Origin of the sequence: Sorangium sp. So ce124, from assembly GCF_051525235.1 — a bacterium.
GTDB lineage: Bacteria > Myxococcota_A > Polyangia > Polyangiales > Polyangiaceae > Sorangium > Sorangium atrum.
Genome location: NZ_CP150312.1, coordinates 57,672 through 115,342, shown reverse-complemented (window position 1 = coordinate 115,342; position 57,671 = coordinate 57,672). Strand labels below are relative to the sequence as shown.

The 57,671-nt window shown below is 71.3% G+C and carries 47 protein-coding genes (2 of these 47 cut by a window edge); 33 read left to right on the top strand and 14 right to left on the bottom strand.

Going from position 1 to position 57,671, the window contains the following annotated elements; genetic code table 11:
* Both WMF19_RS00445 and WMF19_RS00440 read left to right on the top strand, forming a co-directional pair.
* Positions 1–1,592, top strand: the 3' portion of a protein-coding gene (locus WMF19_RS00445; RefSeq protein ID WP_437897259.1) for a UvrD-helicase domain-containing protein. Its footprint begins 2,167 nt before the window's first position; 1,592 of the gene's 3,759 nt are visible here — the last part of the coding sequence; its start codon lies off the left edge, out of view; it ends in the stop codon at positions 1,590–1,592.
* 76 nt (positions 1,593–1,668) lie between these two features.
* Positions 1,669–2,295, top strand: coding sequence for a Uma2 family endonuclease (locus WMF19_RS00440; RefSeq protein ID WP_437897258.1), 627 nt, complete (start codon positions 1,669–1,671; stop codon positions 2,293–2,295).
* An 84-nt stretch (positions 2,296–2,379) separates the two neighbouring features.
* On the opposite strand, the gene WMF19_RS00435 is transcribed toward WMF19_RS00440, so the two are convergent.
* Positions 2,380–2,943 (bottom strand): hypothetical protein, encoded by a 564-nt coding sequence (locus WMF19_RS00435; protein ID WP_437897257.1) that lies wholly within the window; start codon positions 2,941–2,943, stop codon positions 2,380–2,382.
* A 538-nt stretch (positions 2,944–3,481) separates the two neighbouring features.
* On the opposite strand from WMF19_RS00435, the gene WMF19_RS00430 reads away from it, so the two are divergent.
* Entirely contained in the window at positions 3,482–3,634 is a 153-nt protein-coding gene (locus tag WMF19_RS00430) for a PD-(D/E)XK nuclease family protein (protein WP_437897256.1), read from the top strand.
* A gap of 34 nt (positions 3,635–3,668) precedes the next feature.
* Here the strand turns inward: WMF19_RS00430 and WMF19_RS00425 are convergent, their stop codons facing one another.
* Positions 3,669–4,286 carry a hypothetical protein gene (locus WMF19_RS00425; RefSeq protein WP_437897255.1) on the bottom strand — a complete coding sequence of 206 codons (618 nt, stop codon included), beginning with the start codon at positions 4,284–4,286 and terminating at the stop codon, positions 3,669–3,671.
* 555 nt (positions 4,287–4,841) lie between these two features.
* Positions 4,842–5,369 (bottom strand): hypothetical protein, encoded by a 528-nt coding sequence (locus tag WMF19_RS00420; protein ID WP_437897254.1) that lies wholly within the window; start codon positions 5,367–5,369, stop codon positions 4,842–4,844.
* Positions 5,370–5,522: 153 nt separating this feature from the next.
* Between WMF19_RS00420 and WMF19_RS00415 the strand changes: the two genes are divergently transcribed.
* A complete protein-coding gene (locus tag WMF19_RS00415) occupies positions 5,523–6,371 on the top strand; it encodes a GNAT family N-acetyltransferase (protein WP_437897253.1) in 849 nt (282 codons plus the stop codon).
* A gap of 24 nt (positions 6,372–6,395) precedes the next feature.
* Here WMF19_RS00415 and WMF19_RS00410 read toward each other — a convergent pair whose 3' ends face one another.
* Complete coding sequence (locus WMF19_RS00410; protein WP_437897252.1) at positions 6,396–6,707, bottom strand: hypothetical protein; 312 nt, start codon at positions 6,705–6,707, stop codon at positions 6,396–6,398.
* Positions 6,708–7,219: 512 nt separating this feature from the next.
* Here WMF19_RS00410 and WMF19_RS00405 point away from each other — a divergent pair.
* Both WMF19_RS00405 and WMF19_RS00400 read left to right on the top strand, forming a co-directional pair.
* Positions 7,220–8,221, top strand: coding sequence for an N-acetylornithine carbamoyltransferase (locus WMF19_RS00405; protein ID WP_437897251.1), 1,002 nt, complete (start codon positions 7,220–7,222; stop codon positions 8,219–8,221).
* A 5-nt stretch (positions 8,222–8,226) separates the two neighbouring features.
* Entirely contained in the window at positions 8,227–9,564 is a 1,338-nt protein-coding gene (locus tag WMF19_RS00400) for an acetylglutamate kinase (RefSeq protein WP_437897250.1), read from the top strand.
* A gap of 56 nt (positions 9,565–9,620) precedes the next feature.
* Here the strand turns inward: WMF19_RS00400 and WMF19_RS00395 are convergent, their stop codons facing one another.
* Positions 9,621–10,394, bottom strand: coding sequence for a GNAT family N-acetyltransferase (locus WMF19_RS00395; protein WP_437897249.1), 774 nt, complete (start codon positions 10,392–10,394; stop codon positions 9,621–9,623).
* Between the two features lie 176 nt (positions 10,395–10,570).
* On the bottom strand, positions 10,571–11,182 hold the full coding sequence (locus tag WMF19_RS00390) for a superoxide dismutase (RefSeq protein WP_272097123.1): 612 nt from the start codon (positions 11,180–11,182) through the stop codon (positions 10,571–10,573).
* 344 nt (positions 11,183–11,526) lie between these two features.
* Between WMF19_RS00390 and WMF19_RS00385 the strand changes: the two genes are divergently transcribed.
* The 3 genes from WMF19_RS00385 to WMF19_RS00375 all read left to right on the top strand — a co-directional run bounded on the left by WMF19_RS00385 (position 11,527) and on the right by WMF19_RS00375 (position 18,674).
* Positions 11,527–13,353: an OmpA family protein gene (locus WMF19_RS00385; RefSeq protein WP_437897248.1), complete on the top strand. Its 1,827-nt coding sequence runs from the start codon at positions 11,527–11,529 to the stop codon at positions 13,351–13,353.
* A 13-nt stretch (positions 13,354–13,366) separates the two neighbouring features.
* Positions 13,367–17,620 carry a hypothetical protein gene (locus WMF19_RS00380; protein WP_437897247.1) on the top strand — a complete coding sequence of 1,418 codons (4,254 nt, stop codon included), beginning with the start codon at positions 13,367–13,369 and terminating at the stop codon, positions 17,618–17,620.
* A 187-nt stretch (positions 17,621–17,807) separates the two neighbouring features.
* A complete protein-coding gene (locus tag WMF19_RS00375) occupies positions 17,808–18,674 on the top strand; it encodes an Hsp33 family molecular chaperone HslO (RefSeq protein WP_437897246.1) in 867 nt (288 codons plus the stop codon).
* Between the two features lie 33 nt (positions 18,675–18,707).
* Here WMF19_RS00375 and WMF19_RS00370 read toward each other — a convergent pair whose 3' ends face one another.
* Both WMF19_RS00370 and WMF19_RS00365 read right to left on the bottom strand, forming a co-directional pair.
* On the bottom strand, positions 18,708–19,343 hold the full coding sequence (locus tag WMF19_RS00370) for a TetR/AcrR family transcriptional regulator (protein WP_437897245.1): 636 nt from the start codon (positions 19,341–19,343) through the stop codon (positions 18,708–18,710).
* The gene (locus WMF19_RS00365; RefSeq protein ID WP_437897244.1) at positions 19,340–20,986 is read right to left on the bottom strand and encodes an FAD-dependent monooxygenase; all 1,647 of its coding nucleotides are present in this window, start codon (positions 20,984–20,986) and stop codon (positions 19,340–19,342) included. The genes WMF19_RS00370 and WMF19_RS00365 overlap by 4 nt, the downstream gene beginning before the upstream one ends.
* Positions 20,987–21,145: 159 nt before the next feature.
* Here WMF19_RS00365 and WMF19_RS00360 point away from each other — a divergent pair, with 159 nt between their 5' ends.
* Positions 21,146–21,610: an SRPBCC family protein gene (locus WMF19_RS00360; RefSeq protein WP_437897243.1), complete on the top strand. Its 465-nt coding sequence runs from the start codon at positions 21,146–21,148 to the stop codon at positions 21,608–21,610.
* A 135-nt stretch (positions 21,611–21,745) separates the two neighbouring features.
* Here the strand turns inward: WMF19_RS00360 and WMF19_RS00355 are convergent, their stop codons facing one another.
* Positions 21,746–22,516, bottom strand: a complete 771-nt coding sequence (locus WMF19_RS00355) for a hypothetical protein (RefSeq protein ID WP_437897242.1) — start codon at positions 22,514–22,516, stop codon at positions 21,746–21,748.
* A gap of 82 nt (positions 22,517–22,598) precedes the next feature.
* On the opposite strand from WMF19_RS00355, the gene WMF19_RS00350 reads away from it, so the two are divergent.
* On the top strand, positions 22,599–23,045 hold the full coding sequence (locus WMF19_RS00350) for a cellulose binding domain-containing protein (RefSeq protein WP_437897241.1): 447 nt from the start codon (positions 22,599–22,601) through the stop codon (positions 23,043–23,045).
* 504 nt (positions 23,046–23,549) lie between these two features.
* Complete coding sequence (locus WMF19_RS00345) at positions 23,550–24,614, top strand: PLP-dependent aminotransferase family protein (RefSeq protein ID WP_437897240.1); 1,065 nt, start codon at positions 23,550–23,552, stop codon at positions 24,612–24,614.
* Between the two features lie 85 nt (positions 24,615–24,699).
* On the opposite strand, the gene WMF19_RS00340 is transcribed toward WMF19_RS00345, so the two are convergent.
* Positions 24,700–25,440 carry a hypothetical protein gene (locus WMF19_RS00340; RefSeq protein ID WP_437326922.1) on the bottom strand — a complete coding sequence of 247 codons (741 nt, stop codon included), beginning with the start codon at positions 25,438–25,440 and terminating at the stop codon, positions 24,700–24,702.
* A 376-nt stretch (positions 25,441–25,816) separates the two neighbouring features.
* Here WMF19_RS00340 and WMF19_RS00335 point away from each other — a divergent pair, with 376 nt between their 5' ends.
* From WMF19_RS00335 to WMF19_RS00310, 6 genes are all read left to right on the top strand, one after another.
* Positions 25,817–26,491, top strand: a complete 675-nt coding sequence (locus tag WMF19_RS00335; protein WP_272097112.1) for a dienelactone hydrolase family protein — start codon at positions 25,817–25,819, stop codon at positions 26,489–26,491.
* A 113-nt stretch (positions 26,492–26,604) separates the two neighbouring features.
* Entirely contained in the window at positions 26,605–27,960 is a 1,356-nt protein-coding gene (locus WMF19_RS00330; RefSeq protein WP_437897239.1) for a cyclic nucleotide-binding domain-containing protein, read from the top strand.
* A gap of 274 nt (positions 27,961–28,234) precedes the next feature.
* Entirely contained in the window at positions 28,235–29,752 is a 1,518-nt protein-coding gene (locus tag WMF19_RS00325) for a protein kinase domain-containing protein (RefSeq protein WP_437897238.1), read from the top strand.
* An 8-nt stretch (positions 29,753–29,760) separates the two neighbouring features.
* Complete coding sequence (locus tag WMF19_RS00320) at positions 29,761–30,753, top strand: tetratricopeptide repeat protein (protein ID WP_437897237.1); 993 nt, start codon at positions 29,761–29,763, stop codon at positions 30,751–30,753.
* Positions 30,753–32,459 carry an SBBP repeat-containing protein gene (locus WMF19_RS00315; RefSeq protein ID WP_437897236.1) on the top strand — a complete coding sequence of 569 codons (1,707 nt, stop codon included), beginning with the start codon at positions 30,753–30,755 and terminating at the stop codon, positions 32,457–32,459. The genes WMF19_RS00320 and WMF19_RS00315 overlap by 1 nt, the downstream gene beginning before the upstream one ends.
* 490 nt (positions 32,460–32,949) lie before the next feature.
* A complete protein-coding gene (locus WMF19_RS00310) occupies positions 32,950–33,609 on the top strand; it encodes a hypothetical protein (RefSeq protein ID WP_437897235.1) in 660 nt (219 codons plus the stop codon).
* A gap of 170 nt (positions 33,610–33,779) precedes the next feature.
* On the opposite strand, the gene WMF19_RS00305 is transcribed toward WMF19_RS00310, so the two are convergent.
* Positions 33,780–37,112, bottom strand: coding sequence for a lamin tail domain-containing protein (locus WMF19_RS00305; RefSeq protein WP_437897234.1), 3,333 nt, complete (start codon positions 37,110–37,112; stop codon positions 33,780–33,782).
* 37 nt (positions 37,113–37,149) lie between these two features.
* Positions 37,150–38,475 carry a hypothetical protein gene (locus WMF19_RS00300; protein WP_437897233.1) on the bottom strand — a complete coding sequence of 442 codons (1,326 nt, stop codon included), beginning with the start codon at positions 38,473–38,475 and terminating at the stop codon, positions 37,150–37,152.
* 80 nt (positions 38,476–38,555) lie between these two features.
* Here WMF19_RS00300 and WMF19_RS00295 point away from each other — a divergent pair, with 80 nt between their 5' ends.
* The 4 genes from WMF19_RS00295 to WMF19_RS00280 all read left to right on the top strand — a co-directional run bounded on the left by WMF19_RS00295 (position 38,556) and on the right by WMF19_RS00280 (position 44,205).
* The gene (locus tag WMF19_RS00295; RefSeq protein ID WP_437897232.1) at positions 38,556–40,253 is read left to right on the top strand and encodes a hypothetical protein; all 1,698 of its coding nucleotides are present in this window, start codon (positions 38,556–38,558) and stop codon (positions 40,251–40,253) included.
* Between the two features lie 91 nt (positions 40,254–40,344).
* Positions 40,345–41,154: a hypothetical protein gene (locus tag WMF19_RS00290; RefSeq protein ID WP_437897231.1), complete on the top strand. Its 810-nt coding sequence runs from the start codon at positions 40,345–40,347 to the stop codon at positions 41,152–41,154.
* Positions 41,155–41,354: 200 nt separating this feature from the next.
* The gene (locus tag WMF19_RS00285) at positions 41,355–42,092 is read left to right on the top strand and encodes a hypothetical protein (protein ID WP_437897230.1); all 738 of its coding nucleotides are present in this window, start codon (positions 41,355–41,357) and stop codon (positions 42,090–42,092) included.
* Between the two features lie 166 nt (positions 42,093–42,258).
* Positions 42,259–44,205: a CBS domain-containing protein gene (locus WMF19_RS00280; protein ID WP_437897229.1), complete on the top strand. Its 1,947-nt coding sequence runs from the start codon at positions 42,259–42,261 to the stop codon at positions 44,203–44,205.
* Between the two features lie 197 nt (positions 44,206–44,402).
* Here the strand turns inward: WMF19_RS00280 and WMF19_RS00275 are convergent, their stop codons facing one another.
* On the bottom strand, positions 44,403–44,609 hold the full coding sequence (locus tag WMF19_RS00275; protein ID WP_272097100.1) for a hypothetical protein: 207 nt from the start codon (positions 44,607–44,609) through the stop codon (positions 44,403–44,405).
* A complete protein-coding gene (locus WMF19_RS00270) occupies positions 44,606–44,818 on the bottom strand; it encodes a hypothetical protein (protein WP_272097099.1) in 213 nt (70 codons plus the stop codon). Before WMF19_RS00270 ends, WMF19_RS00275 begins: the two co-directional genes overlap by 4 nt.
* Before the next feature lie 259 nt (positions 44,819–45,077).
* Between WMF19_RS00270 and fadI the strand changes: the two genes are divergently transcribed.
* From fadI to WMF19_RS00215, 11 genes are all read left to right on the top strand, one after another.
* Complete coding sequence (gene fadI, locus WMF19_RS00265; RefSeq protein WP_437326908.1) at positions 45,078–46,388, top strand: acetyl-CoA C-acyltransferase FadI; 1,311 nt, start codon at positions 45,078–45,080, stop codon at positions 46,386–46,388.
* The gene (fadJ, locus tag WMF19_RS00260) at positions 46,385–48,613 is read left to right on the top strand and encodes a fatty acid oxidation complex subunit alpha FadJ (protein WP_437897228.1); all 2,229 of its coding nucleotides are present in this window, start codon (positions 46,385–46,387) and stop codon (positions 48,611–48,613) included. The genes fadI and fadJ overlap by 4 nt, the downstream gene beginning before the upstream one ends.
* Positions 48,614–48,858: 245 nt before the next feature.
* Complete coding sequence (locus WMF19_RS00255) at positions 48,859–49,839, top strand: SDR family oxidoreductase (protein WP_437326906.1); 981 nt, start codon at positions 48,859–48,861, stop codon at positions 49,837–49,839.
* Between the two features lie 214 nt (positions 49,840–50,053).
* A complete protein-coding gene (locus WMF19_RS00250; RefSeq protein WP_437326905.1) occupies positions 50,054–50,563 on the top strand; it encodes a GNAT family N-acetyltransferase in 510 nt (169 codons plus the stop codon).
* Between the two features lie 12 nt (positions 50,564–50,575).
* Positions 50,576–51,355, top strand: a complete 780-nt coding sequence (locus WMF19_RS00245) for a lysophospholipid acyltransferase family protein (protein WP_437897227.1) — start codon at positions 50,576–50,578, stop codon at positions 51,353–51,355.
* Positions 51,356–51,363: 8 nt separating this feature from the next.
* Entirely contained in the window at positions 51,364–52,359 is a 996-nt protein-coding gene (gene speB, locus WMF19_RS00240) for an agmatinase (RefSeq protein WP_437897226.1), read from the top strand.
* 102 nt (positions 52,360–52,461) lie between these two features.
* Positions 52,462–53,454, top strand: a complete 993-nt coding sequence (locus tag WMF19_RS00235; RefSeq protein ID WP_437897225.1) for a M14 family metallopeptidase — start codon at positions 52,462–52,464, stop codon at positions 53,452–53,454.
* A 116-nt stretch (positions 53,455–53,570) separates the two neighbouring features.
* A complete protein-coding gene (locus WMF19_RS00230) occupies positions 53,571–54,968 on the top strand; it encodes a serine/threonine-protein kinase (protein ID WP_437897224.1) in 1,398 nt (465 codons plus the stop codon).
* Complete coding sequence (locus WMF19_RS00225) at positions 54,955–55,962, top strand: tetratricopeptide repeat protein (RefSeq protein ID WP_437897223.1); 1,008 nt, start codon at positions 54,955–54,957, stop codon at positions 55,960–55,962. The genes WMF19_RS00230 and WMF19_RS00225 overlap by 14 nt, the downstream gene beginning before the upstream one ends.
* A gap of 134 nt (positions 55,963–56,096) precedes the next feature.
* A complete protein-coding gene (locus tag WMF19_RS00220) occupies positions 56,097–56,804 on the top strand; it encodes a hypothetical protein (protein ID WP_437897222.1) in 708 nt (235 codons plus the stop codon).
* A gap of 158 nt (positions 56,805–56,962) precedes the next feature.
* Positions 56,963–57,671 carry the 5' portion of an alkaline phosphatase PhoX gene (locus tag WMF19_RS00215; protein ID WP_437897221.1) on the top strand. 611 nt of this gene lie beyond the right edge of the window, so only the first 709 of its 1,320 coding nucleotides appear in the window; its start codon is at positions 56,963–56,965; its stop codon lies beyond the right edge, outside the window.

Sequence of the window (57,671 nt, the reverse complement as noted above, 5' to 3'; positions counted from 1 at the left end):
GGCTCCTCGACGAGACGCGCGCGCACGCGGGTATCGCGATCTGGCCGACGGGGGAGCAAGCGCTCGCGAACGTGCTGCGGGTGATGGATCTCGGGCGGCGCTTCGAGGCGGCCGGCGCGACGTCGTTCCGCGCGTTCGTGGAGCGGCTCGAGCTGGACGCCGAGCGGGGCGAGGTCGCCGAGGCGCCGGTCGTCGAGGAGGGGACGGAAGGCGTGCGGATCATGACGGTGCACCGGGCCAAGGGGCTCGAGTTCCCGGTGGTGATCCTGGCGGATCCGGCGTCGCCGGCGGCGCACCAGCTCCCGTCGCGGCACGTCGATCCGGAGCTCGGCCTGTGGGCGGAGCCGATCGCCGGCTGCGTGCCCGCGGAGCTCGTCGAGCGCCGCGACGAGGTGCTGCGCCGCGATCGCGAGGAGGCGGTGCGGCTCGCGTACGTCGCGGCGACGCGCGCGCGCGAGCTGCTGGTCGTGCCCGCGGTGGGCGACGCGCGCCCGGGCGACGGCACGAGCGACGGCTGGCTCGACGTGCTGCACCCCGTGCTCTACCCGGCGCCGCGCGAGCGGCGGAGCCCTCGGCGCTGCGAGGATCTCGGCTGCCCTCCGTTCGGGACCGACACGGTGCTGGAGCGCCCGGCGCGGTGCGAGGCCGACGAGCGGGACGCGGTCGCGCCGGGGGAGCACGCGCCGATGGCCGGATCGCACCGCGTGGTGTGGTGGGATCCGGGGGCGCTCGACCTGGATCGCGAGCCGGAGGCGGGGCTGCGGCAGCAGCGGATCCTGCAGGCGGACGCGGGCGGCGCCGGGGCGGGCGTGGCGGCGATGAGCGCCGGGCCAGCGAGCGGCGCCGGGGTCCTCGGGAGCAGCGGGGCGACGGCGAGCGCCGTGCTGGCAGGAGAGCTCGGGCAGCGCGGGCACGAGGCATGGCAGGAGGCGCGGCAGCGGGCGATCGTGGACGGCTCGATGGCGGCTGTCCGCGTGAAGACGGCGACGGAGATCAGCCACGAGGCGGCGGAGGCGGCGGCGGCCGGAGCCGGGACGGCGGCCGCGCAGCGGAGCGGCGGCGGGGCGGCGCGCGGGGAGAGGGCCGACGCGTTGCCGGTGATCTCGTTCGAGCAAACGGAGATCGCGCGCGAGGGCCGGCCCTACGGCAAGCGGTTCGGGACGCTTGTGCACGCGGTGCTGGCCGAGGTGGATCTCCGGGCGGGCGAGGACGAGGTAAGGACGGTGGCGGCGGCGCAGGCGAGGCTGCTCGGGGCGCCGGCCGAGGAGCTCGACGCGGCGGTCGCGGCGGCGGTCGCGGCGCTCGATCACCCGCTGCTCCGGCGCGCAGCGGAGAGCGCCGCGCGCGGGGCGTGCGAGCGGGAGACGCCGCTGCTCCTGCGGCTCGAGGACGGGACGATCGCCGAGGGCATCGTCGACCTCTCGTTCCGCGAGAGCGTGGGCGACGTGGGGATCTGGACCGTGGTCGATTTCAAGACCGGCTCCGACGCGGGCACGGCGCACGCGGCGCAGGAGGCGCAGGTGCGGCTCTACGTGCAGGCGATCGCGGAGGCGACGGGCGAGAGGGCGAGAGGGGTGGTGCTCAGGGTGTGAGGGGCGCTGCCGGACGCAGAGGGAGGCCCGTGGGTGGCGCGTCGCGGGAAGCCCGTGCGGTGGTATGATGGGTGCCATGGGTTCGACAGCGACAGCGGAGATCCTCCGACCTGAGCCGATGACGCTGGAGCAGTGGGCCGACCTGGAGGAGGACCAGCCGGGTGAGCTCCTGGACGGTCGTCTCGTGGAGGAAGAGGTGCCGACGACGCTGCACGAAGCCGTGGTCAGCTGGCTGATCGAGGTGCTGCGCGGATGGGCCCGACCGCGGGGCGGCTGGGTGTTCGGCTCGGAGTACAAGCTCGGCGTGTCGGCGCGACGCGGGCGCAAGGCCGACGTGTGCATGTACGCCCCGGGCGCGCCTCTCCGCGGCCGCGATGCGCTCTCCCGGATCCCCCCGACCGTGGTGGTGGAGGTGCTCTCGCAGCGGCCGCGCGACGTGCGGCGCGATCGGATGGAGAAGACCCTCGAGTACGCCCGCTTCGGGGTGCGCTGGTACTGGCTCGTGGATCCGGACGCGCAGCTCTTCGAGCTGTATGAGCTCGGCCCCGACGGGTACTACGTGCAGCGGTTGCCCGCATCGGAAGGGAAGGTGCGCGCACCGGGGCTGGACGGGCTGGAGCTCGATCTGGATGCGCTGTGGGCCGAGGTGGCGCCGCTCCTGGACGACGACGAGCCGGAGCGGGACGAGAGCGGCGACAGGTGAGCCGGGGGCCTCAGGCCGGCGCTGCCGCGAGAGCCTCGGCCGAGCTGCGGCGCCTGCTCTAGGCGCCCGGAGGCGCCCCGCAGATCACGGCTCCCACATCGTATGAACCTTGAACTTCCGCGTCGGGAAGTCGCCGTCGCCGGTTCGAGCGGTGACAACGATGCGGTGGTCGACTCCGGACAGAAGCTCATTCGGAGTCAGCGTACTGAAGTCGATTCCCCACGGGGGGCCGACCATGCAGCCACCGAAGTCCTCGTAGTTGCCGTGCAGCGTCTCTTCCGCCTTCTTGACCATGACCCCGTTCTCCTTACGGTACAGGGTGGCCTTCAAAATCAGCGCATCGCATGCCTCTTCATTCGACGGCAGGGTGTCCTCCCAGGTCACGTACGTATGCAGCGTGTAGCCGGGACCGGGCTGCGAAGTGAAACCGCTCCTGTAGTTGATGACGTCGACCGCCTGCGCCTTGTAGCAGCCTGTCGTGGTGTACGTCGTCGGCGAGGTGTAGTTGAAGCCGCCGCTGTACGTCGCAGCCGCGCCGACGGTGGCGCATGTAGACTCGCTGTACGCCTGCTCCGCCTCCGCGACGTCTTCATCGCGCTGTTCGTCCTGCATCTCCACGGCGCAGCCCGTGGTGGCCATCGCGGCCATGGAAGCAAAGAGGCATCCCACTACGGAATGGATTCGGCTCATCTTTTCAGATCTCCAGTTGTAAAGCATATGAAAACGGCATCGCGATGTTCAGCCGGGCATCGGGAGGCCGTGGTGCGCTGGTTCGCCCACGCCAGGGCGTGGAGGCGAGTCGCCTCTTCACCACGGTCTTCCTTGGTCCGGCTCATCGCCGCCGCCGTCGCGTTCAGCAACGCACATGCCAACGCAGCGCCCCTCCCGCCTCGACGCCATCGCCAGGCCCCCAGCTCGGTCCGGCACGGCCCCGCAAGGCGGTAAATCCAGACGAAGAGAGCTCCTGTAGGGCGCGCCAGGGGCCCGGTGCGCTGCCCGTGCGAGCCGCTGTGAGCACGTGTCTGTCACGCAGAGAGCCGTGACATGTCACACCAAACGCCGTGACATGTCACACCAAACGCCGTGACAATGCCACGGGGCTATCATCGGCATCGGACGGTTTTCGACGTCAGACGACTTTTACCGGTCATCGGTCGGATCGGGATCCGGCGCGCTGGCTGAGGGCTTGGGGGGTCGCTGGCTGACCGTGGTCGATTTCAAGACCGGCTCCGACGCGGGCACGGCGCACGCAGCGCAGGAGGCGCAGGTGCGGCTTTACGTGCAGGCGATCGCGGAGGCGACGCGCGAGAGGGCGAGAGCGGTGGTGCTCGGGGAGTGAGAAGCGCCGGCGTCACGCGCCGGCGATCGGCGGCTCAGCTCGGCTCCCACACCGTACGGATCCTGAACTTTCGCGTCGGGAAGCTGCTGCCATTGCCGGTTCGGGCGGTGACGACGACGCGGTAGCTGTGGGTGGCCACCATGGGCGTATAGAACTTGAGTCCGTGACTGAGGCCAACGTTGCAGCCCACGCCATTGACGTAGCTGCCGCGTCTCTGCGCTGTCTCTGCGAGGGCCATCACCCCATCATCCTCGTAGTACAGGCTGGCAGCCAGAAACAGATCGCGGCACGCCTCCGGGTCCGTCGGCAGGGTGTCTGCCCAATCCACATACGTATTCAGCTCGTGGTTGGGACCGGGCGCCGGCGTAAAACCGGCCTCGTAGCCGACGACGTCGACCGCCTGGCTCTTGTAGCAGCCCGTCGTGGTGTACGTCTGCGGTGAGTAGTAGTTGTAGCCGCCGATGTACGTCGTCACCGGCGCGACGGTGGCGCACGTAGCCTCGCTGTACGCTTGCTCGACCTCCGCGACGTCCTCGTCGACCGAATCGATCCCATCGACCTCATCGTCCTGCATCTCCACGGCGCAACCCGTGGCGACCATTGCGATCATCGAAGAGAACAGGCAACCCACCACGGCATAAGTTCGGCTCATCGCACCAGATCTCCATGTGTAAAGCGCATGAGTACGGCATCTCGACGTTCGGCCGGGGACCGAGGAGGCCATACTGGGCTGGTTCGCCCAGCCGGCGGCGTGGAGGTGAATCGCCTCGTGAGCGGCGCATTCCCTCGCCCGGCTCATCGTCGCTGCAGAGGCGCTTCGCAACACACATGCCACCCGGCCCCCCTCTGCCCCGACGCCATTGCCGAGCCGCCGAGCCCGGACCGGCACCGCTCGTCGACACGGAAATCGAGCCCGAAGCGAGCTCCTCGCGTCGCGCCATGCAGCCGGAGTGCTGCCCGCTGCCCGCGCGAGCCGCTGCAAGGGCTTCTCTGTCACGCTGCGGGCCGTGACATGTCACGCTGCAGACCGTGACACGTCACGCTGCAGACCGTGACATGTCACGCTGCAGGCCGTGACATGGCGGGGCTGAGCGGCGTCGCCCGAACACCCGCTCGACTTCTGGCGGAGCGAGCGCCCCGGTGAAGCTCTGGCCATCGACCCATCGACGACCCCCTGTGGGCGAGGGCGTCGAGGCCCGGCGGGCGCTCACCGCCGGTCGGGGGTCCGCACGAACCGCTCGTCGTCCACGGTGGCGGGGAAATCCCCGTCGTCGACGTGCTTGTACAGGCTGCCCTCGCGGATCTCGTAGCGCATGTACACGGAGGGCTCCTCGATGGGCTCCTCGACTCCATCCTGCAGGATGCGCGTGTACTCGAGCGCGATGTGGCCACGCTCGGTGTTGTACGAGACGATGCGCGCATAGAGGTCACGCGGAGCGCCCATGTACGGAAAGCGGAGGTGGAAGCTCGTCGCGCTCAGCTCGAGGAGCGAGCCGTCCTCCTCGCTGGTCCACGTGCCCACGAAGGGCAGGCGCTCTTTCTCGTCGATCCGGGACTCCCGATCGTCCGCCGCCAGCTTGGGCACGGGCGCGCCAGGGCGTGAGGGCGGAAGCACGAGCTCGACCGGGGCGGCGGCCCCGGACGACAGCTGAGCTGGCGAGGGACCGCAGCCGATGGAGTAGAGCGTCGCGAGCGCAAGGGCGGCGCGGGTCGCGCAACAGCCACGTCGGTACATGGGACGAGTCTACACCCGGGCGGCGGGCGCCGGCCCCGTGGACGCGCGGTGTACGGCGGGCGCCGGCGCCGCTCGGCGCCAGCACCGAAAGGCCTCTCCGAGGAGCCCGGCGCTCCTCGCGCCGGGGCGCATGAGGTGACACAATCGCGGCCCGTGAGCGCTCTCCTCGCCGCCATCGAGCGGTTTTACGATGCCGTCCCTCGCTGGCGCGCTGACGCAGAGGACCACGGACCGCTGACTCTCTTCGTTCGCCGCGGCGACGGCTGGCCCTACTATGCCCGCCCCGCCCTCGGCCATGCCGGCGCCGTATCGGTCGAGGACGTGGCCGCCGTACGCGCGCGTCAGCGGCAACTCTCGATCCCGGAGGCGTTCGAGTGGGTGCTGGAGACCACCCCTGGGCTCGACGCCACGGCCGAGGCGGCCGGCCTGCACGTCCGGCGCTGTCCGCTGCTCGCGCTCTGCGGCGAGCCCCGCCAGACGCCTTTGCCGGAGGACGTCTCGCTCTCGATCATCACCGCCCAGGACCCGGATCTCGCCGAAGTGCAGGCCGTCGCGCACGTCGCCTTCGGCGCGCTCGACACCGCGGTCGGCTCTGCGGGACCGGCCGAGCGGGAGGCCGCCGCGGCCGCGCTCCCGGCCGGGCAGGCCGCCGCGTGGCACGCGTCGCTGATCGAGGGAACGCTGGTGCACGCGGCCGCTCGGGGCCGCGAGGGAGCGCTCGCGGGTCCGCTCTGCACCGGCTGCTACCAGCACGTGCAGGACGTCGCCGAGATCGTCGGCGTGGGGACGCTGCCGGCGGCCCGGGGGCGCGGCCTCGCCGCCGCGGTCACCGCGCTTCTGGCCCGCCATGCGCTCGACGCCGGGATCCGCACCGTGTTCCTGTCCGCGCAGAACGACCGCGTCGCGCGCGTCTATGAGCGGGTCGGGTTCCGGCGCGTCGCCACGGCGTGCATCGCCGAACCGCCCGTGCAAGCGGAGCGCGGCAACGTCCTCGAGACGTGATGCAGCGCCCTACCGCGGCGCCGATCAGACAGGGGCGACGTGGTAGTCCGGTCCCTCTTCCCCGCGCAGGATCTCGGTATGCACGACCGACGCGTCCCGCAGGTGCGCCACCTCCCCGAGCCCGGCGTCGCCGCGATAGGCCGAGAAGGCTTGTTCATCCGGAAACGTGACGAGGTGGATCTCCTTCAGGGTGAGCCCAGCGCCGTCGGGCGCGGTCACCACGGTCCGCTCGATCGCGCCGCCGTACCGCGCCATCACGGCCGCGGCCTTCCTCTCGTACGCGCGGAACGCGTCGAGCGCCTCGCAGCGCACCGTGAGGATCACGACCAGCGTCACAGGAACACCCGCTCCTTCACGCCACCCCGCCACCAAAGCACAAAAAAAAGAGCGCCCATTCGACGGTGGGGGGGGGAAACCGTCACGGGCGCTCTGCCCTACTTGTTTAGCAGGATGCAGGCCAAGGGTTGCACCCTCGATTTCCGCGAGTCTTTCCCTAGGGGACCTGCGTACTCCTTTCGTTCCTGAAATCAGCACCTGCAATCCTGGTATCCCCGATACTGCCGGGGAGCCCGTCCAGCGGGTGGTGAGGCCGGCACGAGACCGTGCCCTGTCGGCACGAGACCGTGCCCGCCACCGGCGTCGGTTCCCGCTCCCGGGATCTCCTCGAGCGAACCACGCTCACCCCGGTTTCTCGTCGCAACGCGCAGCGGTCCCCGCTCGCCGGAGGCGAGGCGCCGCCTCCTTGAAGCGCCCGCCCGCGCCGCGCGCCGCGAGCAGCGTTGACATCACCGCCAGGCTTGCTCCAATGCGAGTGCCCGCTCCGCGCAGTTCAAACGAGGAGGCATCCGATGCGGCACTTCCTGACCACGATGGACTACACCCGCGCAGAGATCGAGGGCCTCCTCGAGCGCGCGCAGCGTTTCAAGCGGCGGCCGATCGAGCCGCGCCTCAAAGATCGCACCATCGCGCTCGTCTTCTTCAACCCATCGCTGCGGACGCGCACCTCCTTCGACGTCGGCATCCGGGAGCTCGGCGGCCACGCCGTCGTGCTCGAGCCTGGCCGGGGCGCCTGGCCCATCGAGTTCGAGGAAGGCATCGCGATGGATGGCGAGCCGGAGGAGCACATCCAGGAGGTCGCTCGCGTGCTCTCCCGCTACGCCGACCTCATCGGCGTGCGCGCGTTCCCCAAGTTCCAGCGCTGGGAGGACGATCGCCAGGACAAGGTGCTCCAGGGCTTCGCCCGTTACGCCACCGTGCCGGTCGTCAACCTGGAGACCATCACGCACCCCTGCCAGGAGCTCGCGCTCGCGCTCGCCATGAAGGAGCGCCTCGGCCGCCTCGACGGCAAGAAGTTCGTCCTCACCTGGACGTATCACCCGCGCCCGCTCAACACCGCGGTAGCCAACTCGGCCGTTCTCATCGCGTCCAAGCTCGGCATGGACGTCACCCTCCTCTGCCCCAGCGAGGAGTACCACCTCGACGAGCGCTACCTGGATGCCGCCAGGAAGAGCGCCGCCGACAACGGGCAGAAGCTCTCGATCACCTACGACATCAAGTCCGCCTACGAGGGCGCCCACGTCGTGTACGCGAAGAGCTGGGGCGCGATTCCCTACTTCGGGCGCTGGGAGCAGGAGAAGCCCATCCGCGACAGGCACAAGCACTTCATCGTCGATGAGCAGAAGATGGCGCTCACCGCGGGGGGGCTCTTCTCCCACTGCCTGCCGGTCCGTCGCAACGTCAAGGTCACCGACGCGGTGATCGACTCGCCAGCATCGATGGTCATCGACGAGGCAGAGAATCGGCTGCATGTCCAGAAGGCCGTGATGGACGTGCTGGCCAACGGGTGGTGACAACGATGGGTTCGACGCAAGACGTCATCGTCCGCCTGCTCAGGAACCTCGGCAGCCGCAAGGAGGTCGAGCAGTACCTGAAGCAGTACGCGGCCGTCGATCAGCAGAAATTCGCCATCATCAAGGTCGGCGGCGCCATCCTCGACGAGGACCTCGAGGCGCTCGCGACCTCGCTCGTGTTCCTGAACCAGGTCGGGCTGTATCCCGTCGTCATCCATGGCGCCGGGCCGCAGCTCGATCGGGCGCTCGCCCAGGCGGGCATCCCGACGGAGCGGGTCAACGGCCTGCGCGTCACGACGCCCCGCATCCTGGAGATCGCCCGCCGCGTCTTCCTCCGCGAGAACCTGCGGCTCGTCGAGGCGCTCGAGGAGATGGGCACGCGCACGCGGCCGATCACGGCGGGCGTCTTCGAGGCGTCGCTGCTCGACGAGGAGCGCCTCGGGCTGGTGGGCAAGGTCGAGCGCGTCCATGTCGACGCGGTGAGGTCGAGCCTCCGCGCCGGGCACCTGCCGATCCTGGCCTGCCTCGGGGAGACGCCGGGCGGGCAGATCCTCAACATCAACGCCGACGTCGCCGCGCGCGAGCTCGCGCTCGCGACGCAGCCGTTCAAGATGATCTTCCTCACGAGCACGGGCGGCCTCCTCGACGAGCACGGGCGCATCATCTCGGCGATCAACCTCGAGGAGGATTTCGCGGGCCTGATGGCCCAGCCCTCGCTGAACGGGGGCATGCGCCTCAAGCTGCAGGAGATCAAGCTCCTGCTCGACGGGCTGCCGGCGACCTCCTCGGTCTCGATCACGTCGCCCGATCACCTGGCGAAGGAGCTCTTCACGCACACGGGCTCTGGCACGCTCGTCCGCCGCGGCGAGCGGATCCTGCGGCACGACGCGCTGGACGACGCCATCGACCGCATCCGGCTCCGCGATCTGCTCGAGGCGTGCTTCCAGCGGAAGCTCGACGAGCACTACTTCGACAAGAAGCCTTTCTATCGCATCTACCTGTCCGACTCTTACCGGGCGACGGCGATCCTCACGCTCGACCCGGGCGGGAGGGCCCCGCTCACTCCGTACCTCGACAAGTTCGCGGTGACCTCGGAGGCGCAGGGCGTGGGAATCGGCGGCTCGCTCTGGACGCGGATGAAGAACGAGAACCCGAAGCTGTTCTGGCGCGCCCGGAACGGCAACGAGATCAACCCCTGGTATTTCCAGCAGGCCGAGGGCAGCTACCGCAACGAGAACTGGACGGTGTTCTGGTACGGCCTGTCGAGCTTCGACGACATCCGGGCCTGCATCGATCACGCGCTGTCCTTGCCGGCCACCCTGCGCCAGCACGGCACGGCTTAACCCCGACCGACGCCGCCTTTATCCGCCGCGGCGAGGGCGCCTCGTCACGCTCGGGCTCACGGCGGGTCGCCCCCGCCGTCGGTCTCCACCTCGTCGAGCGGATCGCTCTCCTCGTCCGTCGCGGGGACCTGCGGGCGCGACGCCGGCGGAGGGGCGCTCGACCTCTTCTCGCCGCCGCGCGCCTTCAGGGGCCGTCGCGGCGCTCGCTTCGGCTTCGCGGGCGCGCCGAGCGCCTCCGGGTTGCGGGGCTTCTTCAGCGCCCGAGGCGGCAGGAGCTCCGCGTCGACAGCGACCTTCTTCGCCATGAAGATCGCGGCGTCGAGCCGATAGAAGCTGCGCTTCCGGTAGAACTTGAGGGCGCCGATGTTGTTCTCGGCCACCTCCAGCACGAGGTGGGTGCAACCGTGGATACGCGCGAGGTGCTCGAGCTGCTCGAGCATGAAGGCGCCGACGCCGCGGCCCTGGTACTCGGGGTGGACCGCGAGCTCCTCGACGAAGAGCGGGCGCATGTCGTGCTTCGTGAAGTAGCGCTCGTTCATCCAGTTATCGGTCCCGGTGATCTCGAAGGCGCACTCCGCGTAGCCGACGATCTCCTGACCATGCGCCGCTCGGACCTCGAAGAGGAGCTGCTCGACCCCTTCTTCTTCGTAGACCTCGAGGAACCGCTTCTTCGAGCGAGGCCGCTGGTATTCGACCGTCTCCCGGTTGACGTCACGGAACACCTTCTTGAGGAATTCCCAGACCCGGTTCAGGTCGCGCCGGTGGATCCGGCGCACGTAGATGAGGCTCTCTTCCCCGACGGCGCGGGTGCTCGGCTCGGCCTTGCTCATCGCCGCGCCCAGTCTACAGGACGAACGCGGCCGGGGCACTGGGGGCGAGCCATGATCTGGAAAGCCGCGTCTCGTTGGGCAGTCCAGCCCGAGAGGAAGGTGGTCGTCGCGTGGCGCAGGGAGCGCCGAACTCGCCGGTGGGACGGCGGGGGTGCAGCTCCCCGCCGTGTAACGAATCAACCCTGCTGAGCGTGCGGCCCGATCTGCGCGAGGCGCGCGTTGATCACGTCCCAGTTCAGGCCCGAGAGGACGTTGGCCACATAGTCCGCCTTCTTGGTCTGGTAGTCCGCAAAGTACGCGTGCTCCCAGGCGTCGACGGCGACCATGATATGCGTGTTCGCGAACAGACCGACATCGTGCTCGGTCCGGATGAGGTTATTGAAGAGCTTCTGCTCCTGGTAGTCGTACACGAGCACCGTCCAGCCGTGCGCGCTCAGGAGCGCCGCCTTCGCGTCGGCCAGCCAGGCGTCGAAGCTGCCGAACGACGCCTCGATGAGCTTCTTCGACTGGGCGCTCGGCTGCGTCGAGCCGTTGCCGATGTTCTCGAAGTACAGCTCGTGGAGCACCGTACCGTTGAAGGCGACCGGCTCGCGACGCTTCAGCTCGCTGTACGCGTTGTACGAGTAGTTCGGCGCGCTGCGGTCCGCCTTGCCAAGCTGCTCCCAGATCTCGTTGAGCTTCTTCACGTAGCCCTGGTACAGCGTGAAGTGCGCCTTGAGCTGCAGATCGCTCAAGCCCTTGGCGTTGCCGCCGAGGAGGTTGTCGAAGTTCTTGGGTTCGCGCGCCATGGTCCCTCCTGAACGAGTACCGCGAGCAGTGCGTGCCGCGGGGTCAGGTCGCCGCTTTACCGCTGCCGCCCCCCAGTAGCAACCCTGCCGTACCAGGCGACACATCGCCGACTCACGACGCCAGCGGGCCTGACCTTCCGCGCAGGAAACTCCGGACGCCGGCTCGATCCGCGCCGTGAGCCGGCGAAGGAACGCCACGCCCCCACACCCCAGAGCGCAGCGCCCGAGCTGGCCCGATCGGCCGGCGCGCGTCCAAAAACCTCGTGAAACGTTGAACGCCGCCGCCGTTTCGGTCGATACTCGTGGAACTTGCTGTTCCTTCGCGCAGGGAGGCGACCTCGTTCATGCCGGCTCGTACACAGGGGACCCATCCGACGGCCGCGCTCGCGGCGGCGCTGTGCCTGCTCGGCGCAGCGGCTCACGCCGAGGCGCAGGAACCCGCGAGACCCGAAGGCTTCGCGCTCGACAGGTTCCAGCCTGCACCCGCCGGCGACAGGATGTTCGGAGTCCAGTCCGCCTACACGGCAGGGAGCGCCACACCCCACATCATGCTCCTCGGCGATTATGCCCAGGATCCGCTCGTGTTGCGGCGGTTGTCGGGGAACGAGGAGTTCGGTGACGGCAAGGTCGTCGGCAGCCAGCTCCTGCTCCACCTGAGCGCCTCGCTCTCTCTGTGGGAGCGCCTCACGGTGAACATCGATCTGCCCCTCGCGCTCCAGTCGGGCGACGGCGGGGCCGCCTCCGGCGCCTTGCTGCCGCAGCCGACCAGCAGCGCCCTCGGGGATCTCCGGCTCGGCGCGCGCGCGACGCTCTTCGGCGGCTACTTCGATCCGTTCCAGATCGCCCTCGGCGGCTACGTGTGGCTGCCGACCGGCGACCCCGAGGCGTATTCGGGCGACGGCAGCGTGCGCGGCGGTCCGCAGCTCGTCCTCGGCGGCCACCTGGATCGCGCGGTGTGGTCGCTCGCCGCGGGGCCGGAGTTCCGGTCCACGAAGCAGTTCGCCAACGTCGAGCAGGGCATGACGGTGCACTGGGGCGCCGGCCTCGGGCTGCTGCTCGACGACGAGCGACGCCTGCAGATCGGCCCCGAGATCACCGGCGCGATCACGGTCACCGATGTCCAGCAGCGCACGACCAACCTGGAAGCCCTGCTCGGCGGGCGCTACCGCTTCGCGGACGACTTCGAGGCCGGGCTCGGCGTGGGCCCTGGCCTCACCCCCGGCGTCGGCACGCCCTCGTTCCGCGCGGTGGCCATGGTCGCCTACTCGCCCGAGGTGAAGCCGCCCGTGCAGGACCAGGACGCCGACGGCATCGCCGACGCGGACGACGCCTGCCCGCACACCGCGGGCGTCCGCAGCCCGGATCGCACGAAGAACGGCTGTCCGCCGCCCAAGGACGCGGACCACGACGGCATCCTCGACGCGGTCGACGCCTGCCCCGCCGTGGCCGGCGTCGCCTCGCCGGACCCGAAGAAGAACGGCTGCCCGCCGCCAGGGGACCGCGACAAGGACGGCATCACGGACGACGTCGACGCGTGCCCGGAGCAGGCCGGCCCGGCGAACGACGACCCGAAGCAGCATGGGTGCCCGCCGCCGCCCGATCGCGACGGGGACAAGGTCCCCGATGCGTCGGACGCCTGCCCGGATCTGGCCGGCCTCGTCACGACCGACCCGGCCACGAACGGCTGCCCGGGCGACACCGACGGCGACGGCATCCGCGACGACAAGGACGCCTGCCCGAACGAGAAGGGCAAGCCGAACGAAGATCCGACGCAGAACGGGTGCCCGGTCGCGGTCCGGGTGACCGAGACCGAGATCGTCATCCTGCAGCAGGTGCAGTTCGACATCGGCAAGGCGACCATCCGGCCGGTGAGCAACGAGCTGCTCGACGAGGTCGCCGGCGTGCTCAAGGACCACCCGGAGATCCTCAAGATCGAGGTCCAGGGCCACACGGACGACCGCGGCACGCGCCAGTTCAACACGAAGCTGAGCCAGGCCCGCGCCGAGTCGGTGCTGAAGGCGCTCGTCGATCGCGGCATCGCCGCCCAGCGCATGCAGGCGAAGGGCTACGGGCCCGACGTCCCGATCGCGGAGAACAAGACCGAGGCGGGTCGCCAGAAGAACCGGCGCGTCCAGTTCAACATCATCGAGAAGGAAAAGAAGCAGCCCTAGGCTGGAGGCGTCGATGGCAAAGCGATTGGCATTCACGGGGCTCACGAGCGCCGCGCTGCTCGGGGCGCTCTATGGGACCGCGAGCGCGGCTCCAGTGCGGCGGGTCCAGGTCGCGCAGCGGGGTGATTTCGTCCTCATCGGCAACACGCTGGCGCACGACTGCGCGTCGTCCACGCCCGCGCCGCTGGTGGGCACGGTGGGGACGTGCGGCACGGCCGCGACGCTGGCGGACTCGGCGCCCGACATCTACTGGCGGGGCGACAGCCCCCTCGCAGGACAGGCCGAGGCGAGCACCACCATCGATCCCGCGGCGGCTCGCAGCACCGCGGTCCTCAGCCTCCCCGCGGGCGCTCGGGTGACCCACGCGTACCTCTACTGGACGGTGAGCCGCGACAGCGGCACCTCGGCCGATCTCACCGTGACCCTGGATCGGCCTGGCGTCTTCTCCTCCAGCGTGACCGGTACGGTCTCGGGCCAGACGGAGATCTCGGGCCTCGCCCACGCCCAGACGGTCGCCAACGTCACCTCGATCGTGCAGACGCGCGGCGCGGGGTCGTATCGCCTGAGCGGGATCTCCAACGGCACCGTTCTGAACAGCGTGAGCCAGCAGATCGCGTTCGCCGGCTGGTGGATGGTCGTGCTCTACGAGCTGACGAGCGCGCCCGCGCGGAACCTCGCCGTCTTCGACGGGCTGGATCAGGTGATCGACGGCGCGACGGTGGGCTGGAGGATCTCGGGGTTCGTCGTCCCCTCGGGCGCGGGCCAGGCGAAGCTCGGCGTCGTCGGGTACGACGGCGACAGCTCGACCGGCGACGCGCTCGAGTGGAACGGGACCGCGCTGTTCGACGCGCAGAACCCGGTGAACAACTTCTTCAACAGCTCCCGCTCGTTCCTCGGCGCGCCGATGTCCTCGGCGGGCGATCTGCCGAGGCTCACCGGCGGGCCGCTGAGCATGAGCGGCATCGACATCGACGTGGTCCAGGTGCCGGCCGCCCTGCTCGCAGCCGGCGACACGGAGGCCCAGGTCGGAGCGGCCGTCAACGGCGCCGACAGCTACCTGCTCGGCGGCCTCATCACGTCGGTGCCGACGCGCCTCCCGGATCTCTCCACGTCGACCAAGTCGGTCCTCGATCTCAACGGCGGCGGGGTCACGCCTGGGGACACGCTCGAATACACGATCATCGTCGCCAACACCGGGGATGACAACGCCGCGGCCGTCGTGCTGAGCGACCCGCTGCCCGCCGGGGTCACCTACGTGCCGGGCTCGCTCGAGATCGCCTCGGGCCCGAACCTGGGGGGCGTGACCGACGCGCCCGGCGATGACGAGGGCGAATACCTCGCGGCATCGAGGGCGGTCCGCGTCCGGCTCGGCGACGGCGCCGACGCGGCCCAGGGCGGGTCGCTCGGCGTCAGCGAGACCACGACGGTGCGGTTCCGCGTGACCATCGATCCGGACACGGGCGGCAAGATCGCGAACCAGGCCATCATCACCGGGCAGAGCCCGGAGGGGGGCGCTGCCCAGGACTACCCGACGGACGGCAACGGCGCGGAGCTGGGCGCGCCGCCCACGGAGATCCTCGTCGACAGCGACGGCGACGGGCTGAGCGACGGAGACGAGAAGGCCGCTGGCACGGATCCGAACGACGTCGACACGGACGACGACGGCGTACCCGACGGCGACGAGCAGCTCTGGGATCGCGACACCGACGGCGACGGCCTCATCAACGCGCGGGACGTCGACAGCGACAACGACGGGCTGCTCGACGGGACCGAGGTCGGGCTGGCGGACTGCAACGGCCCGGGGACGGACCCGCGGAAGGGGCACTGCGTGCCCGACGGCGACGCCGGGGCGACGACGACCGATCCGCTCGACGCGGACACCGACAACGGCGGCGTGCCCGACGGCTCGGAGGACGCCAACCTGAACGGCGTGCTCGACGCGGGCGAGACCGACCCGACGACCGGGCGCGGCGCCGACGACCGGCGCGCCGACACGGACGGCGACGGGCTCAGCGACGCTCTCGAGAGGACGCTCGGCACCGATCCGAACGACGCCGACAGCGACGACGACGGCGTGCGCGACGGCGACGAGCCGAACCCGACGGACGACAACGACGGCGACGGGCTGATCAACCCGCTCGACATCGACAGCGACAACGACGGCCTCTTCGACGGCACCGAGCTCGGCCTGGGCTGCGACGGTCCGGGCACCGACGCGGCGGCGGGCAACTGCGCTCCCGACGGCGACGCGGGCGCCACCAGGACGTCGCCGCTCGAGGCCGACACCGACCGCGGCGGCGCGAGCGACGGCTCCGAGGACACCAACCTGAACGGCGTGCTCGATGCGGGCGAGACCGACCCGCGCTCCGGCCACGGCGACGACGATCCGCAGAACGCGGACACCGACCACGACGGGCTGAGCGATAATCTCGAGGTCTCGCTCGGCACGGACCCGAACGACGCCGACACCGACGGTGACGGCGTCCGCGACGGGCTCGAGCCGAACCCGGCTCACGACACGGACGGCGACGGGCTCGTCAACGCGCTCGACGTCGACAGCGACAACGACGGCCTCTTCGACGGCACCGAGCTCGGCCTGGGCTGCAACGGCCCTGGCACCGCGCCGTCGCGGCACTGCGTACCGGACGAGGACGCCGGCGCCACGAAGACGTCGCCGCTCGACGCGGACACGGACAAGGGCGGCACGACCGATGGATCCGAGGACGCCAACCTGAACGGCGTCGCGGACGACGGCGAGACCGACCCGACCCGCGGGCACGCCGACGACGATGACGAGAACAACGACCGGGACGACGACGGGCTGAGCGACGACCTCGAGAGGACGCTGGGCACGGACCCCGGCGACGCGGACTCGGACGACGACGGCGTGCAGGACGGGCAGGAGCCGAACCCGTCGGACGACGGGGACGGCGACGGGCTCATCCACCCCCTCGACGTGGACAGCGACGACGACGGCCTCTTCGACGGCACGGAGATGGGCCTCGCCTGCGACGGCCCCGGAACCGACGCGGACGCCGGGCACTGCACGGCGGACGGGGACAGCGGGGCCACGACGACGTCGGCGCTGAACCGTGACAGCGACCGAGGCGGCACGACCGACGGCTCGGAGGACGCCAACCTGAACGGCGTGCGCGAGGCCAGCGAGACCGACCCGACCGCCGGCCACGGCGCCGACGACAGCCACAACGCCGACGGAGACGCCGACGGGCTGAGCGACGATCTCGAGGTGTTCCTCGGCTCGAACCCCGAAGATCGCGACACCGACAACGACGGCCTGCTCGACGGCGAGGAGCCGAACCCCAGCGACGACGGCGACGGCGACGGCCAGGCCGACGTCCTGGACGCGGACAGCGACGGCGATGGGCTCTTCGACGGCACCGAGGCGGGGAAGGACTGCGCGGACGCGGACACCGACGCCGCCGCCAAGAGCTGCATGCCCGACGCCGACGGCGGGACCACCACGACGAGCGTGGTGAATCCCGACACGGACCGCGGCGGCCAGAGCGACGGCGAGGAGGACCTGAGCCACGACGGCAAGGTCGACGAGGGCGAGACCGATCCGAACGACCCCAGGGACGATCGCGGCGATCGCGACGGCGACGGCCTCTCGAACAGCGAGGAGACCGCGCTCGGCACCGATCCGGACGACGCCGACAGCGACGACGACGGCGCGCTCGACGGCGAGGAGATCGAGCCTGGCGTCGATACGGACGGGGACGGGAAGATCAACGCGCTCGATCCCGACAGCGACGACGACGGGCTCTTCGATGGAACCGAGCTGGGCAAGGGCTGCTCGCACGAGGACACCGACGCCGACGCGGAGACCTGCGTGCCGGACGGCGACGAGGGGGAAACGACGACCTCGCCGACGCAGGCCGACACCGATGGCGGCGGCGTGATCGACGGCGAGGAGGACGCGGACCACGACGGCGTGGTCGACGAGGGCGAGCGCGATCCGAACAACCCGGCGGACGATCTGCCTGCGGAGTGCGAGCAGGACAGCGCCTGCGGCACAGGGATGGTATGCGACGAGGCCACGAAGGAGTGCGTCCCGGGCTGCCGCAACCCCGACGACACGATCGGCCCGTGCACCACGCCGCTCCCAGGTGAGGGCGTCGTTGTGCAAGGCGGCGGCTGCGCCTGCACGGTGGGCGCGGACGGCGACGGCGGTCGCTCGGCGCCGTGGGCCTTGCTCGCGGCCGGCGCCTGCGCCGCCGCGCTGCACCGGCGTCGCCGGCGCAGCTGAGCTCTCCCCCCCGGGCGCCCCCGCGCCGCGCAGCAGGGGGCGCCTGTGCTACAAGCCAACGGAATAACTATGCTTTTATGCGAGGCGCGCCCGCCCGCGGGGCGCCTCTGCCTGCGACGACCGATGCGCCGCGGGTTGCCATCGGCCGTCCGTGGCTTAACGATGTTTTCTCACGGGAGAGTGCCTCTTGCCCCGACCTTCTGATTCCGTCGTCCGTGCCATCACGATGGATGGCGCTTTTCGCGTCATCACGGCGCTGACCACCGAGACCGTGCGGGGGGCCGTCGCGGTGCAAGCTGCGACCGGCGCGACCGCGCAGCGGCTGGGAGAGCTGATCACCGGCGCCATCCTCGTGCGCGAGGCGATGGCCCCGAACCTGCGGGTCCAGGCGATCGTCAAGGGCGCGGCCGGTCACGGGAGCCTGGTGGCCGACTCGCACCCGGACGGCACGAGCCGCGGCCTGGTCAACCTGGGCAAGGGGGCCACGGCGGAGAGCGCGGTGGAGATCGGCGGCGGGTCGCTGCTTCAGATCATGCGCACGCTGCCGAGCGGCATGCTCCACCAGGGGGTCGTCGAGATCCCGACCGAGGGCGGCATCTCCGCGGGCCTGATGGCGTACATGCAGGAATCGGAGCAGGTCGTCTCCATGATCGCGGTGGCGACGCTGATCGGCGAGGACGGCGTCGGCGCTTCCGGCGGCTACCTCGTGCAGCTGCTCCCGGAGGTCGAGCGCGGTCCGCTCATGGTGATGACCGAGCGGCTCAAGGATTTCGAGCGCCTCGACGACGTGCTCGCGCACGAGGGAGCCTCGGCGGACGTGCTGCTCGGCGAGCTGCTCTACGGCATGCCGTTCTCACGGCTCGAGGACTCGCCGCTCAGCTTCAGCTGCCGCTGCAGCGAGCTCCGGGTCATGGCCACGCTGGCGAGCCTGCCGCGGAGCGACGTCGAGGAGATGGTCACGGACGGGAAGGTCCTCGACATCCGCTGCGATTATTGCGGGAAGGACTACCAGGTGTCGCCGTCGCAGCTCCGCTCGCTGCTGACGACGAGCTGAGCGGCCGCGCGCCCGCGCGCGGCAGGCGCGACCTCACGCTGGCTGGCCGGGCGAGAGGCCGCGGATCACGAACGCGATGACCCGCTCGGCCTCCGCCTCGTCGTCCCACGCCGCGTCGGGAGCGATGAACACGCGGTGGAGGATGTACCCCGCGAACGTCGAGATGATGCAGCGCAGGACGAGGGGCGGCGGCCACGGGACGATCTGCCCTTCGCGCTGGAAGCGCTCGACCAGGGCGATCCCCTTCGCGAGGATCGGCGCGTACACCCGGCTGGCGATGCCGATCCGCAGCTCGGCGTCGAACGGCAGCTCCTGCGCGAGGATGCGCACGAGCTGCGGGTGCGCGCGCACGAACGCGGTGCGCTCGGCGAGGAGCGCCCGCAGGAACGCCTCGAAGGTCGGGTAGCTCGCGTCGAAGAGCGGATCCATGGAGCGCGCCATCGCGGGCCCCACGAGGCGCTCGATGGCGGGACCGAGCACCCCCAGGAGGAGGTCCCTCTTGCTCGGGAAGTACTTGAAGATCGTCGCCTCGGCGACCCCTGCGCGCCGAGCGATCTCCCGCGTCGCGGTCCCGTGGAAGCCCTGCTCGGCGAAGGCCGCCACCGCGGCCTCGACGATCTTCTTCTGCGCCTCGGTCAGCGTGTCGTTCGAGCGCGGCCGCCGGCTCATCGGCGCTCTCCCTGGCCACCGGCGGCCTCGGCCCTGCGCGTGAAGAGCCGGTCGAGGGCCCGGCGGAGCTCGCCCTCGTCGAGCGGATCGCTGCGCACGCTGACATGGCCGTCGGGCCGGACGAGGACGGCGGCCGCCGACGCGGCGCCGTACGTCGCGTGGGCGTGCCCGTCGGGATCCGCATAGCCTCCGGCCTCGGGCGCGCCGATGACCAGGGCCTCGACGTCGGGTCCCCCGAGCTGCGCGGCGAGCTTCCGTGCCTGCTCGCGCGCCCCGCCGTCCGCCTGCGGGCCGGTGAAGAGCAGCAGCATCCATTCTGCGCCGCGCATCAGGTCGAAGAGGTGGACCTGCGCGCCCGCCTCGCTGCGCAGCACGGCGTCCGGCGCGCGATCCCCGGCGTGGGGCCCGCGCTCGGGAGGGCCTCCGATCTGCACGGAGAGCGGGCTGTTCCGGTAGCGGATCTTGAGCTGCGAGAGGAATCCCAGGATCCGGCGCTGCACGGCGGGGATGGCGAGGAGGCGGACCGCGAGGCGCGGCGCGACAGCGCGCAGCGTCCGGCCCAGCGGACCGTGCCCTGCCATGAGCCCGAAGAGGCGGTCCGTGAAGTCGACGAGCCGACGGGCGACGGGCAGCCGCTCCAGCTCGTAGGTGTCCAGCAGCCATGCTGGCATCCGGCCTCGTTCGACGGCAGCGAGCTTCCACGCCAGGTTGTAGGCGTCCTGGATTCCGGTGTTCATGCCCTGCCCTCCGGCCGGGCTGTGGATATGCGCCGCGTCTCCGGCGAGGAAGATCCGGCCCTTGCGCAGCCGCGTGGCCACGCGGTGGTGCAGCCGGTAGCGCGAGAGGACGATCGCCCTCTCGACCTTGAACGACACCGGGATCATCTCGCGCATCGCGGCCTCGAACTCCTCGAGCGAGACCGGCGCGCCGTGCGCCGGCGACGGTTCGGGCTGGATAAGGACGACCCGGAACCGATGCGCGCCGGGCACCGGAAAGGCCGCTGCGACGCCGCGACGCGAGGGGCTGATGTAGATCTCGCCGTCCGGCAGCGGCCAGTCGACGATGAGATCGCCGAGCATGCAGTGATCGTCGTAGGTGTCGCCCTCGAAGGCGATGTCCGCGCCCTTGCGGACGGCGCTGCGCGCGCCGTCGCAGCCGAGGAGCCACCTGGCGCGCACCTCGTCGATGCTCCCGTCGGCCCGGCGGAGCGTGCAGGAGACGCCGGCGCTGTCCTGCGTGTAGGAGGCGAGCTCGACGCCGCGCTCGAGCGTCACGCCGAGCCCGGCTAGCCGGGAGCCCAGGACGCGCTCGGTGTCGAACTGCTGGACGGTGAAGATGCCCGGGATCGGCGTGGATAGCTCCGGGAAGTCGAGGGTCGGCAGCCGGGCGCGCCGTCCGTTCGAGAGGAGGACGTTGAGCCCTCCCACGCGCACGGCGTGTTCCATGGCGGCGTCGAGGAGCCCCATCCTGCTGAAGAGCTCCATCGTCCGCGTCTGCACGGCGAGCGCCCGCGAGTGATCCGGCGGCGGCTCCGTTGCCTTGTCCACGATCCGCACCGTGAGCCCCCGCCGGGCGAGCTCCCCGGCCATCGTCAACCCGGTCGGCCCTCCGCCGACCACCAGCGCGTCCAGTGCTCCTGTCATGCCCCGCCTCCGATTTGGTGAGTAAGTACTCACTCACTATAGGAAGGAGCGGCGGGTTGGCAAGGAGCGACCGAACTCCCCGCTCATCCGCCCCGCCCCACCCTCGATCGGCGGACCGCCCGCGTGCTCCCCCAGCGAGATGGATGCAATGGTCGCCGCATGGAAGAGGTCCACGTCAACGTCTACATCCACGCGCCGGTCGAGCGGGTCTTCGACGCGGTGGCTGACCACGAACGCTTCCTGCGCTCCGGGGACGGCACCTACACGAAGGTCGTCCGGCCAGGGCTCACCGAGCACAACGGCCTCGGCGCCCTCCGCGAGGTGCGCGTCGGGAAGCGGATCCGCTACGTCGAGGAGATCACGGCCTTCGAGCGGCCGTCCTCGTTCGACTACCAGATCGTCGAGAGCACGCAGCCGCTCCGGCACCAGGGCTCGCGTCTCCGCTTCACCCCGCGCGGCGAGGGCACGGAGATCGACTGGACATCGCGCTTCGACATCCCGCTGCCGCTCGTCGGCAAGCCGCTCGGATCGCTCGCCAGGCGCATGTTCATCGCGGCGTTCACCGAGCTGCTGCTCGCCGAAAAGGCGCGGCTCGAGGCCTCGCAGCCCACGCGCGCCACGTGACCCCCTCGCGCCCTCGCCGGCAGGCAGCGCTCAGATGGACTTCACCTTCGCCTCAGAAGAAGGGGCGATCTTTGGACTCTGCGGTTCGGTGCTGCTCGATCTGTGGCCAATGCATGTAGACGGATACCTTATCATCTACGACATCGGCAGAAAGTTCCCATGGCCAGCCTCTTGCTGATGCCAGACGGTCCCGTATAAGCTGTTGGCCTCAACTTCCTTCCGTTCGGCCTTCGGATTTGGTCGAGCGGTCGCAGGGGTGTTCAAGATGCGACCGATGGTGAGGTGTGCGTCGCTGCTCGGCCAGATGGCCTCTGGAGCAGCTCGTATCGGGGGTTCCGGGGGGAAGCTGTCGACGAGGGCAGGAGCGCCACCGCAGCTGGGCAGTCGCGGTAATCGGGCCAACCGAGTCAACAGATCGAGCTGCTGGCCGAACGGAGCCACCGCGCTCTGTGCCATCTCGCTGCTGACGCTCGTGGCATGTGCCGAAGGCGCCAGCCTGGACGGCGAGAGCACGGGGGCCGGCGGCGCCAGCTCGGGTGGAGCGCCGTCGTCCAGCTCGGCCGGCGCCGGCTCCACCGTGTCTGCAACGAGCAGCACGACAGCGAGCGGCACGACGGGCTCCGCGACAGGCGGCTCGTCCAGCGCGGGCGGGACCGTCACGAGCGCAGCGGTGAGCGGCTCGGCAGGCTCAGGTGGCGCCGACGGCACGGGCGGCGCCGGAGGCCTGGGCGGCGCTGGCGGTGAGGACGCCACGGGCTCAACGACGAGCAGCTCCGCAAGCAGCTCGGTCAGCTCCTCCGCCAGCAGCTCGGCCAGCTCCTCCGCCAGCAGCTCGGTCAGCTCCTCCGCCAGCAGCTCGGCCAGCTCCTCCGCCAGCAGCTCGGCCAGCTCCACGACGAGCAGCACGACAGGCGCCGGAGGCGGTACCGCCACGAGCTCCACTACCGCAAGCTCCACCACCGGCGGCGATCCCACGGGGGAACTCGAGGTGCAGTACGCCACGAGAGACGCCGCCGCCACCCCCGCCTTTCTCTCCTTCAAGGTCCAGGTCAAGAACACCGGAAGTGCGAGCGTCCCGCTCCAGGATGTCACGATTCGCTACTGGTTCACGGCCGACGGTTTCATGTCGGCACTGATGAGCAACTGCGACTTCGCGTCGGTCACCGGTGGGCGCGACAACATCATCAGGACGTTTCACGAAGCGTCTGGCACGGACGCCGATCACTACCTCGAGATCGGCTTCGCATCCGCCACAGGCAGCCTCGCCCCGGGCGCCACCTCGGGATACGCAGAGATTGCCATCTACAACGCGAACTACGATAAGCTGACGCAGGCCAACGACTACTCCTTCAGCGCGACGGCGACCGCTTTCACGCCTTCGATGCAGGTGACCGGGTACCGCGCCGGCGAGCTCGCCTGGGGTATCGAGCCCTAGCTCGGCCGCACGCTTTCGCGGCTCCAAAAAGCCGCGCTCGGCTGCCCGCGGCGGACGCGCCTCCGGTGGCCGACGGCGCCTCGATGCGCCCGCGCCCCTCGTTCGCCTGCCCAGCTCTCACACCGATCCAGCGCCTCGACGGAGGGGCACCTCGGCGCACCCGCTCGTGTGCTGTGGCAGCCTGTCTCGCCGCGCGCGCACGCCACACCCCGCAACATGCCGTTACACGCCCAGGCCCGTCCCAGGCGGCCGCGATGTAACCAATTTTCCATGGAGTTCTGCCCCGCCATGGCACGCGATCGCTTCCGCTGCGCCTGGAGACGGGCAGCACGGGCGGCACCATCCTTGAATGGCCCCGCTCGGACCCTGAACTCTATGGATGCCAACGCGCGCGCAACTCGTCCTCCCCCGTCGTCCCGCACCCGGCCTGTGCAGGCCCCGATCTCACGTGATCCGCCGCGGAGCGGGCCGAGGCCCGGACACGGTCCCGATCCGTTCGACGCCTTGAAGCGGCGGGCCGCGGACACGCCTGGGCTCATCAGCTTCGCGGGCGGGCTGCCCGCCCCGGGCGAGTTCCCGCGCGCGAAGCTCGCGGCCTCGTTCGTTCGCGCCCTTCAGAACCCCAGCTGCCCGGCGCTCCAGTACGGCTGGCCCGAGGGCGACGAGGACCTCCGCGCCTGGATCGCCGGGCAGCTGCGCCGGCGCGGCGCCCAGGTGGCTCGCGACGACGTCATCGTGACCAGCGGCGCACAGCAGGCCGTGTCCCTCGCCGCGCAGCTGCTGCTCCGCGGACCGCGCGCCAGGACCGGCGTCGACCGCGAGAGCTACCCCGGCGCGCTCGATCTGTTCCGGGAGCTCGGCGCGACGGTCGTCGATGACGGCAGCCACGTCGATGCCTATTACCTCATGCCCGCCGTCTCCAACCCGCGTGGACGCAAGCTGTCGCGCAGCGATCGAGCCAGGGTCCTCTCGACCCTCCGGCCCATCATCGAGGACGATGCGTACGCGGATCTGTCCTTTGACGGCGCCGCCCCGCGACCGCTCCTCGCCGAGGCGCCCGATCGCGTGTTCCACGTCGGGACGTTCTCGAAGACGCTTTGCCCCGGGCTCCGCATCGGCTGGCTCGTCCCCCCGCGCTCGCTCCGGGCCGAGATCCTCCAGCTGAAGCAATCCGACGACCTGCAGGCAGCCAGCCTGCCGCAGGCCGTCCTGGAAGACTACCTCCGCACAGAGGACTTCGATCAGCGGCTCGTTCGCCTGCGGGAGTTCTACGGCCGCCGCGCCGACCGGATGGAGCGGGCGCTCCGGAGGCACCTGCCCGGCTGGCGGTTCGACCCCCCCGCCGGCGGCTTCGCGATCTGGGTCGAGCCCGACGCCGAGCCGAACGAGGCCTTCCTCCTGGCCGCCGCCATCGAGCACGGCGTCGCCTTCGACCCGGGCTCGCTGTTCCGGGCTCACGGCGCCGTGAGCCCGTTCGCCCTCCGGCTCTGCTTCTCCTCGGTGGCGTGCGACGAGGACCTCGACGAGGGCGTGCGCCGCCTCGCGCGGTGCTGGGCCGAGGTCGCGTAGCGTCGCCAGCGCGCCGATTCACGCCAGCGCCCCGATCACGTCGAGGCGCTGACCGAGCGCCTCGGCAGGCGCCGCCGTGGGCCTCTCACTGCGCCAGCGGGCCGCCCGGCTTGTGCGGGACGGGCGGGCGGCGATCGAGCAGCTCCCGCGCCGCGGCCCGGACGACCGCGGGCACGTCCGCGGCCGCCGCGAGCCGCAGGAGCTCGGGCCGCAGGAGGAGGCGCACCATGGGCACCGCGATCTCCTGCGGCGCGCCCGGGTTCTGCACGATCGCCATGCGCACCCGCGCGCGCTGCGGCCACTCGGGGTGCTTCGCGATCTCCGTCAGGACCTCCGCGCTCGCCGGGCGCCGCGCCGCGAGGCGGACGACGTCATCCTCGGTCAAGCGCGGGTTGTCGAGCAGGTTGCGGATGACGAGCGGGTGCGGGTCCCGGAGCAAGGCTTCGAAGGCCGCGCGGGTCGGCCGCCGGGCCAGCGCGCGCCGCTCGCCGAGCGTGAGCGCGCGCCCGGCGCTCGACGTGGCGAGGAGCCGCTCGTCGGGCGCCGGCGAGGCCGGCTGCGCCTCGGGCCGCCGCGCCTTGCGGCGCAAGAGGCGCGAGAGCGGCAGCAGGGCATGGGAGGACGCGAGCTCCCGGAGCTGCTCGACGCGCTCCGAGAGCGCAGGATCCGCGAGGACAGGCACGACGGCGCCCAGCACGTCGCGCGCGAGGGGGTTGGCCTGCTCGGCGTCGCGGCAGAGGTCGTCGAGCGCGCGGGCGACCGAGGGCGGGTCGGCCCGCAGCACCTCGCTCCGCAGGTACGCGACCCGCAGCCGGAGCTCCTTCAAGGACGAGACGGCTCGCCTCCATCGCCCCGCCAACGCATCCACGCCGTCAATCTACATCGCCGGCGTCCCGGCGTGGAGCGCGTGCCAGGCAGTTTGCGCTACGCAACGTGCGCGGGGCGGTTATCCTGCGCCGCGCCATGAGGGGACGGCGAAGCCGATCCCCGATCGTCGGAGGGGACGGCGAAGCCGATCCCCGATCGTTGAAGGGGACGGCGAAGCCGATCCCCGATCGTTGAAGGGGACGGCGAAGCCGATCCCCGATCGTTGAAGGGGACGGCGAAGCCGATCCCCGATCGTTGAAGGGGACGGCGAAGCCGATCCCCGGTTGCTGACGCGGACGGCGCAGCCGATCCCCGTCTCGAAAGGGAGGAGTCGCATGTCCGAAAAGGTTTCGTTCCCCGCGAAGGACGGGTCCTCGGCGACCGGCGAGATCGTCTGGCCGAAGCAGGGGGACAAGTCACCTGCCGTCGTCCTGATCCAGGAGTGGTGGGGTGTGAACGACCACATCCGCTCTCTGCTCGACCGGCTCGCCGATGCCGGGTTCATCGCCCTCGCGCCCGACCTCTACCACGGCAAGACCACCAAGGATGCCACCGAGGCCAACCGGCTGATGGTCGAGCTCGACAAGCCGCGCGCCCTCGCGGAGATCGCCGGCGCCGTCCGCTTCCTGTCGGCGCACGAGCGGTCGACCGGCAAGGTCGGCGTCATCGGGTTCTGCATGGGCGGCGCGCTGAGCTTCGCCGCCGCCGCGACGATCCCCGAGCTCGCGGCCGCGGTGCCGTTCTACGGCATCCCGAGCCCCGCGCCCGACTATGCGCGCGTCAAGGCGCCGATCCTCGCCCACTTCGCCGCGCGCGACGGCTGGGCGACGCCGGCCGCCGCCGAGGCGATCCAGAAGGAGCTCGCTGCCCACGGCCAGTCCATGGAGCTCCACGTCTATGACGCCGACCACGCGTTCGTGAACGACACGCGCCCCGAGGTCTATGCCCCCGAGGCCGCCAAGCTCGCGTGGGAACGGAGCATCGCGTTCCTGAAGCAGCACCTCGGCTGAACATCGGCTGAGCACGACGCCGCGGACCTTCCCCCGGGCTCCGCGGGACGCGCGGCGCGTCGACCGGGCGCGTTCTTTGCCGTCGCGCAGGGAACCCTGATATACACGCTTACATGGCCCTCCCCCCGGTACTCCCGGGCTCGATCCAGCAGGCGGAGTCGCCGATCGACCGAGCGCTCTCGCTTGCGCTCGCGGGAGAGCGGGACGCCGCGCTGCGCTGGGCCGCTGCGCTGGTCCGGCACGACCCGACGATGCCGTCGGCGCTCTGCCTCTGCGGTCGCCTCCTCGGCGAGCTGAACCGGCACGAGGCCGCGCGCGAGGCGTGCTCCACCGCGATCGCCCGCGCGATCGACCTCGAGAACCTGCCGCTCGCCGTGGCGGCCGCGCGCGAGAGCGAGCGCTTCGGCGGCGATCCCGGGCCCGGGCTCGACCTGATCGCCGGGGCGTTCTGCCGGGACTCGCCGCGGCTCGGCGAGGGCGCGCCGCCGCCGCCGCCCCTGCCGGCCGCCGAGGCGTTCCAGCCGCTCGCCTCCGTGCTCACCGGCGCGCTCCTGCTCAACAAGGCGACGGAGATCATCCACGACGCCACGCGCAGGCTGGCCGCCCAGACCGATCACCCCGGGATCGCGCCCCAGCCGGTCTTCTCGTCCGTCGGGCGCGACGCGCTCCGCGCCCTGTGCGGCGCCTTCACGCCCATCTGGGTGGCGGCGGGGGCGACCGTGATCGAGCAGGGCGCCGCGCGCAGCGAGGCCTACTTCGTCGCGCGCGGGGAGCTCGAGGCGCGGCGCCGGCGCGTGGACGAGGAGATCCTCCTCGCCCGGCTCACGAACGGCGCCATGTTCGGCGAGATGGCGCTGCTCTCTCGGGCCCCACGCACCGGGAGCGTCGTCGCCACGCGGCCCTCCATCGTGCTCGAGGTGAAGCGCGACGCGATCGACGACATCGCGCAGCGCGAGCCCGAGGTCGGCCTGGAGCTCGCGGCCTACTGCCGGGACCGCATGGTGGAGAACCTCGTCCGGATGAGCGACGTGCTCCGCGTCGTGCCCGAGGCCGACAGGCCCGCGCTCGTGAAGCGGTTCCGCACGCGCACGTTCGAGAAGAACGAGCGGCTGCTCGTCCAGGATGAGCGCCCCCCCGGCCTGTTCCTCATCGCCTCCGGAGAGGTCGCCGTCGTCCGGCGCGACGCGGCGGACGACGCCCGCGTCGAGCCGCTCGTGCTCTCGACGCTCGGCCCCGGCGACGTCGCCGGCGAGATCGCGATGGTCCTCCGCCGCGCGGCGAACGCCGATGTGATCGCCGTCCACCCCACCGTGACGCTGTACCTTCCGGCCACCGAGTTCATGGGTCTGGTCGAGGATCACCCGGCCGTGCTGGCGCAACTCTACAAGCTCGCCGTCCAGCGCGACGACGAGACCACGAGCATCATGGCCGAGGAGGTCTCCGTGGCCGAGGACTTCGTGTTGATCTAGGGTACCGATCCGATCGAAAAAATTGACGAAACGAACCACGGATGTGCGGAGGTTTTGTTGTTGTCGCTTCTGTGTCTCTGTGGTTCAAACTCTCTCTCGCGCGGCGTTTCAACCTGTTCGGTGCTCTAGCGACGTCCCGCGAGCACGCGGCGGGTGCACCGATTGACGCTCCGCGCCACGCCCCGTAGACTTTCAGTCTATCCGTTGTTGTTGACCGGCACTGAACAACCACCAGCGTAGGGAAGGCCACGCTCGCATCACAGGTCCTGCGACAATGACGACGAACGCGTTCGCGCTGGAGGGACAGGTGCTGGTCGGCCGATATCGGCTGCTCCGCCCCCTCAGCTCGGGCAGCATGGGCACCGTCTGGCGCGCGGACGATCTCACGCTGGGCTCGCCGGTCGCGATCAAGATGCTCGGGCCTCTGTATGCGAAGGACGAGACGGTCCGCGCGCGCTTCTACCAGGAGGCGCAGGCGGCGGCGGCGCTCCGCAGCCCGAACGTCGTGCAGATCCTCGATCACGGCGTCGAGAACGACGTCCCCTTCATCGCGATGGAGCTCCTCGAGGGCGAGGACCTCGCGCACCGGCTCGAGCGTGTCGGCGCGCTCGAGCCGGCCGATACGGCGCGCATCTTCGCCGACGTCGCGCGCGCCGTGCGCAAGGCCCACGACGCCGGCATCGTCCACCGCGACCTCAAGCCCGACAACATCTTCCTCGCCCTCGACGACGACCGGGAGGTGGCCAAGGTCCTCGATTTCGGCGTCGCCAAGACGCGCATGTCCGGCAAAGAGGGCATCGGGACGCAGGCGGGCGTGCTGATCGGGACGCTGCCGTACATGAGCCCTGAGCAGGCGCAGGGCGCGACCGTCGATTACCGGTCGGACCTGTGGGCGCTCGGGGTGATCGCGTTCGAGTGCGTGTGCGGCCGGGCGGCGATCACGGCCGAGGCGCCTGGCGCGATGATCCTCGAGATATGCAGTGATCCGCTGCCTGTCCCCTCGAAGGTGGCCTCTGTGCCCGTGCCGCCGGCGTTCGACGAGTGGTTCATGCAGGCGTGCAGCCGTGACCCGAACGGGCGGTTCGCCTCGGCGACGGCGATGGTCGACGCGCTGCGCGACGCGCTCTTGCCGCCCAGCGACGCGCAGGAGGGCGGGCGCGCCTCGGTGAGCTCGATCCCCGGGGGCGCGGGCACCGCGTCGCCCTCCGTCCCGCCGATGTCCGCCGCGCCGCTCTCCGCCGCGCCGCTCTCCGGTCCGCCGATCTCGACCTCCCCGCTCTCCGTCTCGCCGGGTGGGAGCGTGGCCTCGCGGCCGGGCCTCTACGACGAGGCGGGGGCCGACTCGAGGCCTCGCCGCAGGATCCCGGTCCCGGCCGTCGCGCTCGGCCTCGCGGCTTCGGTCCTCTGCGGGGTGCTCTTCATCGGCTGGCGCGCGCTCGGCGACGACCCGATCCCGCACGCGCCGCCGTCCGGCGCGGCCTCGCCGCCGGGGACGCTCGAGACACCGCCTGTCGTCGTCCCGGCGAACAATCCGCCGGCGGAAGCGAATTCGCCCAGGGGGGCGCCGGAGCTCGCGCCTTCCCAGGACACGACGGCCGCGGCGACCTCGACGCCCGCGCCCCGCGCCGGCTCCGCGCTGGATGCCAGCGCTCCGGCCGCGGCCGCCTCCTCGGCCCGGGCGGCGCCCGCTCGCCCGGGCAAGGCCGCGTCCTCCTCGCCGCGGCCCAGGTCCGCGGCCCCGCCCGCGGCCTCCAGCGCGACGCGCCCCAGGTCCGACCGCCTCGGCTTCTGAGGAGACGAATGCGCGCGCGATCGAGCGTCTCGGGCACCGCCACCATCGCGTTCGCGCTCGCGCTCGCGCTCGTGGCCACCGCGCGGGCGGCCGACGTCGACCCCGCCACCATGAACGCCGCCCGGGCCCTCGCCGAGGAGGGCCTCGACCTCTTCGACAAGGGCCAGTATGCGGCGGCGCTCGACAAGTTCGGGCGCGCGGACCAGCTGATCCAGGCGCCGACGATCGACCTCTATGCCGCGCGGTGCCTCGAGCAGCTCGGGCGCCTCATCGAGGCCTCCGAGCGCTACCTGCAAGTGAGCCGCACCTCGCTCGATGCCTCGGCAAGCGACGTCTTCAAGGCCGCTGTCGCCGACGCAGGGAAAGCGTACGACGATCTCAAGCCACGAATCCCCAGGCTCGCTGTTGGGGTGCGCGGCGCCCCGGAGCGCGAGGTGCAGATCACCATCGACGGTAAGCCGATGCCGCCGGCGCTGGTGGGGGTCAGCCAGCCTGTCGATCCTGGCAAGCACGTCGTCGAGGCCGTGTGGACGGGGCGTGTCGTCCGGCGGGAGGTCGCGCTCCAGGAGCGGCAGGAGGCGGCGGTCGCGCTCGAGTTCCCCGTCGGTGTCCGCCCGCCCATCGTCCTCCCCCCGCCTGCCGGCCCGGCGCCGGGGACCACGCAGCGCGTGCTCGGCTGGACCGCCGTCGGCACGGGCGCCGCGGCGCTCGTGGCCGGTGGCGTCACGTTCGGCATCACGAGCGCGCTGCGCGGCGAGCTGATCGACCTCGGGTGCACCGAGGACGTCGTGTGCCCGGACACGCCGAAGACGCGCGAGAAGCTGGGCTCGTACAACGACATGCGCCTCGTCCCTGCGCCGGCGTTCATCGTGGGCGGGGCGCTCGCCGCGGGCGGCGTCGCGCTGCTCCTCACCGCACCGTCGGCGGCGGCGAAGCCCAAGGGCGCAGCGGTCCGTCCATGGATATCGCCGTGGGGTGCCGGGATCGCGGGGGTGTTTTGATGAAACGCAACGGCTTCATGATCCTTGGCGGCGCGGTCGGCCTGGCCGGCGCGCTGGGCGGGTGCTTCGACGAGGGCGTGCTCGTGCCGGGCGCCATCAGCGGCGGCGGCGCCGCGCAAGGGGGGATGGGCGGTGTGGGCGCCGCGGGAGGCGCGGGCGGCACGGGCGGCGCGGGCGGCGCGGGCGCCGCGGGAGGCACGGGCGGCGCGGGAGGCGCGGGCGGCAACGAGCCCTGCACGCCTTGTTATACAGGCCCCGAAGCGACCAAGGGGGTCGGCGAGTGCAAGGAAGGCTGCCTGCGCGGCGGCTCGTGCGACGGCGAGGTGGTCCCCACGGCCGAGGGCTGTACGACGAAGGAGAACGACGAGAGCTGCGACGGCGTGGCGGCGTGCATCGGAGCGCACGACTGGAGCGCCAAGCTCGGAGGGAACGGCGACCAGAGCGGGGTTGACGTCACGTTCGACAGGGAAGGACACATCCTTGTCGCGGGTGCCTTCAGCACCAGCCTGGATTCCGTCGGCAGCCAGGGAGCGTCCGTCGGCAGCCAGGGAGCGTACGACGGCTTCGTCGTCCAGCTCGGTCCCGGCGGCGCGAGGGGGTGGTCGAAGGCGTTCGGGGGGAACGGCTCGGATTTTTCCACTCGCGTGGCGCTCGACAAGAACGGCGGCGTGATCCTGGCCGGGACCTTCGAAAACACAATTAACTTCGACGGGGCGTCGCTCACGAGCGCAGGCAGCTCGGACGTGTTCGTGGCGAAGCTCGACGCGATTGGCGGCCTGGACTGGATCAAGACGATCGCCGGTCCGAGCGTCGATAGAGTTTACGGGCTCGCGGTGGATTCGAACGACAACATCGTCGTCGCTGGCAGTTTCACCGACTCGGCCGACGTGCTGGGCGGGCGGCGGGTGGGCGGGGACCACCTGACGAGCAAGGGTGGAGAGGACATCTTCGTCGTGAAGATGGACGCCCTCGGGAACCTCGCCTGGAGCACGAACTTCGGCGATACGACAGCTGAGGTCGCGAACGACGCTGCCGTCACGCCCGACGGAGGCGTGGTCCTGGTCGGCCGCATCGCAGGCAGGGTGTACTTCGGGACGACGCTCCTCACTGCGCAGGGCGACGACGCCTTCATTGCGAAGCTCGACGGGAGCGGGACGCCGCTCTGGGCCAAGATGTTCGGCGACACCATGAGCCAGGAATTCACGGCGGTCGCGGTGGACGCGAAGGGGGACATCGTCGTCGCAGGGAGCACCGGGGGAACGATCAATTTCGACGGAGCGCCGCGGAGATACGCCGGAGGAAACGACGCGGTCGTCGCCGCCTTCAACGCGGAGGGCAAGCACCTCTGGAACCGTCTGTACGGGGACGCCCGAGATCAGAAGGCGCTGGGGGTGGCGGTCGACCAGGCGGGCAATGTCATCGTTGTCGGAGAGTTCGAGAGCGCCATCGACTTCGGCGCCCCGAGCCCGAAGCTCCAGTCCCTCGGCGGCAACGACGCCTTCTTCGCGAAGCTCGCTCCGAACGGCGATACGGTCTGGGCCAAATCGTTCGGCGACGCGTCGGAGCAGCGCGCCCGGGCCGTCGCCGTGGATGAGCTGGGAGCCATCGCGCTGACGGGCAGCTTCAGCGGCAGGATCGATCTCGGGGGGGAGCCCCTGATGAACACCGGGGGCCCCGACGCCTTCGTCGCCAAACTGCAGCCCTGACGGCCGGCAGCCACCTCGCGACGAGGCGCTCGCGTCACCGGATCCCGCGGAGGCGCGGCAGTGGCCGGACTACGGCCGCAAGTGGCCGGAATCGTTGGCTCGATGGGGCGCTTCCGGTCGCTGCCCGGAGGCGGCCCTCCCTCCGCGCCGGCAGCACCGTGTTGCCGGCGCGTGGAGCAGGACCTCCGTTGGACCAGGGGACGCATCGAGGTCCGGTGAGCCGTCCATGCACCAGAACGAGTGATCCACCCGGATCTCGCGCGACTCGCCTCCGGAGCACCTCGTGAGTCCTCGTTTTGCGGTGAGAGTCCACGTTTCGCGGCGTGAGCCATCGCTTTGCGGTGGGAGTCCTCGCTTTGCACCGCTGTTTGCTTCACGGACGATGCACACGGTGCCAGCGCAAGGCGAGCTCACCTGGCACCACACTTGCCAGGAGGCCCCCCCACTTGCTTAGAGGAGGAATGGCTCACGCAGGAGGAGGTCGCGCGCGATGAGGAACACGCAACAAAGCCCGGGAGGGCTCTACCAGGCCCCTGCCACGTACACCCAGGGGACGAGAGGGCCCGCCAGCATCGCGCCGGTGGCGGCCAGCGTGCCGCCCATGTCGGGCTCGGGGGACCTCGAGCGCGAGCTCGAGGCGATCGCCCAGGGCGTGCGGCAGAAGCGGCGGGGTCGGTTCGCGTTCTGGATGGGTCTGGTCGTGGCGGCCGTGGCCGCGGTCGCGGTGACCACCTTCGCCGGCAAGGTGAAGGAAGCCGAGGCGGGTCAGGCCGAGGCGGTGGCCGCCCGGGTCGCCGAGCAGGACAGGATCGCGCAGCTCAACCTCCAGCTCGACGAGCGCAACCGGAAGATCACCGAGCTTACCCTCGCGCTCGATGCCGCCAAGAGCGACGCCGAGAAGGCGCAGAAAGCGTTCGCCGATTACAAGGCGACGGCGGCGACCAAGGCGCTGGCCGAGGGTGATGACGTGGCCGACGCGAAGACGCCGACCGTCAAGGGAGCGGCAACCCTCCGCGGCCGAGCGGCGACGTCCGGCAAGGCGGCCCGGGGCGCCAGCGCGGCGGTGCGGGGCGCCAGCGCGGCGGCGCCGGCCAAGAAGGGCGGAAAGTGCGTGTGCAAGGCGGGCGACCCGCTCTGCGGCTGCCTGTGAGCGCCCGCTCACGCCTCATCCCTCCTTGATTCTCCCTGTCTTCTCCAGACACAGCCGACAGAACGAAGACACCGGCGAGCGCGGCGTGGACCGCGCGGCGGCGCTGGGCGAACGGCGGGCCGCCGAGGCGCGCTGCGCTGAGGAGCGCGGCGCAGCGCCTCGGCCGGGGCTCACGGCACGTTCGCCGCACCAGGGGTGATCGTCGCGGAGAGCGCCCAGTCGGCGGCGGCCTGGTTCGTGTCCCTCCCGTCGGGCAGGCGGCAGAGCGAGCCAGCCGCCGTGCCGCCGTCCGCCACGGTGGCCGGCAACGCGTCGCCTTCGACGAGGCTCACGCTGGCGCTCCCGATCGTGACGGCGGTGATGCTCCCCTCGTAGGAGAGCGCGTCGATCACGGCCCCTGTCATGGTGTTCATCAGCGCGATCCCGTCGGAAGCCCCGTTCTGCATCCGGTCGGTCTGCGCGCCCGGGAACGCGATCGTCACCGCACCTTTCGCCACGACGCCAGGCATGGTGTCGGTGCCGACCACCGCCGTGCTGCCGACGACGAGGTACTGGCCAGCCGCGAGCGTGCCGGCGGAGCTCAGATCGAGCGTCCTGTAGGCGGAGGGCGCGCCGCTGGATCCATCGACCAGCACGAGCGCATGGCCCGTGAGATCCACGGGCGCGCCGGTACCATTGTAGATCTCGATGAACTCGGCCCCATCGCCGCCCGGCTGATCATAATCCACCTCGTTGATCACGAGCCCTGCCGTCGCGGCCTCCGCCCCGAGGGTCGTCACGAGGTCCTCGACGCCGCGTGGCTCGATCTTCGAGTCGTCGTTCCGGTGGGTGAGGATGCCGCGGATGCTCGCGAAATGCTGGCCTTCCGCCGGGAAGGGGCTCGACCGGTAGAGGAGGTCGTCCACGCACAGATCGCCTGTGACGACGAACTCATGAACTATCGTATCGAGCCCGATCACCGTGACGTCCTCCACCTCGACGAGGACCCCCTCGAGCGCGGCAGCGCGCGCGCCGCCCGTCGCGATGTCGGCCGGCGCGACGAGCTCCGGGGGCGGCGCCGCCTCGCCGAGCGACGCGATCACCTCGACCACGGCGGACCCGAGCTGGATCTGCCCGAAGTAACTCGCGATCACCGCGCTCGGGATCCGCACGCGATCGCCGACCAGCACGGTGTTCTGCGGGCTGTACACGTAGACGCCGGAGTACGCCGGCCCCGCGTACCCCGGGTCGCCTGGCTTCGCCTGGACGAAGAAGCCGCTCGCGTGCTTCCCGGTCACGAGCACGTCCTCCAGGGCCACCGTCTCGCCCTCCGCGCGCGTGCCGTCCTTGATATCGTAGATCGCCACCGTGCAGCCCAGGGCCCCTGCGTTCGCCTGGTCCGGGCACAGATCGCACGGGTCGCCCTTGCCGTCGCCGTCCGCGTCGGCCTGATCGGGGTTCTGGAGGCTCGGGCAGTCGTCCGCGCCGTTCTCGATGCCGTCGTTGTCGGCGTCGTTCGGGTCCGGCGGCGAGCAGAGCGAGCTGCCCGCGTCGAGCGGGCACGCGTCGCAGGCGTCGCCGTCGCCGTCGCCGTCGAAGTCGGCCTGGACCCCGTTGTCGAGCGGCCGGATCGGGTTGAAGACGCTCGGGCAATCGTCCGCGCCGTTCTCGATGCCGTCGCCGTCGAGATCCGCGTCCGTCGGCTGCCCGGTGTAGACGGTCGAGCCGTTCACCGAGGCGTTCCGGGGCGCGCTCTCCGCGCGCGACGGGGTGCAGAGCGGCTCGCGCTCGGGCTCGCCGCAGAAGAAGGCCGGATAGATCTCGCCCGCCTGCCGCTCGAGGTCCTCCAGCGTCATCCCGATCTCGTCCTGCAGACAGACCTGCTTCGACGCGCCGCACACCTCGACCGCGTCGCACGCGTTCGGGCCCCGGACCGCGGACACCACGGCCGCGTCGCCGTACAGGACCTTTCCGCCGCGCATCACGAGGACGACGTCCTCGGGATCGGCGGCGACGACAGCGCGGTGGCTCTCGCGCTCTCTGCCGTCGAAGATCGCGATGTCGGCGACCTTCCCCGTGGACAGCGCGCCGATCACGTCGTCCGTCGCGGTGACAGCGGCGGCGCTCCCGGTGACCATCCTCCACAGCTCCTCGTCGGTGAAGAAGCCATCGTAGTACGTCTCGTTGAGCGCCGCCGCGCACCGGAGCTCCCGCAGGAGGTTCATCGACCCGGTCGCGATCCAGTCGGTGCCGAGCGCGATCTGCACCCCGAGGCGGGCGGCGGCGGTGACCACGGCGGTGTCGCCGTAGAGCGTGATGTTGGAGCGGGGAGACCAGATGAGCGCCGTGCCCTCCGCCGCCATCGCCGCGTAGTCGGGCGCGGTCAGGCCGATCCCGTGGATGAACGCGCTCTGCGGCTCGAGCACGTCGTTCGGCTTTGTCTTCAGGCAGACGAACTCGTTGCGCGCCGACGCCTCGATCCCCTCGGCGACATGCGGGCAATAGGCGTCCTCCCCCTCGACGTCCTCCCCCGCCACCATGTCGGCCGAGTAGCCGCAGCCGCTCACGATCTCGCGGCCGCCCGTGTCGTCGAGCGGGAACGTATCGAAATGGACCGCCTTCTGGCCCAGGCCCTCCTGGTCGGCCCGGTCCAGGTTCCTGAGGAGCCCTGGCGCGCTCCCCGAGCCGACGATCGAGGTCGCGCCGCCCATCAGGAAGCGGAGCTCGCCCCAGCGGATCTGCGCCTGGCTCGCCATGCCGGGCGTGTCGATCCTCGTGTGCTTGTTGTTGCCGGTGCGCCAGTCGTGGCGGTGCTCATAGCGCTCCTCGGTCGGGGTATACGGGCTGTTCTGCGTGTACGTGATGTGATCGTGCGTGTTGATGAGCGCCGGGGAGACGACGCCGGTGGGGCACGTGATCTCCGTCGCGCCCGCCGCCTCGCAATCGCAGCCGACGCACGCGATCGCGCCCCGCTCGTCCACGAGCACCCGCCCGCCCCGGTACACCCTGCCCGGGGCCAGCACGACGCCCCGGATCAGCGTCGCGCCCGCGCCGGCGACCACCTCGCACGTCCCCTGCGGGAGCGGCGAAAGCTCCTCGCAGACGGTCTCCTCGGCCGGCGTCTTCGTGCAATCGATCTCGCAGCCGTCGCCCGTCGCGACGTTCCCGTCGTCGCACTGCTCCCCCGGATCGAGGGCGCCGTCGCCGCAGCGCGGGGGCACCTCGATCTCGCACGCCGCCGAGCAGCCGTCCCCGGCCGCCGTGTCGCCGTCGTCACACGCCTCGCCCGGGTCGAGCGCGCCGTCGCCGCAGCGGGGCGCCGCTGGCTCCTCGCGCTGGCACGTCGGCGAGCAGCCGTCGCCCTCCGTGGCAGAGCCGTCGTCGCACGCCTCGCCCTCGTCGACCACGCCGTCGCCGCAGACGCCGAAGCGAACGCCCGCGGCGTCGCGCCCGCAGCCATTGAAGAGCAAAAGGACCACGTGCACGGCCATCCGCCGCGCGAAGCGCGCCGAGCTGTGAGGCATGCCTCATCTGTCGGCGACGAGAGCGCCCGAGTTGCCTTCAAATGACGCGGCGGCAGCGCACCATCGCGATCGCGCCGATCGCGAACAATGCGAGCCAACCCACATCGGGCCGCGTTCCGCCTCCGCTGGTCGCGCCCGCTGCATAACTGCAGGAGCTCGCGCGCCGCTTTCCGTCGATCGGTCGCCCCATCTGCCCGCTGCTTCCGGGCGGCGAGCCGGCTGCAACGCCGCCGCCGCTCGATCCGCTCCCCCCGCCGCCGCTCCCCGTCCCCCCGCCTTGCTCCGTCGGCTCGCACTTGTCGGCCGACTTGCTGAACGCGGCGAGCGCGAGCTTTTCCACGCCGACATCGTCGACGAGGCCGAAGGGCTGCTCATCGAGCGACGCATCCTGGAAGCTGGCCCAGACCACGCCGGCGACATCGTCGCGCTTCGCGAGGAGATCGAACGATGTGGTCAGGTTCGCCGCCTGGAGCTCCTCGCCGACGAGCGCGCTCGACCACGCGATCCCGGTCACGGCGAAGGGGCTCTCGTCTCCCTCCTCGTCGGCGAGGTCGCGCAGCTCGTCGAGGTAATCGCCGAGCGCCACCGGATCGACCTCGGTGCCCTGATGGAAGAACAGCTGTTGACCGAGGCGAGACCACGGCGTCCGCCGCCCGAAGCGCGCCTCGAGATCGTCCCACACCGGCTGCGCGTAGAGCTCGCGCAGGTAATCGACCCCCGAGAACGGCGCGGCCGGGTCGTCCGAGGCGAGCAGGCCGCCCGTGGTCAGCGACAGCTCGTCGACGTTGAAGAGCGCCTCGTTGCGGATGCGGATCTCGGCGAGGATCCGCGCGAGCACCCGGGGCAGGATGAAGGTGCAGCCCGCGTGCTGCGGGTCGAGCGTGGGGTCGGGGAGCTCGGAGCAGTTCGGCTGACTCCAGATCTCCCACTGGACGACGTCCCCGGCGTACCTCGTCATGAGCGCCTCTGCCGTCTCGGCGAACGCCTCCACATAGGGGTTGTTGCCGTCCCGGTCCCGATCGTCGTTCCAGACGTCCTGTTCTTCTCCGAGCGTGCGGTGAGAGAGGAGCCCGACCGGCTCGAGGCCCGCGGCGCGCGCCGCGTCGATGATGGCGTCGTACTCCTCGAGCTTGTCGTCGTCCCACGCCTCGGCGCCGTCGAGCAGGAACTCGACGCGCACGGCGCCGGCGCCCGCCCGCGCGAGCCGTTTCGCGTGATCGCCGTCGAGGGTCACCTCCCCTTCGTCGACGGGCGCCCCGGGATCGATGCCATAGAAGCCGCACGGCACGCCGCGGGCACCGAGCGCCGGGGGCGCGACGAAAAGCGCGGAGGAGGCGGCAAGAGCGACAATGGTTGCACGCATGTCGCAAGGATAGCTGGGATGACCGCCTCGACCAAGAAACGACCCCGACATGAACCATCCATGGTAGGGAGAGGCTTCACATGGCTTTCCTGGAACCGGAAGAAGCAGAGCACGGGCAACTCGGGGTCGCCCCTCCGAGCGGCGAGGCCGACGGCGACATGGAAGCGGCGGGCGACGGGGTCGTCGAAGGCGCGCCCCCGGCCCGGAGCTGGCGCGACTGGCTGCGAGGAGCGCCGCTCTCCGAGCGCCTGCACCTCGCGTTCGGCCTCGTGTTGCCGGCGTTCCTCCTCGTCGTGAACATGGTGCGTGTGCGCTCGTTCACGATCGACGACGCGTACATCTCCTACCGCTACGCGCGCAACTTCGCCCGAGGCCTCGGGCTCGTCTACAACGCCGGCGAGCGCATCGAGGGGTACACGAACTTCCTCTGGACCGTGCTGCTCGCGGGCGGAATCAAGCTCGGCCTCGACCCGGACATCGTCGCCAAGGTGCTCGGCGGGCTCGCCGCCTGCGGCTCGCTCGGCGCGCTCTACCTCCTCTCGGCCCGGCTTCGCCCGCACGGCGCGGTCCCTTGCATCGCCACGTGGCTGTTCGCGAGCTCCATCGTGCAGAGCGGATATGCCGTCTTCGGCCTGGAGACGCCGCTGTTCGTCCTGCTCGTCCTCGCGGGCACCGAGATGATGTTCCGCGAGCGCGATCGGGGGACCGGCTTCCCGTATTCGGGCCTCGTCTTCGGGCTCGCCGGCCTGACGCGCCCGGAAGCGCCGATGTTCATCGGCATACCGATGCTCTTCCTCGGCCTGCGCTTCTTCGGGCGGCAGAACCTCCTCCGCGGCGTCGTCTTCGCCGCGCCCATCGCGTGCCACATGCTCTGGCGGCACAGCTACTACGGCACGTGGCTGCCGAACACGCTGAGCGCCAAGACCGGCAGCCTCGCCGAGCAGCTGGCCGGGGGGCAGCGCTACCTCGCGGAGTACGCGGAGCACACGTGGCCGGCGCTCCTGCTCGGGCTCTTCGGCCTCTGCGTGGCGATCGTCGCGCGCCACCGCGACGCGCTCTGCGTCGGGGCCCTCGCGCTCGCGGTGGGCGGCTACGTGCTCCTCGTGGGAGGGGACTGGATGCCGTACTACCGCTTCATGAGCCCGTTCGAGCCGTTCTGCTTCCTGCTCGCGGGCCTCGGGGCGCGCGCGCTTCTCGAGCCGCTGCTCGCCGAGCTCTCGGCCCGCGCCGCGGACGCGCCCGAGGGCAAGGCGATCGCCCTCGCCGCGGGGGCCGGCGTGCTCGCGCTCGGCTGCCTCGTCGCGCTGGGCGTCTTCCGGGCGCAGCGGATCGAGCGCGCCCAGCACCGGATCCTCGACGACGAGAAGCGGTTCTGGGACAGCGCCGCGGGCGGCGTGGCCAGCTGGTTCCAGGAGCACGGCAAGCCCGGCGAGGTCGCCGTGGGCGACATCGGGTACATCGGCTATGTGACCGACTATCCGGTGCTCGATCTCCTCGGCCTCGTCGATCCCGTGATCTCCAAGCTCCCGGGCGGCTACACGCGCAAGACGGGCCCCGGCTACGTGCAGCACGTCTTCGACAAGATGCCGCGTTACTTCGTGTTCGTCGGCGGCGCCGACACGTGCGACAAGCTCCCGTTCCCGGCCCAGGAGAAGCTCCGCAAGGACCGGCGTTTCCGGGGAGTTTACGAGGTGGCCGGGATGGTGCGCCACAGCAAGAACGGCTACTGGTGCGTCTTCGAGCGGTCGAACGACGCCGCTCCGGCCCCGGCGCCCTGAGCTTCGGGGCGAGGCTCGCCACAGCCGCGCCTCGCCGCGGGCGCGCGCGACCCCACCGCAGCTCCGCGAGGTTTGCTAGCATCGCCGCCCCATGCCCTGGCTCTGGTACGTAGGTCCCCTTGCGTTGCTCGTCGTCTGGTTCCTGACCGGCTTGCGCGGTCGGCACGAGGCGCGGCGCGACCGCGAGCTCGCGCGCTGGCGCGCGCTGATGACCCCGGAGGCGCCCCCGGCCCGTCCCGGCGCGAAGCCCGGCGGCCGGAAGGCCGACGCCGGCGCCGACGGCCCTCGTCCGGTGCGCTCGTTGCCATCCAGCCTCGAGCGCACGCTGCAGGAGACGGGCGGCGGCGCGGTGCTCGCCCGCTACGAGCTCGTCCCGAAGCTCGCCTACGTCGCGGTCGTGGGGCCGGACGCGAAGAACGGCAGCGAGTACCAGGTGGTCCTCACAAAGCTGGCCAAGGCTGCTCCCCGGCTCACCGTGTGCCCGCTGCCCATCGTCGATGGCACGCGTGCCCCCAACACCGGCGTCCAGTTCAAGAAGGACCCGGAGTTCATGGAGCAGTTCCTTGTCGAGGGGCCTGAAGCGAAGGCCATCGGCAGGTGGCTCTCGAAGCCCATCCGCGACGCCCTGCTCGACTTCCCCGATGCGTGGCTGTTCGTGCAGGATCGCGCCATGGCGCTCGCCGTGTACGGCCCCGTCGACGCCGACCGCATGGAGGAGCTCGTGATCGCCGCCGACGCGATCTTCGCCGAGCACGGCAACGAAGGCGCTCCCTCCCTGCTCTTCGACGGCAGCGGCGACGCTGACGACGACGACGGCGAGGAGGACGACGAAGACGACGAGGACGAAGAGGACGACGACGAGGACGAGGAGGCCGCGGGCGCCGAGGGCGCCGTTCGCTGAGCACGGCCGAGCCGAGCCATGGTAGTCCTCGCAGGTGGGCCTGATTGAACGCGAGATCGCTGCTCTCCTCCGCTCTCTTGTTCTCGCTCTGGCTCACGGCGCCACCTGCCGCTCCGGCCGAGAAGAACAGCTGGGCTAAATCCCAGGGATCGCGTGCGGAGCTCGAGCTCGACGTCCTGAGCAAGTCGGCCTCCTGGGCCATGGACGATGTCACGTCCGAGGTGAGCACGTTCGGGCTGACCTTCGATCTCCGAGGTCAGCTCGAGCGGTTCGGCCGGCTCCACCTCGACGTGGATCTCCCGCTCGCCTACGGCGACGTCTCCGCGACGTTCCGGTCCACCCGGCTCGGCGTCGACGAGAGCAGCAGCGCCGGCAGCCTTCTCTTCGGCAATCCGACGGTCGGCGCCCACTATGCGCGCGCCCTCTCGCGCAAGCTCACCGTCTTCGGCGGCGGCGCGCTCTCGATCCCCGTCCTCAGCGCCCCCGACGCCGACGCCCGCGCCACGCTGCAGGCGACCGCCCCCGCGCGCGCCTCCTTCGACCTGCACCGGCTCACCGCCGGGCACCTGCCCCTGAGGATCCTCGGCGGCGTCGAGGCGGAGCTCGCCGCCCGGCTCGTCTACCGCGCGGACACCGCGGTGATGTTCGCCCTCCCGACCAGCAGGGCCGGCGTCGAGCTCGTGGTCGAGCAGGGCGACGAGCTCGAGCTGCGCGGCCGAGGCCCCTACGGCGGCGGGCTCCGCCTCCAGGCCGCGCTGACGCCGACCCGCGACGACAGGATGCAGCTCGCGATGGAGCCGTTCTTCACCTACACGCTGAAGCAGCCCGGCTTCTACGCCCGGGCGGGCCTGCTCGTGGCGATCGACGCGCCGCTCGGGTTCGGCCTCGCCGAGGACAAGGTCGCCACGCTGCGGCTCGCGGCCGGCCGCAGCTTCTGACCGCGTCGGGCCGCAGCTTCTGACCGCGTCGCCCGCCTTCGCCCGCCGCCGCGCCGCCCGCGCCGAGCCAGACGCCCGCCGTCCGTCAGGGGATCTCCCGCGCCCCCTGCCGCTCGCCGTCGTAGGCTTCCTGGAGCGGGAGCGAGCGAAAGGCGGGGCGGTCACCATGGGCGAGCAGCACGTCTCCGAGCAGGCGAGCGAGGAGCAGCACCACGCGTTCATGCGGGCGCTGCTCGACGACGTGGAGGCGCTCGAGCGCCTCCTCCGGGAGGATCGCATCGAGTCCGGCGTGCGCCGCATCGGCGCCGAGCAGGAGATGTTCCTCGTCGATCGCGCGCTCCGGCCCGCCCCGCTCGCGCTGGAGGTCCTCGAGCGGGCCGCCGACGCTCGGCTCACGACAGAGCTCGCTCGCTTCAACCTGGAGGCGAACCTCACCCCCCTCCCGTTCGGCGGCGACTGCCTGCGGCGGCTCGAGGCCGAGCTCTCGGAGGTCATCGGGCGGGCTGCCGAGGCCGCGCGCTCCGCCGGCGCCGACGTCCTGCTCACGGGCATCCTCCCCACCCTGCGCGCCGGCGACCTCCGCCTCGAGAACCTCACGCCGGCGCCTCGCTACCACGAGCTCAACCGCGCGCTCTTGCGGCTGCGCCAGGGCGACTTCCGCGTCTCGATCCACGGGCTCGACGAGCTCGAGATGACCCACGACAACATCCTGCTCGAGTCGTGCAACACGAGCTTCCAGGTCCACCTCCAGGTCGGGGCGCGGGAGTTCACGTCGCTCTACAACCTCGCGCAGGCGGTGACCGCGCCCGTCCTCGCCGCGGCGGTCAACTCGCCGCTGCTCCTCGGGCAGCGGCTCTGGCACGAGACGCGGATCGCCCTCTTCGAGACGTCGGTCGACACCCGCCCGAGCGCGCTCGAGGGCCGGCAGCACAGGCCCCGCGTCCACTTCGGCGACGGCTGGGTGCAGGGGGACGTGCTCGATCTCTTCCGCGAGGACATCGCGCGGTTCCGCGTGGTCATGACCGCCGAGACCGGCGAGCCCCCCGCGGCCGTGCTCGCGCGCGGGGAGGTGCCGGACCTCAAGGCCCTGCGGGTCCACAACGGCACCGTCTACCGCTGGAACCGCCCCTGTTACGGGGCTCTGGCCGGGGTCGCGCACCTGCGCATCGAGAGCCGCGCGCTGCCCTCGGGGCCCACGGTCCTCGACGAGGTCGCGAACGCCGCCTTCTTCTTCGGCCTCATGTCCGGCCTCGCGGCCGAGCACCCGCGCATCGACCTCGAGATGCCGTTCGAGGACGCCAAGGCGAACTTCTTCGCGGCGGCCCGCCACGGCCTGAAGGCGCAGCTCACGTGGATCGGCGGCCGGAGCCTCCCTGCCCCGGAGCTCATCCTCTCGCACCTCCTCCCCGCCGCCCGGGCGGGCCTCTCGGCCGCGGGCATCGACGCCGCCGACGTCGACCGGTACCTCGGCGTCGTCGAGGAGCGGGTCCGACGCGGCCAGACGGGCGCGCAGTGGGCGCTCGGCTCGCTCGCGTCCATGGCCGGGCGGGGCACCACGGAGCTGCGGAACCGCGCCCTCTGCGCCGCGATGCTGGCCCGCCAGCAGGAGGAGGCCCGGGGCGGCGGGGCCGGGCGCCCGGTGCACGCGTGGGAGCCCGCCGCGCTCGAAGACGACCAGGACCTCGTGCGCGACAGCTACCGGACCGTGGGCCAGTTCATGTCGACCGATCTGTTCACGGTGCGGCCCACCGACATCGTCGACTTCGCCGCGAGCGTCATGGACTGGCGGCACGTGCGCCACGTCCCGGTCGAGGACGAGCAGGGCCGGCTCGTCGGCGTCGTCTCCCACCGCGCGCTGCTCCGGCTCGTCGCCCGCGGCGCCGCGGCCGCGCCGAGCGGATCCGCGCCGCCCACCGTCGCGTCCATCATGCGGCCCGACCCCGTGACCGTCGCGCCGGACACGCCGACGCTGGAGGCGATGCGGATCATGCGCGAGCACCGCGTCGGCTGCCTGCCCGTCGTCGCGGGCGAGCGGCTGGTGGGCATCGTGACGGAGCGCGATCTCCTCGACGTCTCGGCGGCGCTGCTCGAGGCCTTCCTGCGCGAGGCGTGAGCAGGCGCGGCCGCCAGCGAGGCGCGCGTCGGAGCGGCAGAGAGAGAATGAAACGCAAAGGCGCAAAGGCGCAAAGGCGCAAGAAGAAGCGAGAAAAAAATCCCTTCTCGACGTCTTTTTGCGCCTTTGCGCCTTTGCGTCTTTGCGTTTTTTATTCTTCTAGAAACCCTGCGCGGAGCAGCGCTCCCGCGCGGATCTCACAGATCGCTGATCTCGACGCACGTCATCGCGTCGCCCTTGGCCTGGCAGTCGAACACGGTGCCGTACGTCTTGAAGAAACCCTGCTTCGTCCGCGTGACGTGGTACCGCGTCCCATCGATCTGCCGGATGCTCGTGTAGCTCCCCTGACAGCCGATCGCGCCGAGGCTCGCGAGCAAGAGCCCGAAAATCAAAGAACGCTTCATTCGCTCGCCTCCGTCGTTACCTCGACCTCGGTGCACTCCGCCTTGCCCGGCGCGTCAGGGCACATCCACATCGCAGGCTGGTTGTTCTTGTGACCGGCCACATACACATAACCCGGCGCCGCCGGCGCCGAGTCGCTCGCAAACGTCGCACAGCCCGCGAGCGCCGAAGCACCGCAGAGCAACGCACTGCATAGAATGAGTTTCCGCATGGCCAACCACGCTATCGGCAAGCTCAACCGTGGGCCAAATTAGCGCTCAGGCTGTCCCAACAGCTCTTCCTCCCACGTCGCTTTCTCGTGGAGCGCCTCGCCGCCTGCGACACGCTCGCCGCCCACGGTTGACACGCCGCGTTAGCGCACCTAAGGGAATTGCCCCAACCGGTGTGCGTTGGCACGCCGGGATCCGGGGGGCTGCGCGGGGCGCGCGGGGCGGGCTCGCGATGGGCTCTCCGGCAGCAGAGGAGTCGACATGGCTTCAGGCAAGAATGGGAAGGGCGGCAAGGACCGGGTGGCGGTCGTTGCCGGGCTGCGCACGCCGTTCACCAAGGCAGGGACGGCGCTCAAGGCGCTGCGCACCGTCGATCTCGCCGCCACGGTGGTCAAGGAGCTCCTCCAGAGGAGCGAGGTGACCCCGCGCGACATCACGCTGGTCGTCTACGGCCAAGTGGTGCCGACGCTCGACTGGCTCAACATCGCGCGCGAGGTCGTGCTGCGCACCGGCCTGCCCAAGGATACCGACGCCTACAGCGTCTCGCGCGCGTGCGCGACGTCGCTCCAGGCCATGACGAGCGCCGCCGAGGCGATGCTCGCCGGCCAGCACCACGTCGCCCTCGTCGGCGGCGCCGACAGCATGAGCGACGTGCCGCTCGGCGTCTCCCGGAAGCTCGCCTCCGCGCTGACCGACTTCCAGAAGGCCAGGTCGCTCGGCGCCCGGCTGGAGATCCTCTCCCGCCTCTCGCTGAAGGACCTCGTGCCCCCGATCCCGGGCTTCTCGCGCGAGCCGACCACGGGCGAGCAGATGGGCGAGGCCGCCGAGAAGATGGCGAAGCAGAACGGCATCTCGCGCGCCGAGCAGGACGCGATCGCCCACCGCTCGCACACGAACGCCGCGCGCGCCTGGCGCGACGGCACGTACGCCGCCGAGGTCATGCACGTGATCCCCCCGCCCTACGACAAGCCGGTCGAGCGCGACAACGTGGTCCGCGACGACTCGACCCTCGAGGCCTACGCGAAGCTGTCGCCGGCCTTCGATCGGCGGCACGGCACGATCACCGCGGGCAACGCGTCGCCGCTCACGGACGGGGCGAGCGCCCTGCTCCTGATGCGCGAGGGCAAGGCCAAGGCGCTCGGCTACCAGCCGCTCGGGTACGTCAAGTCGTGGTCCTACGCGGCGGTCGACCCGGGCTGGCAGCTCCTGATGGCCCCGGTGCTCGCCGTGCCGCGGGCGCTCGAGCGCGCCGGCCTCTCGCTCGCCGACATGGACCTCGTCGACATGCACGAGGCCTTCGCCGCCCAGGTCGCGTCCAACCTGAAGGCGCTCGCGTCGCCGTCGTTCGCCGCGGAGAAGCTCGGCCGGTCCGCCCCCGTCGGCGAGATCGATCCGGAGAAGCTCAACGTCAACGGCGGCTCGATCGCGCTCGGCCACCCCTTCGCGGCGACGGGAGGGCGCATGGTGCTCTCCACGCTCCGCGAGCTCAAGAAGCGCGGCGGGCATCACGCGCTCCTCACCGTCTGCGCGGCGGGCGGCCTCGGCGCCGCCGTCGTCCTGGAGGCCGCATGACCACGACATCCGCCGCCGCCACGCCGGCCCCCGCGGCCGCGAGCCCGCTCTCCCTCGAGGTGCGCCCCGACGGCGTCGCCGTCGTCACCTACGATGTCCCGGGAGAGGCGGTGAACACGCTGAAGCCCACGTTCACCGGCGATCTCGAGCGGATCGCGGGCCAGATCGCGAGCAACCCGCTCATCAAGGCGGCGATCCTCGTGTCCGGCAAGGCCGACACCTGGATCGCGGGCGCCGACATCGAGATGCTGAAGAGCGTCGCCACGGCGGCCCAGGCCGAGGCGATGTGCCGGGCCGGCCACGAGGCGATCCTGCGGATCGTGCGCTCGCCGAAGCCGATCGTCGCCGCGATCCACGGCGCCGCGCTCGGCGGCGGCTTCGAGGTGGCGCTCGCCTGCCACGCCCGGGTGCTGAGCGACGACCGGAAGACGGTGCTCGGCCTGCCCGAGGTGCAGCTCGGCCTGCTCCCCGGCATCAACGGGCTCCAGCGGCTCGCGGAGCGCGCCGGCCTCCAGGCGGCGCTCGACCACGGCCTCACCGGCAAGAACATGCGCCCCTCGAAGGCGCGGCAGCTCGGCGTCGCCGACGACGTGGTCCCCGTGGCCATCCTGAGGGAGACGGCCGCGGCGCTCGCGCTCAAGCTCGCGCGTGTCGAAGCCGGCCCGCCGTTCCGGCCCAAGCGCGGGAGCGCGCCGAAGCTCGACTCCGCCGCACTCACCCGCGCGGCCCTCGAGCGGAACCCGATCGGCCGTGCCCTGCTCTTCCAGCAGGCGGCGCGGCAGGCGCGCAAGAAGACCGGCGGGCACTACCCGGCGCCCGAGCGGATCATCGACGTGCTGAGGACCTACGCAGAGAAGGGCTTCGAGGCGTCGAAGGAGGTCGAGGCGCGCGCGTTCGGCGAGCTCGTCGCGTCGAGCACGGCGCACCGACTGATGGAGCTCTTCTTCGCGACGAACGCGTTGAAGAAGGACACCGGCGTGGACGACCCCGCCGTGCAGCCGAGGAAGGTCGAGAAGATCGCGATGATCGGCGCCGGCCTGATGGGGGCCGGCATCGCCTATGTCAGCCTGAACGCCGGCATCCCCGTGCGGCTCCGGGACCGCGACGACGCGTCGATCGGCCGCGGGCTCAAGTACGTGGCCGACATCCTCGGCGAGCGGGTGAAGAAGAAGCAGCTCACGCCGCTCGAGCGCGACGAGAAGCTCGCGCTGCTCACCGCGACGACGGACGGCTCAGGCCTCCGGAGCGCCGATCTCGTGATCGAGGCGGTCTTCGAGGATCTCGCGGTGAAGCACGCGGTCCTGCGGGACGTCGAGGAGCACGGCAAGGACGGGGTGATCTTCGCGTCGAACACGTCCTCGATCCCGATCTCCCGCATCGCGGCCGCGTCGAAGCGCCCGCAGAACGTGGTCGGGATGCACTACTTCAGCCCGGTGCACAAGATGCCGTTGCTCGAGGTCATCCGGACCGAGGCGACGTCTCCCGAGGTGGTCGCGACGGCGGTGGCGGTCGGCAAGCGGCAGGGCAAGACGGTCATCGTCGTGAACGATGGAGTCGGCTTCTACACGAGCCGGATCCTCGGACCGTACATGAACGAGGCGAGCTGGCTGCTCGCCGAGGGGGTCGCGATCGAGCAGGTCGACGGGGCGCTCGTCGCGTGGGGCTGGCCGGTCGGCCCGCTCGCGCTGCTCGACGAGGTGGGCATCGACGTGGCGGCGCACGTCGGCCCGATCATGCTCGAGGCGTTCGGCGACCGCCTCGCGCCGCCTCCCACGATGGCCAGGCTGGTCTCCGACGACCGCAGGGGCCGCAAGAACGAGCGCGGGATGTACCTGTACGGCGCGGCGGCGAAGAAGAAGGGCAAGGGCAAGCACGCCGACGAGAGCGTCTATGGCGTGCTCGGGTTGCCGGTGCCGAGGGTGAAGGACAGCCCGCCGGTGCCGGTCGAGGAGATCCAGCTGCGCTGCTCGCTCCAGCTCGTGAACGAGGCGCTGCACTGTCTCGGCGAGGGGATCCTCCGGAGCCCGCGCGACGGCGACGTCGGCGCGATCTTCGGCCTGGGCTTCCCGCCGTTCCGCGGCGGGCCGTTCCGTTACGTCGACAGCCTCGGCGCCGCGGAGGTGCTCCGCCGCATCGAGATCTACGAGCGCCGCTTCGGCAAGCGCTGGACGCCCGCCCCGGCACTCGTTGAGGCGGCGAGGACCGGGAAGCCCTTCTACGGCTGAAGAGAGAGAGAAGAAAAAACGCAAAGACGCAAAGACGCAAAGACGCGAGGAGAAGAAGGAACAACTCTTTCTCTCCCCTTGCGTCTTTGCGCCTTTGCGCCTTTGCGTTTTAAATTCTTCATCCACCCACCACGCTCGCCGTTTCGATCCAGCTCCCTGGCCCTGTCCGACACCGCCCCCGGGCCCTGATGGCCCGCGCCTTGCTCTCCTCTCGGCGAGGGACCGGGCGCGGGAGGGGACCAGTCATGCGGAAGTGCATTCGCGACGCGGTGGTCGTTATCACCGGGGCGTCTTCGGGCATCGGCAGGGCGGCGGCGCTCGCGTTCGCGCGGCGCGGCGCGCGGGTCGTCATCGCCGCTCGGAACGAGGCGGCCCTCGAGGAGGTCGCCGCCGAGTGCGCCAGCGTCGGCGCGCGGGCGCTCGCCGTCCCGACGGACGTGAGGGAAGAGCACGCTGTCCGAGCGCTCGCTCGCGCCGCCGTCGAGGTGTTCGGCAGGATCGACGTCTGGGTAAACAACGCCGCCGTGTTCCTCTATGCGCGCGCGGACGAGGCGCCCTACGAGATCTACCGCCAGGTCATCGAGACGAACCTGCTCGGCTATGTGCACGGGGTGCGGGCCGTGCTGCCCTGTTTCCGCGCGCAGGGCGCCGGGGTGCTCATCAACAACGTCTCCGCTCTTGGCAAGTTCGGCGCGCCGACGATGAGCGCCTACGTGATCTCCAAGTTCGGGATCATGGGCCTCTCGTCCTGCTTGAGACAGGAGCTCTCCAGCACCCCGGACATCCACGTTTGCACGCTCCTGCCCGCGACGGTCGACACCCCCATTTACCAGCACGCCGGCAACACGACCGGCCGCGCCGTCCAGCCGATGCGGCCGATCGTCGACCCCGAGCGGGTCGCGGCGGCGATGGTCTCGCTCGCCGAGCGGCCGCGGCGCAGCGTGTATGTGGGCGCCGCCGGCCGCATCGCCGCCGCGGCGTTCGTCGCCTTCCCGGGCCTCCTGGAGCGGTTGTTCGCGGCCTACGCGATCCGCGCGACCTTCCTGGATCGCGCGGCGCCGTGCACCGACGGCAACATCTTCGTGCCCATGAAGCACTGGACCGGCGTGACCGGCGGATGGCGCTCGACCTCGGGCCTCGCCGCGCTCCTCGACACCGCCCGGGTCTTCGCGGGCCTCGCGCTCACACTCCCGTCCACAGCGGCAGAGCGCCTCAGGCCACGATGACATAGCCGTCCTGGCACCCTCCGTACGCGATTCCCCAGCCATCTTGACGCGCCATCGCCCCCGACGTGTCTCTCAACCTCGGGGGTCCTGTGACGTGTTCTCCACGGAGTCCCGGCATGCTGCGCCCACAACGACGATTCAATTAGAATAAGGAGGCGCAACGATGAGCCGTTATGTGGCGCGCACGCTCCGAAGCGATGACTTTTCGACTCTGATGGAACTGGAGACGACCCTCTTCGGCGACGCGGGCGAAGGGGAGCTCGGGCGGTATTACATCCGTCTTTGCTGCGACTTCTTCAAGGACTCTTGCTTCATGGTCGAGGCCGCGGGGAAGCCCGCGGGCTACCTGCTCTCCTTCACGCGCGGCAAGGAGGTTTACTGCACGACCCTCGCCGTCCTGCCCGAGTATCAGGGCTCCCGCGCGACGCACACGCTCCTCCGCGCGTTCGTCGGGTCGATCCTCGGATGGGCGGAGTCGTGCTGGTTCACCGTCGAGGAGGACAACCACGCCGCGCGGGCGCTGCACGCCATGCTCGGCGCCAAGGAGATCGAGGTCCGCCCCGATTTCTATGGAACCGGACACCCGCGCATCATCTCGCGCATCGATCGCGACGCGTTCATGGCCCTCCGGGCCCGCTTCGAGAAGGTGGGGCTCGTCGATCGCCAGGCCGACGCGAAGGAGCCGCGCGCGGCGGAGAGCGGCGGCATCGCCGCGGTGGCCTGAGGCCGACAGACCATGACGACCACCGCTCCGCTCGACCACGGCCGCCGCGCGCCGTCGGCGGCCGACCGGCCCTGGACCGAGGCGCTCTCCATCGCCAGCCGGCTCTCCGGCGTGATGGGGCTCGCGCTCGACACCATGTTCCGGACCAGCCTGCTGCCCACGCTGCCCGCCTCGCGCCACCGCGAGAGGGCGCGCCTCCTTCACGGGATCGCCCGGGACCTGTGCGCGCAGCACTCCCTGCGCGTCCGGGTGACAGGCGCGCTCCCCGCGTCGCCGTTCGTGATCGTGGCCAACCACGTCAGCTACCTCGATCCGATCCTCCTCGCGTCGCTCACCCCCTGCACCGCCATCGCGAAGCAGGAGATCGGCAGCTGGCCGATCATCGGCGATCGCGCGCGCGATCTCGGCGTGCTGCTCGTCGATCGGCGGCGCCCGGCGAGCGGCGCGCGCGTGCTCCGGTGCGCGCTCCGGGCCCTGCGCCATGGCGTCCCGGTGCTGAATTTCCCGGAGGGCTCGACCACCCGCGGAGAGAAGGTCCTCCCCTTCCGGAAAGGCATCTTCGGCGTCGCCCGGATCGCGGGTGTCCCCATCGTGCCCGCGGCCATCACCTACGATGATCCGGAGCTCTGCTGGGCGGGCGACGACACCTTCCTCCCCCATTTCCTTCGCTTCTCCAGCCGCCGAGAGGCGAGCGCCAGCGTCGCCTTCGGCCCGCCGCTCGGCGATCACGGCGGCGCGGCCGATCTCGCGGACCGCGCCCGCGCCGTGATCCTGGACCTCTTGAGCCTGTAGGAGATCTCATGTCTCAACAACGAGCAGCCGCGTACCTGCGGCACGGGCAGACTCCCTTCTTTCGCCTCCCGACCGCGGGCTTCCACGAGGCCGGCGCGTCCGCCTATTCCGGCGCCGACGCCGTGCTCCTCGGCGTCCCGTGGGACGGGAGCGTCACATACCGCCCCGGCGCGCGGTTCGCCCCCTACGAGCTGCGCCGCGTGAGCGCGCTCGTGCAGTCGTACCACCCCGGCCACGGCGTCGACGTGTTCCGCGCGATCGACGTGCTCGACGGGGGCAATGTGCCCTTTCCCCCGTTTCACGCGGACTCCGTGCGCGAGCTGATCCAGGCCTCGGTCGACGAGGTGCTCGCGGCCGGCGCGGTCCCGTTCGTCGTCGGCGGCGACCACTCCATCGCGCTCCCGGTGCTCCGCGCGCTGTCGCGGCGCCACGGCCCCGTCACGGTCGTCCACGTCGACGCGCACCTCGACACGAGCACCTCGGAGGTGTGGGGCGAGCCGTTCCACCACGGCACGCCGTTCCGCAACGCGATCGAAGAGGGGCTGATCGCGCGGAGCGCGCTCCACCAGATCGGCATCCGCGCCACCTGGGGCCACCCGGAGGAGGGCGCCTTCGCGGCGCACGCCGGGGCGACCCTCTACGGCATGGATCGGATCGACCGCGACGGCGCTCACGCGGTCGCGGCCGCCATCAGGGCAGCCGCGGGCGAGTCGCCCGTCTACATCTCCTTCGATATCGACGGCATCGACCCGGCCTATGCCCCGGGCACCGGCACGCCCGTGCCCGGCGGCCTCACCTCACGCGAGGCGATCCAGCTGCTCCGCGGCCTCGCGGGGATCAACCTGGTGGGCATGGATCTCGTCGAGGTATGCCCCGCCCTGGACCACGCCGACATCACCCTCCACCTCGGCGCGCACCTCCTGTTCGAGGGCCTGGCCCTCCTCGCGACGCGAAAGGCCAACCAGCGCGACCAGCGCGACCAGCGCGACCAGCCGCGCGGATGACGCGGATGACGCGGATGACGCGAATCGTGGAATCGCGCCACATGAATCCGCTCAATCCGCTGGCGTCCGCCGCCATTCCGGTGTCACATAAGAGACACTGGGATGACACGCTCGCCCGATCTCTGTGGCCGCTACGCCGATCTCCCGCAGCTCGATGACGCCTGGGCGCGCCTGGGGCGCACCTACGGCGGACGGGAAATAACGATCGGGACGTCCGCAAATGGAAGGCCATTGCGGCGCTACGACTTCGGCAACCCGCTCGGTCCGACGTTCCTGCTGACGTCGCTCATGCACGGGGTCGAGGTGATCGGCGGGCTTGCGCTGCTCGATGCGGTCCGGTCGATCCTGGCGAGCGGGCGCGCTGGCGCGGCGGCGCGGGCGCGGCTCGTCGTGGTGCCGGTCGTCAACCCCGACGCGTTCGCCGACAACCTGGAGCGCCTCCGCGGCGAGCGGCGGGCGTCGCAGCGCTGCAACGCCCGCGGCGTGGATCTGAACCGGAATTTCGCGCCGCTGTCCTCGTCGCGGCCGCTTCACCCGTTCGCGGGCTCGCGGCTGCGGTGGTCGCCGCACTACACGGGGCCTCACGCGTTCTCGGAGCCCGAGTCGCGCGCCCTGCGCGACGTCGCGCTGGAGACGCGGCCTGCGCTCGCGGTCGGCTTTCACAGCTGCGGCAACTTCCTGCTCTACCCGTGGGCGCACACCGACGCGCCCAACCCGCGCGAGCCGCTCTACCGGGCGCTCGGCGACGCCTTCTGCCAGGCTCTGCCGCGCGAGCCGTACGAGGTACGCCAGGCGGCGCACTGGTACCCCACGGTCGGCGACATGGACGACTGGCTCGACGCCAACCTGGGAACGCTCGCCTTCACGGTGGAGGTCAGCCGTCCTGCACGCTCCTTTCGCGACATCCGCCGGCTGCTGAACCCGTTCTGGTGGTTGAACCCGCGCGAGGCCGACGAGGCGATCGCCAACGTCGTCCCCGGCGTCGGCGCGCTCCTCTGCGACGCCCTCGACCGCGGCGTGGGCAGCGCGCCCTCGCGGGCGGCCCCGCCGATCGACGCGTCGCCTGTGGAGCTCTTCGCCGACGCCGCCGAGTGAAACGGCGCGGGCGCGCGCCTGTCGGCGGCCGCCATTCCGCGCTGGCCAGAGGGCGACGGCGGCGAGGGCTGTCGAAAAGTGCCAGTCCCGCGCGCAGCATCCACTATCCTTCGGGCGTGGACGCCGCCACGCCCCGCATACCGCCGACCGTGCGGATCAGCCCGAGCGCGGCGGCTCGTCACGCCGGCGCCGACGAGTCGGACATCTGGCAGCACACCCCCGACGAGGTCGTCGAGGGCAAATACCGGCTGGTCCGACCGCTCGGGCGCGGGGGCATGGCCGAGGTCTGGCTCGCCGTGCACGTCACGCTCAAGACCGAGCTCGCCGTGAAGTTCCTCAGCGCCTCGCTGACCGGCGACGCGGAGCGGAGCCGCACCGTCCTGGAGAGGTTCCGGTTCGAGGCCCAGATCTCGGCCCGCCTGAGCGCGCGCACGCGGCACATCGTCGCCGTCCACGACGCGGGCGTTCACGACGACATCCCTTACCTGGTGATGGAGTACATCGCGGGGCGAACGCTGTTCGCCGAGGTGCGCCAGAAGGGACCGATCGATCCGGTGCGCTTCGGGCACATCCTTGATCAGATCGGGGACGCGCTCACCGTGGCGCACGACATGGGCATCGTGCACCGCGACCTGAAGCCCTCGAACGTGATGCTCGTCGACACGCCCGGCGCGGAGCTGACGGTGAAGGTCGCGGATTTCGGCATCGCCAAGGCGCTGCACGGCGATCTGGGCCTGGATCGACCGCAGGAGACGGAGGCCGACGTCATGCTGGGCTCGCCGAACTACATGAGCCCGGAGCAGCTCGCCTCGCCGCTCGCGGTCGACGCGCGGGCCGATGTCTGGGCGCTCGGCGTGCTGGCCTACGAGGTGCTGACGGACTGGACGCCTTTTCACGGCAACAGCATCGCGGAGATCATCGTGGCGGTCAGCACCCGCGATTTCGAGCCTGCCACGGAGATCAAGCGGTCGCTTCCCCCGGGGCTCGACGCCTGGTTCTCGCGCGCCCTCGCGAAGGGGCCGGCCCAGCGGTTCGCCTCGATCCGCGAGATGGTCGGGGCCTACCACGCCGCGCTCTCGGCGCCGCCGCCCGAGCGGCCCGCGGAGGTCGCGCCGCCGCGGCGGCCTCGGGTGGCGCCCGCCGTGGCGCTGGCCTGCCTGGCCGCGCTCGGAGGGACCGCCGCGCTGGCGGCGCGCCTGCTCGATCGGCCGCGCCTGGAGCAGCCGGCGCGGCTGGTGGCCCCCGGCGTGCGGGGCGCGCTCCAGGGCGTGGCGCTGCGCTCGCCGCCACCGCCGCAGCAGCCCACTGCAGCCGAGCAGCCGGCCTCCGCAGCGACGCCCGCGCCGCCTGCTTCCACAGCAGCGCCCGCGCAGCCGGCCTCCGCAGCGCCTGCGCAGCCGCGCTCGTCCCAGCGCCGCCCCGGGAGTGACAGGGTCGCCCCGCGCGCGACGGCGACCGCCGCGCCCACGGTGCCCCGGCGCCGCAAGGAGATCGACAAGAGTGAGACCTTTTGAGCGACGGCTCATCACGCTCTGCAGCGTCGCCCTGCTCGCGGCGGCGCCGGCGCGCGCGCTCGCCGTCGGGGCCGAGGAGGACGCGAAGACGCTGTTCGCCCGGGGCCGCGAGCTGCGGAGCGCCGGACAGTGCGAACAGGCGGTCATCGCCTTCCGGAGCGCGCTGGAGATCTACCCCGAGGGGCTCGGCGCGCTCAGGAACATCGCCGAGTGCGAGGAGGAGCTCGGCCGCTATGCCTCGGCGAGGCGAGACTGGTGGGATCTCCGGCGCGCCGCGCTCCAGTCCAACGAGGCGAAGTACGCCGGGTGGAGCGAGGACGCCGAGGCCCGCTACCGGGGGCTCGGCAGCAAGGTCGGGACGCTGACCGTCCGGCTGAAAGGCGCCGAGGGGAGGCCGCCGGTCCAGGTGGTGCTGGACGGCAAGCCCCTCGACCCGAGGCTCCTCGGCGTCGAGCTCGAGCGCGATCTCGGCGCCCACACGGTCGAGCTGTTCTACGGCGGCGCCGCGCCCATTGCGGAGCGCGCCGAGCTCGCGCCTGGCGCCCGTCAGGTCGTGACGCTGACCGTGCCCGCGCCGCTCCCGGCGCGCGACGCGCCCTCCGCGCCGAGCGCCTCCGGCACGCCGCCCAGCGGTATTCGCATGGGCGGCTACGTCGCGCTCGGCGTCGGCGGCGCGGGCGCGATCGCGACCGTCGTGGCGCTGGCCGTGCGCGCCGGCGCGCTGTCCGCGGTCGAGGACGGGTGCTCCCCCGCCGGCGGAGGCGCCTACGAGTGCCCGCCGTCGCTCCAGGGCGACTACGACACGGGCAAGACCGCCTCGACGCTCGCCAGCGTCTTCGCCGGCGTCGGCCTGGTCGGGATCGGCGCCGGCGTCACGCTGCTCCTGCTGAGCCCTTCCGAGCCCACGTCGCCGGCCCCTGGCAAGCCGTCGGCGGAGCTCGTCCTCACGCCGGCCCCGGGCGGCCTCGGCTCGCGCCTGCTCGTGAGGTTCTGAGGTCCGGCGATCGGACGCGGCCGGCGCCGTGACGCGGCAGCGTGGGAGCGCGCGTCGCTGAGCTTGTCTTTCCGCACCCGGGCGCTACCCCATGCCATGATCGAGGCGAGGGCGCGCGAGGCGGGGAGGTCGAGATGAGCTCACAGCGAAACAAGATCCTTGGTTCGATTGCAGGGAGCGGCGCCGTCGCCGTCCGCGGGGCGGCGGAGGCGCTGTTCTCGGGGGCGGGCAAGAGGCTCCTCGACGAGGGCGCGCGGGAGGGCCTGCGGCGCGTGATGGTCGAGAACACCACGGCGGTCGTGGACGCGCTCGCTCCCGGGCTCTCGCTTGGCGCGCAGACGACGGCGAACATCATCGCCGATCAGGGCGGAACGCAGACCGCCGCCATCGTCGCGCAGGCAGCGGGGCGGTATGCGGGCCAGGCGGCGCTCACCGACGGCGTCTCGGCCGCGGTCGCGAAGGGGCTGGCCCGAGAGGCGATGAAGGCCGCGGGCCGGGAGGTCCTGAAGGGCGCGGGCAAGGCGGCCGGTATCGGGTTCGTGATCGAGGGCGCCTTCGGTGCCTACGAGGGCGTCACGGCCTACCAGCGAGGCGAGATGACGAGGAACGAAGCGCTCGCGCACGCGGCGCAGGAGGCCTCGACAGGCGCGGTGGCGACCGGCGCCGGCGTGCTGCTCGCGGCGGGCCTCGTCGCGGTGACCGGCGGCGCCGCGGCGCCGCTCGTCTTCGCGGTCGGCGCTGGCGGCGCGATCGGCGCGAAGCAGGTCCTGCGGCGGCTCGTCGGTCGGGTGTCCTCGAAGGTCCTGGCCCGTAACGTTGCTGACGGAGGCCAGGTGGGGTGACGCCGAAGAGGCGGAGTGGGTCCCGGCAAGCGCGCTCACCGACTCGACCTCTCAGCGTGTGTGGCATTGCGTTCCTCTCGTGCATCGGCCCCGCGGCGCCCCTGTGGCAATCGCCCCCGTGCCTTTCGCGTGGTGGTGTTCCGACGTAGATCATCCCCATGCGACGACGCATCCCGAGGCGTTCCTTCTTGCGCGTCGGTGGAGCAGCAGCCGCGACGCTGACCCTGCCGTTCTCGCTGATCTTCTCGCGGAGGACGCAGGCGGCCAGCCGGTTCGGGCCTCTCGTGCCCGATCCCGCGGGCATCCTCGACCTCCCTGCGGGCTTCACGTACCGGGTCCTCGAGCGCGCCGGCGGCGATATGGACGACGGTTACCGAGTTCCCGGCCGGCCGGACGGCATGGGGTGTTTTCCTGGGCCCGACGGCACCGTCGTCCTGCTCAGGAATCATGAGAACTCGCCTACGGACAAGGGCATTGGCCCATATCGATCCGGCCAGGGCGTGCCGGTGGAGGCGTACGACGCGGCGAGCATGGGCGGCGTCACGAGGCTCGTTCTGGACGCGGCGACGTTCGAGCGTCGCTCGAGCAACCTCGTTCTCACTGGCACGAACCGGAACTGCGCGGGCGGCGCGAGCCCCTGGGGCTGGCTCAGCTGCGAGGAAAATGTCGATGCTCGCCACGGCTACGTCTTCGTCTGCGCGGCTACCGCGTCCAGGGTGGAGGCCCCGCGGCGCCTGACCGGCTATGGCCGCTTCCATCACGAGGCGGCGGTCGTCGATCCCACGACGATGATCGCCTACCTGACCGAGGATCGCGCGGACGGCTGCTTCTACCGCTTCAACCCGGTGACCCCCGCCGCTCCTTTCG

Coding starts and splice junctions, on each gene's coding strand:
- WMF19_RS00440 (WP_437897258.1), top strand. CDS start 1,669: ATGGGTTCGACAGCGACAGCGGAGATCCTCCGACCTGAGCCGATGACG.
- WMF19_RS00435 (WP_437897257.1), bottom strand. CDS start 2,943: ATGGCCGCGATGGCCACCACGGGCTGCGCCGTGGAGATGCAGGACGAA.
- WMF19_RS00425 (WP_437897255.1), bottom strand. CDS start 4,286: ATGAGCCGAACTTATGCCGTGGTGGGTTGCCTGTTCTCTTCGATGATC.
- WMF19_RS00420 (WP_437897254.1), bottom strand. CDS start 5,369: ATGTACCGACGTGGCTGTTGCGCGACCCGCGCCGCCCTTGCGCTCGCG.
- WMF19_RS00405 (WP_437897251.1), top strand. CDS start 7,220: ATGCGGCACTTCCTGACCACGATGGACTACACCCGCGCAGAGATCGAG.
- WMF19_RS00400 (WP_437897250.1), top strand. CDS start 8,227: ATGGGTTCGACGCAAGACGTCATCGTCCGCCTGCTCAGGAACCTCGGC.
- WMF19_RS00395 (WP_437897249.1), bottom strand. CDS start 10,394: ATGAGCAAGGCCGAGCCGAGCACCCGCGCCGTCGGGGAAGAGAGCCTC.
- WMF19_RS00390 (WP_272097123.1), bottom strand. CDS start 11,182: ATGGCGCGCGAACCCAAGAACTTCGACAACCTCCTCGGCGGCAACGCC.
- WMF19_RS00385 (WP_437897248.1), top strand. CDS start 11,527: ATGCCGGCTCGTACACAGGGGACCCATCCGACGGCCGCGCTCGCGGCG.
- WMF19_RS00380 (WP_437897247.1), top strand. CDS start 13,367: ATGGCAAAGCGATTGGCATTCACGGGGCTCACGAGCGCCGCGCTGCTC.
- WMF19_RS00370 (WP_437897245.1), bottom strand. CDS start 19,343: ATGAGCCGGCGGCCGCGCTCGAACGACACGCTGACCGAGGCGCAGAAG.
- WMF19_RS00365 (WP_437897244.1), bottom strand. CDS start 20,986: ATGACAGGAGCACTGGACGCGCTGGTGGTCGGCGGAGGGCCGACCGGG.
- WMF19_RS00360 (WP_437897243.1), top strand. CDS start 21,146: ATGGAAGAGGTCCACGTCAACGTCTACATCCACGCGCCGGTCGAGCGG.
- WMF19_RS00335 (WP_272097112.1), top strand. CDS start 25,817: ATGTCCGAAAAGGTTTCGTTCCCCGCGAAGGACGGGTCCTCGGCGACC.
- WMF19_RS00330 (WP_437897239.1), top strand. CDS start 26,605: ATGGCCCTCCCCCCGGTACTCCCGGGCTCGATCCAGCAGGCGGAGTCG.
- WMF19_RS00325 (WP_437897238.1), top strand. CDS start 28,235: ATGACGACGAACGCGTTCGCGCTGGAGGGACAGGTGCTGGTCGGCCGA.
- WMF19_RS00320 (WP_437897237.1), top strand. CDS start 29,761: ATGCGCGCGCGATCGAGCGTCTCGGGCACCGCCACCATCGCGTTCGCG.
- WMF19_RS00315 (WP_437897236.1), top strand. CDS start 30,753: ATGAAACGCAACGGCTTCATGATCCTTGGCGGCGCGGTCGGCCTGGCC.
- WMF19_RS00310 (WP_437897235.1), top strand. CDS start 32,950: ATGAGGAACACGCAACAAAGCCCGGGAGGGCTCTACCAGGCCCCTGCC.
- WMF19_RS00305 (WP_437897234.1), bottom strand. CDS start 37,112: ATGCCTCACAGCTCGGCGCGCTTCGCGCGGCGGATGGCCGTGCACGTG.
- WMF19_RS00300 (WP_437897233.1), bottom strand. CDS start 38,475: ATGCGTGCAACCATTGTCGCTCTTGCCGCCTCCTCCGCGCTTTTCGTC.
- WMF19_RS00295 (WP_437897232.1), top strand. CDS start 38,556: ATGGCTTTCCTGGAACCGGAAGAAGCAGAGCACGGGCAACTCGGGGTC.
- WMF19_RS00290 (WP_437897231.1), top strand. CDS start 40,345: ATGCCCTGGCTCTGGTACGTAGGTCCCCTTGCGTTGCTCGTCGTCTGG.
- WMF19_RS00285 (WP_437897230.1), top strand. CDS start 41,355: ATGGACGATGTCACGTCCGAGGTGAGCACGTTCGGGCTGACCTTCGAT.
- WMF19_RS00280 (WP_437897229.1), top strand. CDS start 42,259: ATGGGCGAGCAGCACGTCTCCGAGCAGGCGAGCGAGGAGCAGCACCAC.
- WMF19_RS00275 (WP_272097100.1), bottom strand. CDS start 44,609: ATGAAGCGTTCTTTGATTTTCGGGCTCTTGCTCGCGAGCCTCGGCGCG.
- WMF19_RS00270 (WP_272097099.1), bottom strand. CDS start 44,818: ATGCGGAAACTCATTCTATGCAGTGCGTTGCTCTGCGGTGCTTCGGCG.
- fadI (WP_437326908.1), top strand. CDS start 45,078: ATGGCTTCAGGCAAGAATGGGAAGGGCGGCAAGGACCGGGTGGCGGTC.
- fadJ (WP_437897228.1), top strand. CDS start 46,385: ATGACCACGACATCCGCCGCCGCCACGCCGGCCCCCGCGGCCGCGAGC.
- WMF19_RS00255 (WP_437326906.1), top strand. CDS start 48,859: ATGCGGAAGTGCATTCGCGACGCGGTGGTCGTTATCACCGGGGCGTCT.
- WMF19_RS00250 (WP_437326905.1), top strand. CDS start 50,054: ATGGAACTGGAGACGACCCTCTTCGGCGACGCGGGCGAAGGGGAGCTC.
- WMF19_RS00245 (WP_437897227.1), top strand. CDS start 50,576: ATGACGACCACCGCTCCGCTCGACCACGGCCGCCGCGCGCCGTCGGCG.
- speB (WP_437897226.1), top strand. CDS start 51,364: ATGTCTCAACAACGAGCAGCCGCGTACCTGCGGCACGGGCAGACTCCC.
- WMF19_RS00235 (WP_437897225.1), top strand. CDS start 52,462: ATGACACGCTCGCCCGATCTCTGTGGCCGCTACGCCGATCTCCCGCAG.
- WMF19_RS00220 (WP_437897222.1), top strand. CDS start 56,097: ATGAGCTCACAGCGAAACAAGATCCTTGGTTCGATTGCAGGGAGCGGC.